At 66.4% G+C, this 57,671-nt stretch carries 47 protein-coding genes (1 of these 47 running past the window's edge); 22 read left to right on the plus strand and 25 right to left on the minus strand.

What is annotated here, in order from left to right; genetic code table 11:
• The 4 genes from ACP7AU_RS08340 to ACP7AU_RS08355 form a co-directional block, all read left to right on the plus strand.
• On the plus strand, positions 1-781 hold a 781-nt coding region (locus ACP7AU_RS08340), incomplete at its 5' end, for an IS110 family transposase (RefSeq protein ID WP_426051103.1).
• 1,124 nt (positions 782-1,905) lie between these two features.
• Positions 1,906-4,593: a TonB-dependent receptor domain-containing protein gene (locus ACP7AU_RS08345; RefSeq protein WP_426051104.1), complete on the plus strand. Its 2,688-nt coding sequence runs from the start codon at positions 1,906-1,908 to the stop codon at positions 4,591-4,593.
• Between the two features lie 73 nt (positions 4,594-4,666).
• Entirely contained in the window at positions 4,667-5,368 is a 702-nt protein-coding gene (locus tag ACP7AU_RS08350; RefSeq protein ID WP_426051105.1) for a hypothetical protein, read from the plus strand.
• A gap of 10 nt (positions 5,369-5,378) precedes the next feature.
• On the plus strand, positions 5,379-6,113 hold the full coding sequence (locus ACP7AU_RS08355) for a PepSY domain-containing protein (RefSeq protein ID WP_426051106.1): 735 nt from the start codon (positions 5,379-5,381) through the stop codon (positions 6,111-6,113).
• Between the two features lie 58 nt (positions 6,114-6,171).
• Here ACP7AU_RS08355 and ACP7AU_RS08360 read toward each other — a convergent pair whose 3' ends face one another.
• Entirely contained in the window at positions 6,172-6,864 is a 693-nt protein-coding gene (locus ACP7AU_RS08360; protein WP_426051107.1) for an IS6 family transposase, read from the minus strand.
• 76 nt (positions 6,865-6,940) lie between these two features.
• Here ACP7AU_RS08360 and ACP7AU_RS08365 point away from each other — a divergent pair, with 76 nt between their 5' ends.
• Entirely contained in the window at positions 6,941-7,387 is a 447-nt protein-coding gene (locus tag ACP7AU_RS08365; protein WP_426051108.1) for a Csu type fimbrial protein, read from the plus strand.
• A gap of 299 nt (positions 7,388-7,686) precedes the next feature.
• Here ACP7AU_RS08365 and proB read toward each other — a convergent pair whose 3' ends face one another.
• A complete protein-coding gene (gene proB, locus ACP7AU_RS08370; protein WP_426039344.1) occupies positions 7,687-8,838 on the minus strand; it encodes a glutamate 5-kinase in 1,152 nt (383 codons plus the stop codon).
• Positions 8,839-9,093: 255 nt separating this feature from the next.
• On the opposite strand from proB, the gene proC reads away from it, so the two are divergent.
• The 3 genes from proC to putP all read left to right on the plus strand — a co-directional run bounded on the left by proC (position 9,094) and on the right by putP (position 12,819).
• Entirely contained in the window at positions 9,094-9,909 is an 816-nt protein-coding gene (gene proC, locus ACP7AU_RS08375) for a pyrroline-5-carboxylate reductase (RefSeq protein ID WP_426051109.1), read from the plus strand.
• A gap of 35 nt (positions 9,910-9,944) precedes the next feature.
• Positions 9,945-11,225 (plus strand): glutamate-5-semialdehyde dehydrogenase, encoded by a 1,281-nt coding sequence (locus ACP7AU_RS08380; RefSeq protein ID WP_426051110.1) that lies wholly within the window; start codon positions 9,945-9,947, stop codon positions 11,223-11,225.
• A gap of 61 nt (positions 11,226-11,286) precedes the next feature.
• On the plus strand, positions 11,287-12,819 hold the full coding sequence (putP, locus tag ACP7AU_RS08385; protein WP_426039341.1) for a sodium/proline symporter PutP: 1,533 nt from the start codon (positions 11,287-11,289) through the stop codon (positions 12,817-12,819).
• A 57-nt stretch (positions 12,820-12,876) separates the two neighbouring features.
• Here the strand turns inward: putP and ACP7AU_RS08390 are convergent, their stop codons facing one another.
• The 7 genes from ACP7AU_RS08390 to ACP7AU_RS08420 all read right to left on the minus strand — a co-directional run bounded on the left by ACP7AU_RS08390 (position 12,877) and on the right by ACP7AU_RS08420 (position 21,518).
• Positions 12,877-13,101, minus strand: coding sequence for a DDE-type integrase/transposase/recombinase (locus ACP7AU_RS08390; RefSeq protein WP_426051174.1), 225 nt, complete (start codon positions 13,099-13,101; stop codon positions 12,877-12,879).
• A gap of 135 nt (positions 13,102-13,236) precedes the next feature.
• The gene (locus tag ACP7AU_RS08395) at positions 13,237-14,391 is read right to left on the minus strand and encodes an alkaline phosphatase (protein WP_426051111.1); all 1,155 of its coding nucleotides are present in this window, start codon (positions 14,389-14,391) and stop codon (positions 13,237-13,239) included.
• Positions 14,392-14,531: 140 nt separating this feature from the next.
• Positions 14,532-15,485, minus strand: coding sequence for an aspartyl/asparaginyl beta-hydroxylase domain-containing protein (locus tag ACP7AU_RS08400; RefSeq protein WP_426051112.1), 954 nt, complete (start codon positions 15,483-15,485; stop codon positions 14,532-14,534).
• Between the two features lie 3 nt (positions 15,486-15,488).
• On the minus strand, positions 15,489-17,444 hold the full coding sequence (locus tag ACP7AU_RS08405) for a sulfotransferase (protein WP_426051113.1): 1,956 nt from the start codon (positions 17,442-17,444) through the stop codon (positions 15,489-15,491).
• The gene (locus tag ACP7AU_RS08410; RefSeq protein WP_426051114.1) at positions 17,405-18,028 is read right to left on the minus strand and encodes an aspartyl/asparaginyl beta-hydroxylase domain-containing protein; all 624 of its coding nucleotides are present in this window, start codon (positions 18,026-18,028) and stop codon (positions 17,405-17,407) included. The genes ACP7AU_RS08405 and ACP7AU_RS08410 overlap by 40 nt, the downstream gene beginning before the upstream one ends.
• Positions 18,025-18,663: a sulfotransferase family 2 domain-containing protein gene (locus ACP7AU_RS08415; protein ID WP_426039336.1), complete on the minus strand. Its 639-nt coding sequence runs from the start codon at positions 18,661-18,663 to the stop codon at positions 18,025-18,027. The genes ACP7AU_RS08410 and ACP7AU_RS08415 overlap by 4 nt, the downstream gene beginning before the upstream one ends.
• 71 nt (positions 18,664-18,734) lie before the next feature.
• Positions 18,735-21,518: a TonB-dependent receptor gene (locus tag ACP7AU_RS08420; protein ID WP_426051115.1), complete on the minus strand. Its 2,784-nt coding sequence runs from the start codon at positions 21,516-21,518 to the stop codon at positions 18,735-18,737.
• A gap of 201 nt (positions 21,519-21,719) precedes the next feature.
• Here ACP7AU_RS08420 and ACP7AU_RS08425 point away from each other — a divergent pair, with 201 nt between their 5' ends.
• Positions 21,720-23,816 carry a phosphocholine-specific phospholipase C gene (locus ACP7AU_RS08425; protein ID WP_426051116.1) on the plus strand — a complete coding sequence of 699 codons (2,097 nt, stop codon included), beginning with the start codon at positions 21,720-21,722 and terminating at the stop codon, positions 23,814-23,816.
• Here the strand turns inward: ACP7AU_RS08425 and ACP7AU_RS08430 are convergent.
• Entirely contained in the window at positions 23,813-24,547 is a 735-nt protein-coding gene (locus ACP7AU_RS08430) for a UTRA domain-containing protein (RefSeq protein ID WP_426051117.1), read from the minus strand. The two genes, ACP7AU_RS08425 and ACP7AU_RS08430, sit on opposite strands and share 4 nt — an antisense overlap.
• 184 nt (positions 24,548-24,731) lie before the next feature.
• Here ACP7AU_RS08430 and ACP7AU_RS08435 point away from each other — a divergent pair, with 184 nt between their 5' ends.
• A complete protein-coding gene (locus ACP7AU_RS08435; RefSeq protein WP_426051118.1) occupies positions 24,732-26,396 on the plus strand; it encodes an alkaline phosphatase family protein in 1,665 nt (554 codons plus the stop codon).
• A 99-nt stretch (positions 26,397-26,495) separates the two neighbouring features.
• Entirely contained in the window at positions 26,496-27,095 is a 600-nt protein-coding gene (locus tag ACP7AU_RS08440; protein WP_426051119.1) for a phosphonate degradation HD-domain oxygenase, read from the plus strand.
• A 131-nt stretch (positions 27,096-27,226) separates the two neighbouring features.
• On the opposite strand, the gene phnX is transcribed toward ACP7AU_RS08440, so the two are convergent.
• The 3 genes from phnX to ACP7AU_RS08455 are packed head-to-tail and all read right to left on the minus strand — an operon-like array spanning position 27,227 to position 30,363.
• Positions 27,227-28,048 (minus strand): phosphonoacetaldehyde hydrolase, encoded by an 822-nt coding sequence (phnX, locus tag ACP7AU_RS08445; protein ID WP_426051120.1) that lies wholly within the window; start codon positions 28,046-28,048, stop codon positions 27,227-27,229.
• Positions 28,045-29,178 carry a TIGR03364 family FAD-dependent oxidoreductase gene (locus ACP7AU_RS08450; RefSeq protein ID WP_426051121.1) on the minus strand — a complete coding sequence of 378 codons (1,134 nt, stop codon included), beginning with the start codon at positions 29,176-29,178 and terminating at the stop codon, positions 28,045-28,047. The genes phnX and ACP7AU_RS08450 overlap by 4 nt, the downstream gene beginning before the upstream one ends.
• A 3-nt stretch (positions 29,179-29,181) precedes the next feature.
• Entirely contained in the window at positions 29,182-30,363 is a 1,182-nt protein-coding gene (locus ACP7AU_RS08455; protein WP_426051122.1) for a phosphatidylinositol-specific phospholipase C1-like protein, read from the minus strand.
• 73 nt (positions 30,364-30,436) lie between these two features.
• Between ACP7AU_RS08455 and ACP7AU_RS08460 the strand changes: the two genes are divergently transcribed.
• Positions 30,437-31,738 (plus strand): DUF5690 family protein, encoded by a 1,302-nt coding sequence (locus tag ACP7AU_RS08460; RefSeq protein ID WP_426051123.1) that lies wholly within the window; start codon positions 30,437-30,439, stop codon positions 31,736-31,738.
• A 289-nt stretch (positions 31,739-32,027) separates the two neighbouring features.
• Here the strand turns inward: ACP7AU_RS08460 and ACP7AU_RS08465 are convergent, their stop codons facing one another.
• From ACP7AU_RS08465 to ACP7AU_RS08480, 4 genes are read right to left on the minus strand one after another with little or no spacing between them, the layout of a single operon-like run.
• Positions 32,028-32,951 carry a LysR substrate-binding domain-containing protein gene (locus tag ACP7AU_RS08465; protein ID WP_426039328.1) on the minus strand — a complete coding sequence of 308 codons (924 nt, stop codon included), beginning with the start codon at positions 32,949-32,951 and terminating at the stop codon, positions 32,028-32,030.
• Between the two features lie 9 nt (positions 32,952-32,960).
• The gene (locus tag ACP7AU_RS08470; RefSeq protein WP_426051124.1) at positions 32,961-34,820 is read right to left on the minus strand and encodes a CocE/NonD family hydrolase; all 1,860 of its coding nucleotides are present in this window, start codon (positions 34,818-34,820) and stop codon (positions 32,961-32,963) included.
• A complete protein-coding gene (locus tag ACP7AU_RS08475; RefSeq protein ID WP_426039326.1) occupies positions 34,817-36,400 on the minus strand; it encodes an AbgT family transporter in 1,584 nt (527 codons plus the stop codon). The genes ACP7AU_RS08470 and ACP7AU_RS08475 overlap by 4 nt, the downstream gene beginning before the upstream one ends.
• Positions 36,401-36,415: 15 nt before the next feature.
• Positions 36,416-39,292, minus strand: coding sequence for a TonB-dependent receptor (locus ACP7AU_RS08480; RefSeq protein ID WP_426051125.1), 2,877 nt, complete (start codon positions 39,290-39,292; stop codon positions 36,416-36,418).
• 180 nt (positions 39,293-39,472) lie between these two features.
• Between ACP7AU_RS08480 and ACP7AU_RS08485 the strand changes: the two genes are divergently transcribed.
• The 5 genes from ACP7AU_RS08485 to ACP7AU_RS08505 all read left to right on the plus strand — a co-directional run bounded on the left by ACP7AU_RS08485 (position 39,473) and on the right by ACP7AU_RS08505 (position 45,583).
• Complete coding sequence (locus ACP7AU_RS08485; RefSeq protein ID WP_426051126.1) at positions 39,473-40,591, plus strand: CapA family protein; 1,119 nt, start codon at positions 39,473-39,475, stop codon at positions 40,589-40,591.
• Between the two features lie 82 nt (positions 40,592-40,673).
• Positions 40,674-42,248 carry an exopolysaccharide biosynthesis polyprenyl glycosylphosphotransferase gene (locus tag ACP7AU_RS08490; protein ID WP_426051127.1) on the plus strand — a complete coding sequence of 525 codons (1,575 nt, stop codon included), beginning with the start codon at positions 40,674-40,676 and terminating at the stop codon, positions 42,246-42,248.
• Between the two features lie 13 nt (positions 42,249-42,261).
• Positions 42,262-43,710, plus strand: a complete 1,449-nt coding sequence (locus tag ACP7AU_RS08495) for a lipopolysaccharide biosynthesis protein (protein ID WP_426051128.1) — start codon at positions 42,262-42,264, stop codon at positions 43,708-43,710.
• A complete protein-coding gene (locus ACP7AU_RS08500; RefSeq protein WP_426051129.1) occupies positions 43,707-44,642 on the plus strand; it encodes a glycosyltransferase family 2 protein in 936 nt (311 codons plus the stop codon). Before ACP7AU_RS08495 ends, ACP7AU_RS08500 begins: the two co-directional genes overlap by 4 nt.
• Positions 44,642-45,583 carry a glycosyltransferase family 2 protein gene (locus ACP7AU_RS08505; RefSeq protein WP_426051130.1) on the plus strand — a complete coding sequence of 314 codons (942 nt, stop codon included), beginning with the start codon at positions 44,642-44,644 and terminating at the stop codon, positions 45,581-45,583. The genes ACP7AU_RS08500 and ACP7AU_RS08505 overlap by 1 nt, the downstream gene beginning before the upstream one ends.
• Here ACP7AU_RS08505 and ACP7AU_RS08510 read toward each other — a convergent pair.
• Together ACP7AU_RS08510 and ACP7AU_RS08515 are read right to left on the minus strand one after the other, a co-directional pair.
• Positions 45,564-46,265 carry a hfsB gene (locus ACP7AU_RS08510; protein ID WP_426051131.1) on the minus strand — a complete coding sequence of 234 codons (702 nt, stop codon included), beginning with the start codon at positions 46,263-46,265 and terminating at the stop codon, positions 45,564-45,566. The genes ACP7AU_RS08505 and ACP7AU_RS08510 overlap by 20 nt on opposite strands.
• A 49-nt stretch (positions 46,266-46,314) precedes the next feature.
• Entirely contained in the window at positions 46,315-47,778 is a 1,464-nt protein-coding gene (locus ACP7AU_RS08515) for a GumC family protein (protein WP_426051132.1), read from the minus strand.
• Between the two features lie 94 nt (positions 47,779-47,872).
• On the opposite strand from ACP7AU_RS08515, the gene ACP7AU_RS08520 reads away from it, so the two are divergent.
• Positions 47,873-48,598: a polysaccharide biosynthesis/export family protein gene (locus ACP7AU_RS08520; protein WP_426039317.1), complete on the plus strand. Its 726-nt coding sequence runs from the start codon at positions 47,873-47,875 to the stop codon at positions 48,596-48,598.
• A gap of 393 nt (positions 48,599-48,991) precedes the next feature.
• Here the strand turns inward: ACP7AU_RS08520 and ACP7AU_RS08525 are convergent, their stop codons facing one another.
• Positions 48,992-49,303: a sel1 repeat family protein gene (locus ACP7AU_RS08525; RefSeq protein WP_298163465.1), complete on the minus strand. Its 312-nt coding sequence runs from the start codon at positions 49,301-49,303 to the stop codon at positions 48,992-48,994.
• A 199-nt stretch (positions 49,304-49,502) separates the two neighbouring features.
• Entirely contained in the window at positions 49,503-50,222 is a 720-nt protein-coding gene (locus ACP7AU_RS08530) for a glutathione S-transferase family protein (RefSeq protein WP_426039315.1), read from the minus strand.
• A gap of 174 nt (positions 50,223-50,396) precedes the next feature.
• Here ACP7AU_RS08530 and ACP7AU_RS08535 point away from each other — a divergent pair, with 174 nt between their 5' ends.
• On the plus strand, positions 50,397-51,503 hold the full coding sequence (locus ACP7AU_RS08535; protein WP_426051133.1) for an RcnB family protein: 1,107 nt from the start codon (positions 50,397-50,399) through the stop codon (positions 51,501-51,503).
• A gap of 18 nt (positions 51,504-51,521) precedes the next feature.
• On the opposite strand, the gene ACP7AU_RS08540 is transcribed toward ACP7AU_RS08535, so the two are convergent.
• The 4 genes from ACP7AU_RS08540 to ACP7AU_RS08555 form a co-directional block, all read right to left on the minus strand.
• Complete coding sequence (locus tag ACP7AU_RS08540; protein WP_426051134.1) at positions 51,522-51,773, minus strand: hemolysin; 252 nt, start codon at positions 51,771-51,773, stop codon at positions 51,522-51,524.
• 11 nt (positions 51,774-51,784) lie between these two features.
• Positions 51,785-52,036, minus strand: a complete 252-nt coding sequence (locus ACP7AU_RS08545; RefSeq protein ID WP_426039312.1) for an I78 family peptidase inhibitor — start codon at positions 52,034-52,036, stop codon at positions 51,785-51,787.
• A 68-nt stretch (positions 52,037-52,104) separates the two neighbouring features.
• Positions 52,105-52,563 (minus strand): DNA polymerase III subunit chi, encoded by a 459-nt coding sequence (locus tag ACP7AU_RS08550; protein WP_426051135.1) that lies wholly within the window; start codon positions 52,561-52,563, stop codon positions 52,105-52,107.
• A 4-nt stretch (positions 52,564-52,567) separates the two neighbouring features.
• Positions 52,568-54,040 (minus strand): leucyl aminopeptidase, encoded by a 1,473-nt coding sequence (locus tag ACP7AU_RS08555; protein WP_426051136.1) that lies wholly within the window; start codon positions 54,038-54,040, stop codon positions 52,568-52,570.
• 141 nt (positions 54,041-54,181) lie between these two features.
• Between ACP7AU_RS08555 and ACP7AU_RS08560 the strand changes: the two genes are divergently transcribed.
• The 3 genes in view from ACP7AU_RS08560 to ACP7AU_RS08570 are tightly spaced (at most 38 nt apart) and all read left to right on the plus strand, a layout consistent with a single transcriptional unit that may run on beyond the window.
• Positions 54,182-55,315, plus strand: a complete 1,134-nt coding sequence (locus ACP7AU_RS08560) for an LptF/LptG family permease (protein WP_426051137.1) — start codon at positions 54,182-54,184, stop codon at positions 55,313-55,315.
• On the plus strand, positions 55,312-56,460 hold the full coding sequence (gene lptG / locus ACP7AU_RS08565; RefSeq protein ID WP_426039308.1) for an LPS export ABC transporter permease LptG: 1,149 nt from the start codon (positions 55,312-55,314) through the stop codon (positions 56,458-56,460). Before ACP7AU_RS08560 ends, lptG begins: the two co-directional genes overlap by 4 nt.
• Before the next feature lie 38 nt (positions 56,461-56,498).
• Positions 56,499-57,671, plus strand: partial view of an LPS-assembly protein LptD gene (locus tag ACP7AU_RS08570; RefSeq protein WP_426051138.1) — the start only. Its footprint extends 1,266 nt past the window's final position; only the first 1,173 of its 2,439 coding nucleotides appear in the window; the start codon lies at positions 56,499-56,501; the stop codon falls past the right edge of the window.

Consider the following 57,671-nt stretch of genomic DNA (forward strand, 5'->3'; position numbering starts at 1 on the left):
CGTGAAGGCCTATGTGAAGCGAGGCAAGACTGACGCCGCCGACGCCGAAGCCATCGCCGAGGCTGTTACCCGGCCGACCATGCGGTTTGTGGCTGTGAAGTCGAAGGCCCAGCAGGCGGCTCTTATGCTGCACAAGACCCGTGACCTGCTCGTCCGCCAGAGGACGATGCTGATCAACGCACTGCGAGGCCACCTCGGCGAGTACGGTATCGTCGCGCCTCAAGGGCATGCCGGAGTGCAGGTGGCCCTCAAGGCTTTGCGCGACGATGATCAGGGTCTGCCGGATCTGGCGCGCTCTGCTCTTGGAGGGCTTGCAGATCAGCTCGAGCAGCTTGGCGCGGAGATAGGCCGACTGGAGCGTCAGATTCTAGAGTGGCACAGACAGGACGAGACGAGCCGGCGATTGGCGACCATCCCCGGGATCGGGCCGATCACAGCCAGCGCCCTAGCCGCCAGTGCGCCGGATCCGAAGCTCTTCCGTTCGGGGAGACAGTTCGCAGCTTGGCTGGGTCTCACACCTCGAGCAAACAGCAGCGGCGGCAAGGAGCGCCGCCAAGGTGGCATCAGCAAGATGGGCGACGGCTATCTTCGCCGGCTTCTCGTCGTCGGCGCCACCGCCGTCTTGCGGATGGCCCGCCAGCGAGGACGCGGGGACTGGGTGGGCAATCTGCTCGAACGCAAAAAGCCCAAGGTCGCCGCCGTGGCCTTGGCCAACAAGACCGCTCGCATCGCCTGGACCCTGATGGCGCGACAGGAGGACTACAGGCCGATGACGGCATAGAGGGATCGGCCCGGTCCCTACACAGGATCGGCGCCGTAGACGAAAGAGTGATGAGACGTGATGACGAACCGGCCGCAGCCGGGGACAGGTGAAACCCAGGGGGTCAGAGCGCCTTGAGCGCGTTGACGTGATTAGGGAGCCCGTCCGCGGACTTCATCAAGGCCAGCAGCGCACGCAGCTGCACCAACAGGCCGAACACATGACTGCACTCGACCGAGCGCCAACGTCGTTTTTACTCTTGCGTCTGGGAGGTCGTCCACACATGACGTCCCTGATGACGACTGCTCCAGAAAAGCTGGTTAGGCGGAGGTCGTCCACACCATCACGTCACATCGGCCGGAAACCGATGGCGCTTGAACGAAATCGGCGTCACGAAATGTCATCCCCATCAGCGGCTTAGGCCGCCCCTACCGGAGACAAGTTCGCATTAAGATGACAGCACCCCGCTCAGTCGGAGCACTAGTCTCTGGTCGCCGAACTGCACGATGGAGACGACTTTTCCGGCGACGTCGGCGTGCCTAGTGCGCCTTCATCGATAGCACAAACTGGCTCTAACAGTCGACGCTGAGCCGCCCAACTCAGGGGGATTTCGGACTGAAGTTCGAGCCTCAAGATCGTCTCGAGACTCAGTTACGTTTCGGCACAGCCCGGTCCAACATCGGGGTTAAGGTCATCCGCATTCCGGAGACAATTTGTCGCTGGACGGATGGGGGTGGTGAGATCCCATGGGTCCGCGCTCAATCCGCGTGAAATCGCGCCGTTGAGAAATCGACACCCAGCGCAAAATTTTTGGGAGGGGATAGGCGGGTTTCTGCGTATTGCGAGTTCCAACGCCAACATCGCCGTGATTTGGGATTTTGCGCGCGCCAGTACCTTTGCACACGTTTTTCGACTGAACTCGAAAAAGCCACGTCCAACCCTGACGGTCCTCAACGGTGGTAATTTATTGCTTTAGAGCGGCCACTTCTGACAACTGTTAGCTAATTTTCCGCCATTTTGGCATTTCGGGAAGAACTTGTGACCCTTTAATATGTCTATACATGTCTTGACTCGACAGGGTGGGGGTCGGACTTTGTTCCGCACGGGGACGGCTATCGGGAGCCGAACCGACAGGGGGAACCACGATGAACCGTACGAGAAAGAGGCTCTTGTTCGCAGGTGCGGTCATCACCTCGACCCTGTGTGCTGGGACCGCCTCAGCCCAGGATGTGACGACCAGCGTCGATGAAGTCGTCGTCACCGGAACCCGCATCAAACGCGCGGACATCAGCGGCGTAGGTCCCGCCACGGTGATCACCGAAGAGCAGATCGCCAACACCGGGATCACCAATCTGGAAAACCTGCTGCAGCGCTTGCCCGCCTCGGCCGGGAACGCCGGGGGGCAGACCAACGCCTACTGGACAGGCAATGGCTACGGCACCGCCCAGGTCAATCTCCGCGGTCTAGGCATCAACCGGACACTCACGCTGATCAACGGTCGTCGTGTGGTCAATGGCGGCACCGGCGCCAACAGCGCCCCCGACTTGAACATGATCCCCACGGCGATCATCCAGCGCATTGACGTGCTCAAGGACGGCGCTTCCGCCATCTATGGCGCCGACGCCGTGACCGGCGTGGTCAACATCATCACAGCCAACGACTTCGAAGGCCTCAAGCTCTCCGGCAAATACGGCATTGCCGATGAAGGCGATGGCCAAGACTACACCCTGGACCTCCTCTGGGGGATCCACAGCGACAGGGGTCGCGTGGTCGCCGGCCTGTCTTATCAGCAAACCGAAGCGGTCAATCTGGCCGACCGCGCCGCCTGCGGTCTCGGCGAGGTCGGCGGACAGCTGGTGTGCGTTTCAAGCGCCTCGACAATCGGCGGGCGCGCCGTGCTGCCGAATGGCCAGCAGATCAACTTCAACCAGACGCAGGGAGGGAACGGAAATTTCTACGAGCCCTACAGCGCGGCCCGGCACAACTTCAACTCCAACCCCTATCTGAACGCCGTCTCGCCGATCGAACGCTTCAGTACGGCCTTCCTCGCCGACTACCGTCTGACCGACAACGTCACCCTGTTCGGGGAAGCCTTCTTCACACATCGCAAGTCCAACCAGGTGGCTTCGCCGGGAACGCTGCGCAACTTGGCGATCCTCTCAACCAACCCGACCAATCCGACGGGTCAGAACATCACCCTGATCCAGCGCCGCCTGCTGGAACCGGGACCGCGGCAGTTCTTCCAAGAGACAGACACCTACCGCTTCGTGGGCGGCGCACGGGGCGACTTCATGCGCGACTGGAGCTGGGAAGTCGCCGCCAATTGGGGACGTAGTTCCGGTGTCGACGGCAGCACCAACATCGCCAACCTTGAGCGAGTCCGCAACACCCTCAACACGGCGGTCTGCAGTCCCGCCGCCGGCGCGGCCATTCCCTGCGGCGACTACCTCGGTTTCGGCGACGTCAGTCCCCAGGTCCTCAACTATATCCTGTTCACATCCCGCGACACCGGCGGCAATGAACAGCGGAGCGTGACCGCCGACGTCACGGGAACGGTCCTTCAACTCCCCGCCGGTCCCCTCGCCGCAGCAGCCGGGCTCGTCTACCGCGAGGAGGAAGGCTATCGGAACCCGGACGCCCTGACGGTTCTTGGCATCGCCAACACCAACCAGCAGTCGCCTATCGCGGGCAGCGTCACCGCCAAGGAAGCCTATCTGGAGCTCTCGGCCCCGCTGCTCGCGGACCTGCCCTTCATTCGGCGGCTCGATCTCGACGCGGCGGTCCGCTACTCGGACTACAATTTGTTCGGCGACAACACGACCTACAAGCTCGGCCTCAACTGGACGGTCATCAATGACCTGCGGCTCCGGGCCACCTTCGGCACGGGCTTCCGGATCCCGAGTGTTCCGGAACTCTTCGGTGGTGTCGCCGAGGGCAATCTGACGACCTCCGATCCGTGCAGCCGCTATTACACCAGCACCAACGCCAACCTGGTCGCCAACTGTCGCGCCTCCGGCGTCCCGGCGAACTATGTCCAGTTGGGCAACTCGATCCTGACAACGGTAGGGGGAAATTCCGCTCTCCAGCCGGAAGCCACGGAAACCCTGACGCTCGGCTTGGTCTGGCAGCCGTCGCAGGTGTCCGGCCTGTCGATGACCGTCGATTATTTCGACATCAAGATCACCGATGCGATCCGCTCCATCCCGGGCTCGACGCGCTTGGCGGTCTGCTACGCCTCGGTCGGATTAAGCCACCCCTTCTGTGGTCCTACAAACTTCACCCGCAGCACCCTGACCGGGGAAGTCAACTATCTGTCGGCCCAGCCCTCCAACGCGGGCCAGGAGCGGATGACGGGCGTCGATATCGGTCTGCGTTACGCTTTCGATCTTTGGGACCGGCAGGTCAGCCTGGACTGGAACACGACGTATCTCGAGGAATACACGATTACGCCGTTTCAGGACGGGGCCCCGATCCAGTTCGCTGACCATATCGGCGGCGGCAACGGTGGCTATCCGCACTGGCGTTCCCTCGCCAGCGTAGCGGTGGCTGATGATCGCTGGACCGGCGCGTACTCGGTGCAAATGATCGGCGAGGCGACCGACTTCAACGCCGCCCCGACCGACATCGGCTACTCCGCGCCCAACGTCTTCTATCACAACGCGCAGTTCGCCTATCGCCTGGGAGAAAGCGCAGACATCGCCGTCGGCGTCGACAACCTCTTCGACAACAAGGCTCCGTTCATCAAGAGCTGGACCGACGGCAACACCGACACCATGACTTATGATCTCCTCGGTCGTCGTGGCTACGTCCGCCTGACCTACCGCTTCAACTAAGCCCTGCACCCGCCGGACGGCTTCGAGCCGCCTGGCGGGTGAGCTTCGCGCACCCGCTTATCGAGAGACCGCCATGCGATTGCCGGCCCTGGCCAGAACATCCCACAAGTGGCTCGGCCTTCTGCTGGCCATCCAGGCCGTGTTCTGGACGGCGGGCGGTCTTTATATGACCGCCGTCCACATCGACATCATTCATGGCGATCGGCTCGCGCGGTCGATCCCGGCCACGCCGCTGGACCTGTCGTCGCTGAAGGAGCCCGGCGCGGTCGCGGCTAGCGGGGCCGAGACCGTCAGGCTGGAGACCCAGTTGGGCCGACCGGTCTATGTCGTCGGCGGACCAGGCGGATCGCGCCTGGTCGACGCGCAAAGCGGCGCGCAACTGTCGCCGCTGGGCGAGGCAGCAGTTCGTGCACGCGCCACTGCCCATTTCGCCGAGCAGGGCAGGATCGTCAGCGCTGAACTCCTCAGAGAAGCACCCGGAGAACTGCGCGGTCGACCCGCGCCGCTCTGGCGGGTCCAGTTCGAAGGGGCGTGGAAACCATCCCTCTACATCTCGCCCCAGACGGGGGAACTGATGGCCCAGCGTCACGACCTGTGGCGGACGTTCGACTTCGTCTGGATGCTCCACGTCATGGATTATGAGACGCGGGACAATGTGAACAACATTCTGTTGCGCATCACGACCTGGATGGCCTTCGTCAGCTCCCTGACCGGCGCCTGGCTCCTTTTCTACAGTTTCCGTCGTCGGCGCCGTGCGCGTCCGGCCAAAGCGTGAGGCCGCTCCGATGTTCCTGATCCGCACGCTGCACAAATGGGTCGGCCTCATCCTGGGCCTGCAATTCATCCTCTGGAGCTTCAGCGGGGCGATGATGGCGCTGCTGGACAGCGACAAGGTCTCGGGCGCGACATCGGTGCGCGAACCGGCCGCCGTCGTGTTGCCCCGCCCTGTCCTGTCGCTGGCCCAGGTGGCTGAACGTATCGGCCAGCCCATAACCAGCCTTCGTCTAAAGCCGCTGGGATCCGTCTATGTCTATCAGGCGGCGACGCCTTCCGGCGTGCGGTTGATCGATGCGGTGACGGGCGTGCCCGTCACCATCGACGCCAGCCGCGCCTCGGGCCTGGCGTCGGCCGCCTTCAACGGCGCCGACCCTGTCGCCTCTGTTCGCAGGGTCACCGAAGGCGACGTCGAGACGCGAAAACTGCCCCTCCCACTTTGGCGTGTGGAGTTCGCCGATTCCGAGAGCACGACCCTGCTTCTGTCCGAGGCGACCGGCGAGGTTCTGGAACGACGGACCGACACCTGGCGGCTCTGGGATATCTTCTGGATGATCCACATCATGGATTACACCAAGCGCGAGAACTTCAACCACCCGCTCATCGTTACGGTCGGAACCGGTATCCTCTGGCTCGCGCTCAGCGGACTGATCCTGCTAATTCGTGCCTTCCGCCCATCGGACTTCAGCTATGTACTGGATCCTCTTGCACGGGCTCGCGCTGCGATCGCCGCGCGTCGTCCCTAGCGACGAGGGCATGACAGGTTAACTTTGCCAAGTCGAAAGCCCCCTGCCCCGCCGCCCTTCAGGCAACCGCAGCCGCCCATGCGGCATCAGCGTCGGCGCGGAAGCGGCGAAGTGTGGGTCTGCTGATCAAATGGCGTTGGACGTTGAAGGTGTTGTAGATCGCTGCGTGGGTGGTGAGGAATCTCTGGGCTGAGGCTTGGGATTTGAACCGCTGCTGCTGCCGCTCCCGTCGTCGGATCGGGAGGTGGGAGTTCTCCGCCCGATTGTTCTCCCGAAGCCGGCCCGGTCGATGGAGATGCCTCAAATCCAGTTGATCCAGAGCCGCGCCGTATGAGGCCAGGCCGTCGGTCGTGATCGTCTGGGGCTCGACCGGCTGGTTGTGAAGGAGCCGCCTGAGCAGCTTCAACGCAGCGCCCGTGTCCCGCCGGCGCTGGACCAGGACGTCGAGCACCTCGCCTTCATCATCGACGGCGCGCCACAGATACATTCGCTTGCCGCCGATCCAGCAAACCATCTCGTCCAGATGCCAGCGAGGCGATGGGACTGGCCGACGGCGCTTCAGCCGCCTCGCGATCAGCGGTCCAAACTTGATCGTCCAGCAGCGGATCGTCTCGTAGCTGACGTCGATCCCGCGTTGCGCCAGGAGTTCCTCGACGTCACGAAAGCTGAGGCTGAAGCGAAAGTAGAGCCAGACGGCATGGCGGATGACGTCCGCCGGGAACCGGTGGCGCTTGAACGAAATCGGCTTCACGAAACATCATCTCCAACAGTGGCTTAGACCGTCATAAGTGGAGACGTTTTAGCGTTGGACTGACAGCACCGGCGGCATGGCTCTCGCCAACGGGGCCGAGGCGGCGTGCCCATTCCTGTCGTTCTGCACGTGCACCGCTTCGGCAACGGGGGTCAGCTTCGGCAACTACGATCCACTGTCGCCGATCCCGAAAGACGCAGCCGGCACGGTCACCGTCAATTGCACGTTCGCGGAATTGGGCAGCGGCACGTATGACATCAGTCTCAGCCCGGGCATGACGGGAACCTATGCCACCAGAAAACTTACCAGGGCGCAGTCCAGCATCGACTACAACCTTTACACCACTGCGGCGCGCACCCAGGTCTGGGGCAATGGCACGGGCGGGACGCAGAGAGTGGTGGGGACCCTGTCCGGGCTCCTCTCGAACCAACAGACCTTCAGCATACACGGCCGCGTACCTCCCGGGCAGAACGTTTTGGACGGTGCCTACACCGACGTGATCGTGGTGACGGTCGCCTACTGAATTGGACGCAAAGCGGGCAGATGTCTGCCGACATTTCCGACCGTAGAGGGCGGAGGCATCAGGAGACCAGGTCAGCGGACGACATCAGGGCCAGCAGGCCAAGCCCTGCATCAACAGGCCGAATACCGACCGTAACCCACCAATCCCTACCTCAACGCCCTTGCCAATCGAGCGCCGTCCACAAAGGACAAGTTAGCGTTAGACTGACAGCACCGCCGCCTCTAAGCCCTGGCCTATTCAGACCAAGCGAGCCATCACGCGCCGTGGCGGGCAGATCTTCCCGCCACTGACCAACGCCGTCAGGCTGCTGAAGCCGTTTCAACCCGATGTTCCCACGGGATCTGACGCTCATCCAGAACGATCAGATTCGTGGCTTCGATCAGTACGCCCGGCGAGTGGTGGCCGATCAGGGATTTGACCGAGAGGGCCGCGTTCCGAACCAGAATGGAGGTCTCCTCGGACGAAAAATCAGTCATTCCGCGGGCGCGCTCGACACCCATTTCGTCATAGACATGGACGACGTCGCCCTTGGCATAGGAGCCGGTCATCGAGACGACGTCGTGGCGATCGATTCCGCGCTCGCCCCGCTCGACGGCATCGGCCGCTGTGTTCGAGATCACGATACTCCCCGCCGCCTGGAGGCGATTGGTCAGCCAGGCCGCCCAACTTGTCATGGGCTCGGCATGGGCGACGCAGGTTGTGCAGGGACGCTCGCCCTTCATGACCGAAGAGACCGGATTTTCGACCTCGCCATTGGCGATCAAGGTGTTGCAGCCCGCGTTCTGAGCCATGTTGGCCGCCTGCATCTTGGTCAGCATGCCGCCAGTGCCCAAGGCGCTGACCGAGCGGGTTACATCCAGATATTGCGCGACGTCGGTCACGGTCTCGATCAGCGTGGCGCCCGGTTCGGAGGGGTGGCGATCATAGAGGCCGTCGACGCTGGTCAGGATGACGAGATGCTGGGCCTGGACCATCTGGGCGACCTTGGCCGCCAGCCGATCGTTGTCGCCGACGCGGATCTCCTCGGTGGTGACTGTATCGTTCTCGTTGATGATGGGCAGGACATTGGCCGCAAGCAGACGATCGACCGTATTCTTGGTGTTCAGGAACCGGCGGTGATCCTCGAAATCACCCAAGGTGACCAGAATCTGGGCGACGTTGATCTCATACTGATGGCCGATATGGGTGTAGGCGTTCAGCAGCAATGGCATGCCACAGGCGGCCGCCGCCTGCTTGTCACGCAAGCCTGCCGTCTCGGGGGTGACGTCGATCATCCGCATCCCCAGCGCGACGGCGCCCGACGAACACAGCACAACCTCGTATCCCTCTTCGCGAAGCAAAGAGATATCTTCGATGATTCGCTGCATGAATCCCCAACGGGGCGTGAGGCGCTTTTCATCAGCAAGAAGGCTAGAGCCGACCTTGATAACTATACGTTTCTTTTTACTCATATTGTTCTCCACTATGATATTCGATGTCGGAAGATTTAATCTAAAATTATCACAAATTGCACACGACTTGACGTTTTTTCGTTTGCAGATTATGGTGGCATTATACCCATGTGGGCAGAAATGGCAAGTTTATGCCGTTTCGTATATTTCCATAGCTCATGCAGATTTTTGATCTGGAAGTTATTTGGATATTCTCGCCCCAATTTGCGTCTTGATTAGTTCTGAACACCATTAAATCAATAAAGGAGGCGCGGTTTGAAGATCGCTCTTGTCGGTTACGGAAAAATGGGAGAGGCGTTGCTATCCCAGTGGCAGGCGGCGTCGCCGAGCTCGTTCCCTGACTACCGATTTGTGGTGATCGATCCCGCCGCGCAGCCGACGCCGGAAGGCCAGGAGGGCCCGAAGGGGGCGCCGGTGTTCCTGAACGCCCCACCGCCAGCGTCCGACAGCGCCTTCGACCTGGTGATCCTGGCGGTGAAGCCCCAGGTTCTGGACGTCGTCGCCCCGCTCTACACCGAACGCCTCGCAGCCGGCGGCTTCGTCGCCTCGATCGCAGCCGGCAGTTCGATCGCCCGGCTGAAGTCCCTGACCGGCAATGCGCCGATCGTGCGGATCATGCCGAACCTCCCGGCCGCAATCGGCGCCGGGGCCAGCGGCCTCTGCGCCGACCCAACTACCGATGCTGCCCAGCGAGGTATGGTGGAGGCGCTTATGCGTGCGGTGGGCTCCGTCCTGTGGGTCGACGATGAGGATCAACTGGACCGCCTGACCGCCATCGCCGGGTCAGGGCCGGGCTATGTGTTCGAGATCGCGCGCACCTATACGGAGGCGGCGACCCAACTCGGGTTCAGCCCTGACGCCGCCAAACAGCTGGTGCTGGACACCCTGGCCGGGACGATCGAGATGGCGCGGCAATCGCAACTGTCGCTCGAAGACCTGCGCGAAAGCGTCACCAGCAAGGGCGGGACCACCGCCGCCGGCCTGGACGCGCTCAATGGCGAAGGCGAGCTCGACCGGCTGTTCCGGTCAACACTTTCTGCGGCCTACGCGCGCGCTGTCGCACTGCGCTGAGCCGCATCCCTGCAACCGATTAGAGGTATCCTGCTATGACCCTGACTGAACTGAAGACTGAAACACCCGCCTCCCCCGCAGATCACGTCGCCACCCTGGGCGCCGCCGCTCGCAAGGCCGCGCGCGCCCTGGCCGCAAGCTCGGCCGAAACCCGTGACCGCGCCATCCGCGCCTCGGCCGCCCGCCTGCGCGCTGCCATGGCCACGATCCTGAAGGCCAATGCCGGCGATGTCGCCGACGTCGTCGATCACAAGCCCGCCGCCTTCATCGATCGGCTGCGTCTGGACGAGGCGCGCGTCGCCGCCATGGCCCAGGCTCTGGACGAGATCGCCGACCTGCCCGACCCTCTGGGCCGCGAACTGGCGCACACGCGTCGCCCGAACGGCCTGGATATCCGCCGCGTTGCTGTGCCGATCGGCGTCATCGCGATGATCTTTGAATCTCGCCCCAACGTCGCCGCCGACGCCAGCGCGATCTGCATAAAGTCCGGCAACGCCATCATCCTGCGTGGCGGTTCCGACAGCAGCCGGTCCACGGCCGCTATCGTGGCCTGCATGCAGGCCGGTCTGGCCGATGCGGGCCTGCCCGAGGCCTGTGTCCAGACGGTTGGAACACCCGACCGCGCCGTCGTCGGCGAACTTCTGCGCGCTATCGATCATGTCGATCTGGCTATTCCCCGCGGCGGTCGCAGCCTGGTCGAACTGGTCCAGCGCGAAGCCCGCGTCCCGACCCTGCTTCATCTGGATGGCAACTGTCACAGCTACATCCATGCCGGGGCCGACGTCGCCCAGGCCATCGCCGTGATCGCCAACGCCAAGCTGCGCCGGACCGGCGTCTGTGGTGCGACCGAAAGCATCGTCATCGACCGCGCCATCGCGGCACAGGCCATCCCCGCCCTCGCCGACGCCATGCCGAACTGCGAACTGCGCGGTGATCCCGAGGCCTGCGCGATCCATGCGCGTCTGCTGCCTGCCCAGGCCAATGACTGGGATCTCGAATATCTGGATGCCATCGCTTCGGTTCGGATCGTGGACGATCTGGATGCTGCCATCGCCTTCGTGTCGGAACATTCTTCGGGCCATACAGACGCGATCATGACCCGCGACGCCGACGCCGCGAACCGCTTCCTGCTCGAGATCGACAGCGCGGTCGTGATGCACAACGCCTCGACACAATTCTCGGACGGCGGCGAGTTCGGCATGGGCGCAGAGATCGGCATCGCCACCGGCAAGATCCACGCTCGCGGCCCGGTCGGCGTCGAACAGCTGACCAGCTTCAAATACCTTGTGCGCGGCGACGGCCAGACCCGCGCCTGATCGCGCGCCAACCGCCAAGCCTTGAAGCCGAGCCTGCTCGAACTAGCCCCGAAAGATCTTGATGAACTTCGAAACCCTGGTGTCCCTAGGCGCCTATTTCGCTCTGATGCTCGGCATCGGCGTCTATGCCTGGCGCAAGTCGACCAGCAACGTCTCCGAGTTCATGCTCGGCGGGCGTCAGCTGTCGCCGGCTGTGGCCGCGCTGTCGGCTGGCGCCTCGGATATGAGCGGCTGGATGCTGATGGGTCTGCCCGGAGCCATCTATCTCTCTGGCTTCAGCGCCGCCTGGATCGCCGTCGGTCTGTTGATCGGGGCCTGGGCCAACTACCTGCTCGTGGCGCCCCGGTTGCGGGTCTACACCGAGCTGGCCGGAGACGCCGTCACCATCCCCGACTTCCTGGAAAAGCGTTTTGACGACAAGACCCGGCGCATCCGCGTTCTGGCCTCCCTCGTGATCGTCATCTTCTTCACCCTCTACACCTCCGCCGGACTGGTCGCGGGCGGCAAGCTGTTTGAGGCGTCCCTGGGCCTCGACTACACCCTGGGCCTGTTCGTGACGGCCGGCGTCGTGATCGCCTACACCCTGTTCGGTGGCTTCCTGGCGGTTAGCCTGACCGACTTCGTCCAGGGCTGCATCATGTTCGCTGCGTTGGTGCTGGTCCCCATCGTCACCATTGCGACCCTGGGCGGCTGGTCCTCAACCGAGGCGACCGTGGTCGCGGCTCATCCGGATTATCTGTCGTGGTTCTCCGGCGTCACTATACTTGGGCTGATCTCCAGCCTGGCCTGGGGCCTGGGCTATTTCGGCCAGCCGCACATCATCGTCCGCTTCATGGCCGTGCGCTCGGTCCGCGACATGCCGACGATGCGGCGGATCGGCATGTCGTGGATGGCTGTGACCGTGATCGGTTCAGTGCTGTGCGGCTTCGCCGGCCTCGCCTACGTCACCCGCACGGGCCTGACCCTGAACGACCCGGAGACGATCTTCATCGTCCTGTCTCAGACCCTGTTCCACCCCTATGTCGCGGGCTTCCTGCTGGCCGCTATCCTGGCGGCGATCATGAGCACGATCTCCTCCCAGTTGCTGGTGTCATCCAGCTCCCTGACCGAGGATTTCTACAAGACCTTCTTCCGTCGCGAGGCGAGCCAGAGCGAACTCGTGCTGGTCGGACGGCTAGCCACGCTGGCGGTCGCCGTGGTCGCCATGGGCCTCGCGCTCGATCGGTCCAGCAGCATCCTGTCGCTGGTCGGTAATGCCTGGGCCGGCTTCGGAGCCGCCTTCGGCCCGGTCATCCTGCTTAGCCTGCACTGGAAACGCATGACGGCCAGCGCCGCCCTGGCTGGCATCGTCGCTGGCGCGGCGACGGTGCTGGTGTGGCTCTACGCCCCCTTCACCATCGGCGGCGTCGCTCCGTCCCAAGCGATCTACGAGATCGTCCCGGGTTTCATCGTCAGTGGCCTTGTCGCACTTCTGGTCGCCCGTTTCGGCAAGAGCGCTCCGCCCGAGGTGGCCGCCACCTTCGACGAAATGCTCGCGGCCGACGGACTCGGCCGTTCGGGAAAGGGCGCTGCCAGAGAAACTCCCGTCAGTTGAGAAGCCCCTACCCGGGGACTCGATCAGTCAACGGCGGCCGACCAAGCGGCATCGGCTTCAGCGCGGAATCGCCGGAGCGTGGGTGGTGAGGGATCTCTGGGCTGAGTCTCGAGATTTGAACCGCTCCTGCTGTCGCGCTCGCCGCCGGATAGGCAGGTCGGAGTTCTCGATCCGATTGTTCTCCCGAAGTCGGCCCGGTCGATGCACGTGTCTCAGATCCAACTGATCCAGTGCGGCGCCGTAGGACCCCAGGCTGGCGGTCGTGACCGTCCGCGGCCCGATCGGCTGGTTTTGAAGGAGGTTGCCAGCGTGGGGACGGCGGGCCCCGCCGCTTCTTCAATCGCCTCGCGATCAACGTGCCGAACTTGACCGTCCAGCAGCGGATCGTCTCATAGCTGACGTCGATCCCGAGTTGGTTCACCAGCCCCAGGCGTCCATCATCACCCGGAACAGGTGGGTGTTGGGGAAATATCCCCGGACCCGCTCGGCGCCCACCCCGATCGCCAGCACAGGAACCTCCTCGGCCGTATGCGTCCGGTTCACCAGCACATTCTCCAGTCGAACAAGGTCGGCCCCGTCATCCGAGGTCTTCCAGGCATCGTAGCCTTCCAGCAGAGGTTCACCCCGGCGACCCCCATCAACCTGGAGACCGAAGCTGTGGTCCGCGGTGAACACCAGCAGGGTGTCGCTGAGATCGACCCGCGCCTGGACCTCGGCGATCAGCCGGTCGAAATCAACGACGTTCTGAAGACCCGCGCGCGCATCGTCGGTGTGGGCGTCCCATTCGACCGTCAGGAAATAGCCGCGGGGGGATTGTTGCAGGATGTCCAGGGCCCGGAGCGTGGCGGCGTGGACGTCCATCGCGTCACTGACCACCACCGGCCGCATGTTCCCGGCCGGTACGTCACCGAGCGTCGCATAGATTGGTCGGGCGTGAGTCTGGCTGAGCGCATCGAAGCTCGTGCCCAAAGCGGCCAGCTGCTCGCCGACTTGCTGACGGCCCGCGCCGACCATGACATCGACGCCGTCGCCGAACCTCGGCGTGAAGGCCTGGACGAAAATCGGGCCCCAGTTTCCGCGATCGTTCGAATGGGCGTAGTTGGCCGCCGGCGTGGCGTCGGCAATGGACTGGGTCGTGATGACGCCGGTCCACAGGCCGTTTTCCTCCGCATATTCCAGCAGGGTCTTGGTCGGGGCGCCGTCGCTTTGCCCTCTCACCGCGTCAGGGCCCTGGCTGATGACGCCGTTGCGGGTCTTCACTCCCGTTACGATCGACGACATGCCGTTCGCCGAGTCCGAGACGAAATCATCGACCGGTGAAGTCTCGCTCAGGCCGAGGTGCGGCCATTGCTGAACATTCAGACGGAGAGGCTCGCCATAGCCATGCAGGCTGGCGGCAGAGATCGTCGGCACGCCGGCCGCATCTGCGAGGAACAGGATGATGTTCCTCGCCCTGGCCGGCTGCGTCGCCTCTGTAGCGATCGCGGGGTTGTCCTGCGCCATCACAGACGCGGGGGTCAGTACGAGCGCGGCGGCGACGGCCAGGAAGGTCGGATAGCGGACGCGTTTCATGTTTGCGGTTCCAGGCGTGAAGGGGATCGATCTCCGACCACGGCGTTGGGCCGGGGCGAGGGCGCTTCGTCAACGGACGGACTACCGCCCGGGCGTGACAGTTTGGGCAGTCGCTTGCCGCGGACTGTCCGGTGATCGGCTCATGCCCCGGTTCCGTCGGCGGCGAGCAGGTGCTGCAGCACGCGCTTTTCCAGCACCAGCAGAGCGCCGGCGTTGTTGGTGCGCATGACCAGTCCTGCAGCGAGCGGCCGTGCGGCCTGGTGAACGGCGGAGGCCAGACGCTCGAACTCCGGCCGGGCGCGACCACTGACCCCATGCAGGGCGCAGAGCTGGCGCCAATCTTGCACAAAGCTCTCCAGCAGCAGCCCAAACCGCGTAACGCGGGCCCCGGAGTCGGGGCCTTTGGCGTTCATGGTCAGTTCGGCGCGGAGGTCGTCGATCAGCCACTGCACCTCTGCGGCGGGCATGATCGGCGACTGCTGGACGCTCTCTGTCAGCAGGCGCGGCATGGCGTCCGGATCCCAGGGCATCGTCCGCCATTGCGCCTTGGGCGGCGTCGGGCCGCAGGCGAAACGCCAGAAGGCGGCCGTTCCGGTCGTGTCCGCGACCAGGTGGACGCGATCCGCGCTCGACCCGTTCTCGACATGGTGCCTGCGCCAGTTATCGAAGATCCAGGCCTCCCCGGCGGCCATATGCACGGTCTCTCCGTCGCAATGGAAACGCACCTGCGGCCGGGTCAGGATCGGGACGTGCAGGCGAACGCGTGTGTGCCAGTGGTAGTTGATGTCGGCATGCTCCGGCACGCGGGCGCCCGGCGCGAGGCGCATCAGGCGCGAACGGCTCCACACCACGCCGAACCCCGCAAGCACCTGCTGTACGTAAGGCATGGTCGTCAGCCAGCGCGTCCCGAGCATCTGGCCATGTACGGAATCCGTCTCCGCCCCGCCGGCGCTGATCAGGCGCGCCGCGCTGTTGCCGGCCAGGCTGTCGGGGTGCGAGACCCAGGCCTCGGCCGGAAGGGCCGCGACCTCATACTGCAGACGCTCGACATCGAACAGGACCGGAAGCTGGAAAAAGGGTTTGGCGAGCCGCATTGATCAGTCCCTGTAGCCGGTCACGGCGTCGCCCAGCGCATCTTCCAGAGGCGACAGCCAGGGCGTGTAGTTCCGCCATTGGTCCAGCCCCTCCCGCGCGATGGGACGGCGCACCTGTTCGGAGCTGGGCGTGCGGATGCTGCGCCGGGTCTGGTGGAAAGCCAGACAGGCCGGTTCGAATGGCAGTCCGCAGTGCGCCAGTATGCGCCGAACCCCGCCTTCGAGGTCGTCAACCACGTCCTCATAGTTCACCCGCAGCGCCCGGCCTGGCAGGACGTCGTCCCAGTGGCTCATGAGCTCGAGATAGGTCCGGTAGTAGCGGCCGATGGCCTCGGCTCCATAGGTGAAGGCGTGATGGGTCGTGCCGAACAGCTGCTTGAGATTGCTGAACCCACAGGCCATCGGCGAGCGCCGGACGTCGATGATGATCGCCCGGGGCAGGATTAGCTGGATCAGGCCGATGTGCCAGACATTGTTCGGCATCTTGTCGATGAAGAATGGCCGGCCCAGCCGGCGGCGGACGGCCGTGTCGGTAAGGAACCGCTGGCCCAGGGCGCGGGCCTGATCTGCCGTCAGGCGCGCGATGGCCTCAGGATGCAGCGGCAGGCCGCAATGGGGATCGCGACCGCAAAGTTCTCCGACGTATCGATCGATGACGGTCAGTTCCTGGGTGCCCTCGACTGCAGAATGGGAGGCCAGGATCTGCTCGATCAGCGTCGAGCCAGACCGTGGAAGGCCGACGATGAAGACCGGTGCAGCGTCAGCAACGCCCCAGCCGCTCCGCGCAGCAAAGAACTCGGCCGTGAACACCGCTTTCAAGCGCCGGGCGCAGGCCTCCGCGACCTCGGGACGCCAGCGGCCGGCGGCGCTGCGCAGGGCGTTGCCGCGTTCGTAGAACCGCCACGAGGCGGCATGGTCCTTCTGGTCTTCCAGCGCCTTGCCCAGAGCGAAGCACAGATAGACCCGATCCATCTCCTGCAGATCGTGTCGCGCCTCCGCAGCCTGCATACGGGCGACGTCATCCTTGGTGAAGGCATGGGTCTTCAGGTTGGCCAGGCTGAACCAGGCGACGCCATTGTCGGGGCGCGCCGCTAGGGAGGCGCGATAGTCCGCGATGGCTTCGCCTTGTCGGCCCGTCACCTTGAGGGCGTTGGCCCGCCACAGACGCAGGTCGGCGACCTCGGCGCTCGACCCGCGTCCATCGGCCAGCAGCGTTTCGTACAGGTCGATTACTGGCTCATGGTCGCCCAGGGCGACGCAGGCCGCGCCGTACAGTTTGCGGTAATCGCGGTTGGCAGGGTCTTGGGCGAGCAGGTGTTCCGCCTCTCGCCGCGCCGGCAGAGGCTGCTGCAGCGTGAGCAGCAGCATGGCGTAGTCGAGCCGGGCGGCGTGATAGTCCGGTGCGCGTTCGAGCGCCGCTTCGAGCAGTGTGGCGGCCTCCTCAGGCTCCTCCTGAGTCTGGCGGACGCGCGCCAACAGCCGCAGGGCCCCCACATTGTCGCCCGCCCGGCGCAGATAGTCCCGAAGGATTGTTTCGGCCGGCTCCAGGTCCCCGTCAGCCAACAGGCTGTCGGCCGCGACCACCTCCGGAGGCAGCTGATTCAGGACGGCCAGCCGCTCCGCCGCATAGGCCGCCTCGGCCGTCTCTCCGCGCAGGCGATGAAGCTGTTCCAGCATGTCCCAGCTGGCCGGCAGCGAGGGATTGAGACGCACCGCCTGGCCCAAGGCCTCCACCGCCGCCGCGGCATTCCCCAGCAGCACATGGCAGTGTCCGCGCTCCTGATGCAGGCGGCTGAACCGCGGATGCAGGTGGTGCAGATCCGCGAGTACGGCCAGGGCTTCGGGCATGCGCGCGTCCACGCGCAACTCGCGGGCGCGATGCAGCAAGGTGTCGCGCGTGTCTATGTCGGAGGGGGCGTTCACCGCGCGGCGCCGGTCAGCAGGAAGGGCTTCAGCCATGGCGGGTCGGGCTGGTCGGCGTCGTAATATTCGAAGATCAGATGGACGCGGTCGGTGTCTCCGGCGTTCCGCACCCAGTGCGGGCCGAGGTTGTTGACCTCCACCGCCGCGCCGGTGGGGAAATGATGCTCCTCGCCGCCGAAGAAGCACTCCACGCCGGGATTGGTCGAGAGCGGCACGTGGATCTTGTGCGGCCACTTCGCGGCCGGATTGGCGTCGACGTGCGGATGGATCACGCCGCCCGGCCGCATCCTCGCCAACATCACCCGTGGAAAGACGCCGCGCGCATAGCCGTAGTCGCGCACGGCGGCAGCCATCACCGGTTCGAGCAGCGCACGCCAGTCCGGCCAGGCCGGGCGGTCGTGCGACGCACGCCAGTCGCGGCCGCTGTCGATGAAACGAAAGACGATGTGGCGCGTGGCGTCGAGGGCCTCGAGCTTGTTGGGCTTGTCGACGTTCTCGGCGTCCCAGACGGCTTCGGGAATCGCCCGCACGGCCGCTTGCAGCGCGACGATATCGACCGGCCCCAGCAGGCGAACGCCCGTGGTCTTGCGCGGATTACCGGTCAGGTCGACAGGGCTCACCGCGAACCTTCGAAGGTGTAGCCGAACAGGTCCAGGTCCTGCGCGTAGCGGGCGGCGACGGCGTCGATCAGCTCCGGGTCGTAATAGCGGCGATAGTCCCCGCGTCTGGTGCCGTTGATCCGCTCGAGCGGCCGGGAAGGAATGCCGATCCGCGCACAGATCGCATCGTACGAGCCCTGCATGTCCTCTACGCGGCCCACCACGTCCGTCAGCAAGGTCTCGCCATTCCCGTCAACCAGCAGGGACGCCTGCGGCTGGAACAAAATGTGCTGCTCAGGCGGCTGGTCGAACAGGAATTTGCGCATCACCTCGCGCGGCTGGCGCTCGAAGACGTCGCCTCCGCGCAGCATGAAGGCGCAGTAGGAGACGAAGCGGTCGAACGGATTGCGGACGAAGGCGAACTTCAGATAGCCGCCGAACGCCGCCTCGCCGAGGTGCGGACGCACCTGCTGAAGCGACAGGTGGCCGTGCCGGATGGCGGCCAGGTCGGACCACGGGAAACGCTTGTCGACGAAAAGCCCCACCTGCTCGACATCCTCGTCCCCCATTTGTTCGCGCAGGGCCTGCCGGACCGCATGCGTGCCGGTCTTGGGCACGGCGGCGAAGATGAAGCGGTGGCGATGGGAAACGATCATGGGTCGGATACCGAAAAGGGGCGCCCCCCCTCTCTGTGAGGAGGGACGCCCGTCATAGGCTGGCGATCGTGTCAGAACTTGTAGCTGACCCCGGCCATATAGGTCGTTCCGCTCTGGTTCTGATTGTAGAGATACTGGTTGCGCCCCCAGAACTGGGTGTCCTTCTCGTTGGTCAGGTTGACGGCGTCCACGGTGAGCTGCAGGTCATCCGCGATGTTGAAGAAGGCGGCAGCGTCGACGTAGGTCGAAGCCTCGAAGCCCCGCGTGCCAGCGCTCATCGGATCGGCGCTGTAGCCGCTGAACCAGGTGGCGCGGTGGCTCATGGAGGCGCGAGCGCCCCACTGGGTGGTCTCGAAATACACAGTGGCGTTATAACTCTCGGGCGAGAAGCCGGTCAGGTCCTCGTCCGCGTCCACCTTGGTGTAGTTGGCCGTCACGCCGAAGCCATCGAAAGGCGCCGGCAGGAAGGTCAGCTGCGCCTGCACCGTCAGTTCAACGCCGGTCAGAGTGTTTGTGCCTTCGATGTTGATGGGCATCGAGAACTCGCTGACGATGGTGTTTTCCGTGGCGCCCGGGATGGTGCCGAACGGAACACCTGTCTCGCTGAATGGCACGTTCTCCAGCAACACCGATCCGATGTAGTTGGTGATGTCCTTCTGGAAGAGGCTGACCGCGACGAGGCCGACGTCGCCGAAATAGTATTCCAGACCCAGATCGTAGGCGTTGACCTTGTAGGGCTCCAGATTCGGATTGCCGCGCGAGGCGGTGATCTCGCCCGAGTCCTCGTTCTGGAAGGCGCTGCCTTCGGCCGCCATCGAGCCGAGACCCGGGCGGTTCAGGTTCTGGGTCGCCGAAAAGCGCAGCAGGACGTCGGGGGCGACTTCAAGCACCGTGTTCAGAGCCGGCAGGACGCCCTCATAGCTGCCCTCGACATCGGATGTGCCCAGGTAGGCATAGCTGTCGCCCTGGATCCAGCCGACGCTGCGGGTGTCGGTCGAGTAGCCGCGCAGGCCGATGTTGCCGCGGAAGGGACGCCCCATCACTTCACTGTCCCAATCGGCCTGGACGAAGCCGGAGATCGTCTCTTCCGTGGTCTCGAAGACGTTCTCGATGTCCTGCAGCGCGCCGCCCGTGCCGTCGGTATTGGGACCGAAGCGGTGATATTCGCGGTATTTCGCGAAGGCCCGGTCGTAGTTGCCGACCAGCCAGGAGCCGAACTGGTTGGTGAAGACGTCGGCGATGTCGGCGACCGAAGTGCCGCGCGTCTTGCCCCGCGTGCCGTTGACGTTGTCGTCATAGAAGGTGTCGACGCCTTCCTGGCGGAACTTGTGATAGGCGGCGCCGGCGCTGAAGGTCCAGGTGTCGTTCAGTTCTGAGCGGGCGTTCAGCTCGCCCTCGTGAAGCTCAGATTCATTGTGGAAGCCACGGTAGTAGAACGAGTCCATCGCGTAGTTGGCCGGGTTGGTGGCGTCGAAGCCCGGATATTCGAAGGTCGCCGAGCGACCGTCAGCGCCATAGTTGGCGATCAGGTTGCCCTTGGCGCGCATGTACAGTTTGTCGTCGTAGGGCGTCCCATACGTCGACTTCTCGTAGCCGATGTGACCGTCGATCCTCAGGCGGTCGGACAGGTCCCAAGTGCCGGTCAACACGATCTGGTTGAACTCATTCTCGTTGCGTGACCGGCGATGCTCGCTGCCGAAGGTCGTGCCGGTGACGTCGGTCATGGTGACGTAGTCGTTGGCGTCCCAGGCGATGTCGTTGATGACCGACGCCGTCCGGAACATCGAAGGCCAAGGGGCGCCTGCGGCGGTGTCGAAGGCGATCGAGCCGGACGAGTTCAACGGGCGCGTGGCCAGGTGCAGCTCGTTCCGCTCAGTGGTGAACTGACCATGAAGCACGTCGAGCGTGAGCTCCATGGTCCCGGTCGGACGCCATTGGACCGCTGCCGTCAGGCCCAGGCGCTCCTGCTCGGCGTTCCAGGACGAGGTGCGGTTGCCGTCAGCGAAATACAGGTCGCCGGACAGGAACTTCGCCTGTTCAGCTGCGGACAAGCGGGAGATGTTCAGGCCAGCGTTGACCATCGCCTGCAGACGGCCGGCGCTGGCCTGTTCGTAGTTATAGGTGTTGCGCCCCTGCTCGGTCGTCCGACGACGGCTGTAAGCCGCCGAGAAGGAGACACCGAAAACATTGTCCCAATTCTGGGTGAGAAGGGCGGCGACGCGCGGCTGGGCGTCGTCGGTGTATTCGTTGGTCCCGACCTTGGAGGTCACGGCGCCGCGGAAGCCAGGCTCGGTGTCGAAGGGGCGACCGGTGAACAGGCCGACCGTACCGGCCATGCCGCCTTCTTTCTGCGACGCCTGGAAAGTCTTCTCGACCTCGACGCGCGAGAACAGTTCAGAGGCGAAAATGTTGAAGTCGAAGGCCCGGTCTCGCGACCGCTGGCCGCGGCTATCCTGGGCCGAGTCGACGTTGCCAAGAACTTCCATCCCGTTCAGCTGAACGCGGCTGAAGTCAGCACCCAGTCCGCGCAACGAAATACGGCGGCCCTCGCCGGCTTCACGGGTGATCTGCACGCCCGGAAGACGCTGCAACGACTCCGCCAGGTTAAGGTCGGGGAATTTGGCCATGTCTTCCGCGACAATGGCGTCTACCGCGATGACCGAGTCCTGTTTGATGTCGCGGGCGTCGCTCAGCGAGCGGCGGTAGCCGGTGACGATGACCTCGTCGAGCTCACTGGCCCCGTCCTGCGCATAGGCGACCGTCGAACCGGCGCCGACGACGGCTGCGGAGACCGTAGCGAGCAGTAAATTCCTGAAATTCCGGCGCGTAGTCGGAACAGTGTTTTGCTTGAGCATGTGTTGTATCCCCCAACTGGTCTGCACCAGATTGTTAGAGCAGTTGGGGGTAACAGCCGCGTGACGTTTCGCTGACCACTCTGTGCGGAGTGCGAGAATTCGCGTCGTCCGATCGGTCGCTGTCATACGATCGCAATCGGCAAAACCTAGGAAGACGCGGGCGGCAGCGACTTGTCAGCCCCACCGTCCGGAGGACGAGCCATGACGCCAATGCAGGATCGCCGCAGCTTCATCGCCGCAATGATGGCCTCAGCGGGGGCGGCAGCCGCCTTTACGCCTTCGATCGCCCGGGCTCTGGAGATCCCCGCCGATCGACGCACCGGCACGTTGATGGACGTCGCGCACGTCGTTATCCTGACGCAGGAGAACCGCGCCTTCGACCATTATTTCGGCACGATGCGCGGCGTGCGGGGCTTCGGCGACCGTTTCGCCGTTCCTGCTCCCCCGTTGCAGACCGCGCCGGATCGTACCGTTCTGGTCCAGCCCAATGAGCAAGAGGGAGTCGAGCCCGCGCTGGTCGCGCCGTTCCGTTTGGATACGAATGCTGACTTCCGCCTCTATCGCCCGCTCGGCACGCCCCACGGCTTCGCCGACAGTCAGGCGGCCTGGGACAACGGGCGGATGGGCGAATGGCCACGCCACAAGCAGAACCAGTCGATGGCCCATTTCGCGCGCGAAGACCTGCCGTTCCAGTTCGCCCTCGCCGAGGCCTTCACCCTGTGCGACGCCTATCACAGCGCCCTGCACACCAGCACCAACCCCAACCGTCTCTATATCTGGACCGGCACCCACGACCCGCTCGCCAGGGCCGGCGGCCCCGCCATCAACAATGGCTATGACACCCTGGAGGCCGACCCGCTTCACCACGGCGGCTACCTCTGGACCACCTATCCCGAGCGACTGATGGACGCCGGCGTCGGCTTCCAGATCTACCAGGACATGGCGGACAATTTCACCGACAACCCCCTCGTCGGCTTCCAGAGCTATCGCCGGGCGCACGGCGCCTCGGGCGCCGCCGAGACCCTTCTGTCACGCCGAACCATGACGACCCGCACCCTGGACGGGCTCGAACAGGACGTGCTGGCGGGCAGCCTGCCGGAGGTGTCGTGGATTATCGCGCCTGCGGCCATGTCGGAACATCCCAGCGTCTCCACCCCCCTGCAGGGCGCGGACTATACGGCCAGGGTGCTCGATGCCTTGACGGCCAACCCCCACGTCTGGGCGCGGACAGTCCTGCTGATCAATTTCGACGAGAACGATGGCCTGTTCGACCACGTGCCGCCGCCCGCCCCGCCAGCGCGCGTGTCCGGCCGCTCGGTCGGCGCGACCAGCATACCGGCGGACGATGAATATCATGTCCACCCCCAGGCGGCCGGCGACGAGCCTTATCTGGACCGCCCCTACGGCCTTGGCATGCGCGTGCCACTGTATGTGATCTCGCCGTGGAGCAAGGGAGGGCATGTCGCGTCCGAGGTCTTCGATCACACCAGCATTCTGCGCTTCCTCGAGGCGCGCTTCGGCGTGCATGAACCCAATATCAGCGCCTGGCGACGCGGCGTATGTGGCGACCTGACGTCATGCTTTGATTTCGCGGCGCCCGACACGGTCGACTTCATGGCGGCGCTTCCGGAGACCGAGGCGCTGTCGATCCGGGCGGCTCGCCTGGAGGAAATTCCTCCGCCCGTGCCGGATCAGGCAGCCGCGCCAGTGCAGGAGACCGGCCTGCGTCCGCGCCGCGCCACCCCCTATCATCTCGGCGCCCGGCTCCGGGTTTCGGACACAGGGCGCGCCCTGCTGCTGACGAACCAGTCGGTGGAGCGTGCAGCCGTCTTTCACGTCTATGACGTTGCGCGGCTGGACCGGTTTCCGGCCCGCTACACGGTGGGTGCGGGAGAGGAATTGGCCCACGCGCTGCCGCTGCCGGACGAAGACGTGAATCTGTTCGTCATCGGTCCCAACGGCTTCCACCGACGCCTGACGGGCCGAAGTGATCGGTTCGCGGTCAGCGTCGAGGGTGGCAGGGTCGCACCGACCGCACTGCGTCTTGAAAACCTCGCGTCGACGCCACTGTCGATCGCCATGACGGACCGCGCCTACGGCGCCGCCAGTGAGGTGGTCAGGCTGGCCGTCGGCGAGACCCGCACCCTCTCGATGGCGCTCACGGACAGCCACGGCTGGTATGATCGACAATTAGAGGCGGGCGGCCAGGCCTGGCGCATCGCGGGCCATGTCGAGACGGGAAGCGCGTCCTGGTCGGACCCCGCGAACGGCGGACCGGGTCCCCTCCGCCTGGTTTAGCGCACGCGGATGTCGACGCTGATCCGCACAGCGTCGTGACGCCAGTGCTCGTGGTCGTACTCCACAACGCGGCCTTGCGCGTCGTAACTGATGCGCTGGACGGCCAGACCGGGCAGGCCTGGCTTTAGCCGCAAAGCCTCGGCTTCATAGCCCGTCAGGGCACAGGGCTGCATGCTGACCTGGTTGCGGGCGACGGACAGGCCGTACTCGCTCTTCAGAATGCTGGTCAGCGACTTGTCGAAGGAGAAGCGCAACAGGTCCGGCGCAAGCGCGGCGTCGACGACGATCCGCTCAACCAGCACGGCCCGACTGTCCACATAGCGGCGGCGGCGAATCATGTAGAGCGGCGAGCCGGCCGGGCGGGAGAAGACCTCGGCCAGAAGGGGGTCCGCGACGACCAGGTCGGCCGAAATGGTCTCCGTTGTCGGATTGCGCCCCTGCGCCTCGACATAGGACATGAAGCCTTCCCAGCGGGTCGGGTCATACACCACAGGCGGCGGCGATACGTACCAGCCGCTGCGGTCGCGGCGATAGATCACCCCCTCTGCCTCGAGTTGGAACAGGCCCGCGCGGATGGTGCCTCGCGCGACGCCGACCTCGTCCTGCAGTCGCCGCTCGGACGGCAGCTTGTCGCCTGGCTTCAGATCGCCCGCGGCGATGCGCCTCGCGATGTCGTCGCGCATGCCCAGGTAGTGCAGACCTTCGGACTTCAAGGCTGAGGCGGTGTTCACCATTTGAATCCCGGGATTGAACCACGCCTTCGATCCGACCCCGTCGGTTCCACGTCAAGGCGCCACGCAAACGCCAAGAGCTTTTCACGAAAGCTTCGCCGAGCACGGCTCGATTCTTGGTACATACCAGTTTTGCAGGCCGTGTCTCGCGGCTTCTCAAGCCATTTCTCTCCGGGAGTCTGTCATGGACAAGCCGATCAAGGTCGCCGCGCTGGTCGTGGCCTTCACCGCCGCCGCAATGGCGGGCATGGGGCCCGCTTCCTCTGTCGCTGCTCAAACGGTCCGCCACGTCATTGTCATCGGCGTCGATGGCTTGAGCCCCGACGGCGTGATGAAGGCGGACACGCCGACCCTGGACAACATGATGGCCAATGGCAGCTGGAGCCTGCACGCCCGGGGCGTGATGCCGACGACAAGTGGCGCCAATTGGGCCTCCATACTCAACGGCGCCGGTCCGGAACAGCATGGCGTGACGAGCAATGACTGGCAGGTGGGCGAGTTTAATTTCCCGACCTCGGTCACGGGCTCAGGCGGATTCTTTCCGTCCATCTTCCAGATTCTGACGGATCAGCATCCGGAGTGGGAGGTAGGTTCAATCTATAACTGGGAGGGGTTCGGCAACCTCTATGACCACCGGTTCGTGGACTACGACGTCAACGGCGAGAACGAGGACCAGACCACCGCACTGGCGACCGCCTACATAAGGGCCAGCCGCCCCAACTTCCTGTTCGTGCACCTCGATCACGTGGATCACGCCGGCCATCAATACGGTCATGGCACGCCGCAGTACTATGAGGCGGTGGCCAGGGCCGACGCGCTGATCGCTGAGATCCGGCAGGCCACCATCGAGGCCGGCATCGCCGACGACACGGTCATCCTGGTGACCTCCGACCACGGCGGCGTGGGCAAGGGGCATGGCGGAGAGACGCTGGCCGAGCTGGAAATTCCGTGGATCGCCTACGGCGGCGGCGTCAACCGGGGCGTGGAGCTCGACCTGCCCATCAACACCTTCGACACCCCCGCAACTGCGGCCTGGCTACTGGGCGCGGACATCCCCTATGCCTGGCTGGGGCGCCCGGTCCGGCCTGCCATGGCCGGCGAGCCGGCGCCGGTGCAGGCCTACCGGATCAGCAGCTTCCATGCCTCGCCGCTCATCGAACCCGTGGGGCAGGGCAATGCGCCTTCGGGCGGCCTGTTCGTCGACCGGACGGCGCAGATGACCATCCGCAATCCGAACCCAGTCGGCGAGATCCGCTATACATTGGACAATTCCATCCCAACCAGCGCGTCGCCCCTCTACGCCGGCCCAGTCCAGATCACCCGCAGCACCATCGTGCGCGCCGGCCTGTTCGTTGACGGCCTGGCCGCCAGCGTTCCGGCCACGGCCTATTTCCGTATCCTGGACGAGAGCGCCGGGCCGCGCGGCCTCACCTACAGCGCCTATCTGATGCCGGAAGGGCCGGTGCGGCTTCCGGACTTTTCGCGCCTTCAACCGGCGGCCACGGGTCATACGCATGAGCTGAGCATCGATGGGCTGACCCTGCCGCGCGAAGACGCCGTCGCCGTGGTGTTCGAGGGTGACATCACTATCGCCACCGCCGGGTCGTACGGCTTTTCGCTGGCCTCGGACGACGGCAGCAAGCTTTACATCGACGGCAAGACGGTCGTGGACAACGACGGCGACCACGGGGTGATCACCGCCGCCGGCAGGATCGATCTTCAGCCCGGCAAGCACGCCATCCGCGTCGAATACTTCAGTGGGGGCGGCGGCTCTTGGCTGGGCGCCTATTTCGAAGGTCCCGGCATCCCGCGCCAGTTCGTCGATCCGAACCTGCTGACGCCGCGTTGAACGCCCCTTCCGCGGCTCGGTCCCATCGATCGGCCGGTCAACCGACTTAACGGCGCCAGGTTGTTCTGGTATAGTCCAAGATTGCCGCCTGGATTCCTTATGATGCGACCGCAATCCGCCGAAGCCTTCGTCGGCGCAACCATCGCCCTCTTCGATCAGCTCGGCGGCGCCCGCTATGGCGAGGCCGTGACGCAGCTCGAGCATGCGCTGCAATGCGCCCATCACGCGCGCGCCGCTGGCGATCCTGACGCGCTGGTGGCCGCCGCGCTGCTGCACGACATCGGCCACCTGCTGCAAAAGCAGGGCGAGGACGCCGCCGATCGTGGCCTCGACGCCTTTCACGAACGCATTGGCGCGGCTTGGCTGGCCCAGGGCTTCGGCCCGCTGGTCACCGAACCGATCCGCCTGCACGTGGAAGCCAAGCGCTATCTCGCGACGCGTGAAACCGGGTATCTCGAATCGCTGAGCCCGGCCTCCAGCCAGAGCCTGGATCTGCAGGGGGGAGCCATGACCGAGCCGGAGGCCGACGCGTTCAGCGCGTCGCCCGGGTTCGAGGCGGCTATAAGGCTGCGTCGCTACGACGAACTGGGGAAGGTCGAGGGCGTGGTGATCGCGCCGCTGGCCGACTATCGTGATCTGCTCATCTCGCTCGCCGAACAGACTGAAGCGGCGGCCCCGGTCGCTCAAACTTCCACCTAGAGCAGGATCGGCTGAGGAGGAATCGCTTCGCGATTCCGCTGATGCCGTAAATCCTGCTCCAGATATGAGCGAGAGCCTGATTCACGCTTTCGACAGAAGCGCGAAGCGCTTCCGTCTCAAACGATCTGGCTCTAGCGGGCGTCGATGCCCTGGCCGGCACGCCGGGCGGCTTCGGCTTGCAGCGCCGGGACGAGATCGGCGACCGTGTCGATGACCAGGTCGGCGCCGGCTGCCCGCAACCGAACGGCGGCCGCGCTCAACAGAGCGGCGCGTGCGTCGCTGTCCAGCTCGGCCAGCGCCTGTGCCGTAAGGCCCGCCATATTGCCCGACGCGGCCACGCCCACGGTGAAACAGCCCGCATTCCGCCCCTCCGCCATCCCGATTTCTGCGTCGTCGACCTTGACCACACGTGCAAGCGGCCAGACGCCCAACTCGGCGCTGGCCTTGTAGATCATCAGCGGCGAAGGCCGTCCCTGGGGCGTTTCGTGCGCACACACGACCAGGTCGGGCGCATAACCCTGGCTCGCGGCGCGCGGCAGGATCGCCAGCATCATCTCGCGCGTGTAGCCGGTGCACGAGGCGATCTTCACACTCTGCTCGCGCAAGCTGGAAATGGCGGCGGCGACGCCGGGGACGAGGTCTGCAGTCTCTCCGGCCAGCCGGATCATCGGGGCCTGAAGCTCAGCCATTACCTGTTCAAGCACCGCCTGCCCCGGCAGGGCGCGGTGCGCATCCTGCCAGGCCCGTGCGATCCGGGGCTGTTCGAACATGGCGCGGACATGGTCGGCCTTGGCGCGGCCCATGTCCCGGCGCACCTCCTCTTCAGAGACCGTCACGCCGAGGGCGGCGAAGGCCTCGATCAACGCCAGCATCGGCGCGCGGCTGCCGAAATCGACGGTGGTGCCGGCCCAGTCGAAAACGACCATGTCAAAGGAGTCGCGGATGGAGGTCATGGTTCGGAAGTCTCCTCGAACAGGCTGGCGATCACCTCCTCGCCGAAGGCGAAGCCGGTGGAGGCGCCGTTGCCGGCGGTGACGAGCGCGAGGCGCACACGCGGATGCGGGGCCTCGATCAGGCTGGCGTGGGGGCCGCGGGCATAGGTTCCCGTCCAGCGCTGCAGAACCGGCGGGGCCGGATGCCCGGTGGCGGCGCGCCACTCGTCCAGGATCAGCCGATCCACGGCCTCGCCCGCAAAGGGGTCCGGCGTGGCGGCATCGTGGTGGCTGTCGCCGACCACCAAGTCGCCGTCGGCCTCCTGCACGGCGATCAGATGGACGCCATTGGCGAGGGCGTCGCCCTGCTCCGCCTGCAGCCGCGCGCGCAGGGGGGCCGTTTCAGGCAGGTCTGCGTAACCGCCGTAACGGACGAGACCCAGATCCGACATGACCGGCGCCGGCAGGGTGAAGCCGGGCGAGGCCAATCGCATCATCTGCAGCTTGCAGCGCACCAGTCCGGCGTTGGACAAACGGTCCGGGAACAGGCTGGCGAAGTCGTCGCCGGGGCAGACCACCGCCGTACCGGCCTCGATCACGCCCCTGGCGGTGACGATGCGCGGCGGCTCGACCGCATGGACGGCGGTCTGGCGCAGGAAGACGACGCCGTAACGATCGGCCAGCCAGGCCGCCAGACGCGGGATCGCCGTACGCGAATCCACACGCAGATCATGGGGGCTCCAGAGGGTCGCGGCGGTCTCGGGGCCGGTCGCATCCGGCGCGCGCACCCGCGCCTCGTCCGCCGTCAACAGGCGACACCCCTCGCCCATTTCAGTCGCCATGAAGGCGTCCAGCACCGTGACGGCCTCGGGGCGCCGGACCGGTAGCCAAAGACCGCGTTGCAGTACCGGGATGCCCGCCTCTGCGGCGACCTCATCCCAGACGGCGCGGCTGCGGTGCGCCCGTCGCCAGACAAGGCCGCGGGGTTGGCCAGTGACGGTGACGAAGCCGAAGTTACGGATCGAGGCGCCGTTCGCCTGGGCGTCCCGGTCGATCACGACGACCGACAGACCCCGGCGGGCGGCGGCCAAGGCGCAGGCCAGGCCGACGATGCCCGCGCCCACCACCGCGATGTCGTAGCGCTTGTCCATCTGTCAGTTCACCGGTCGGGCCGAGGCGATCGGATCAATCCCGGCGTCGCCGCACCGGCCCGCCGCGCGCAGCGGGTTGCACAGCGCGGCCGCATTCCCCGGCAGCCGCACCTGGTATCCGCCGGCGAACCGTGCGTCCGGCAGCATATAGTCGGTCGAGACGTATTGAGCGCCCGAAGCCAAGGCTGCGTCACGACGCCGGGCGTCGTTGACCCGCGCCTCGGCCGTATCCGCATCGGCGCGGGTGCGGACGATAAAACCGGCCTCAACCGCCGCCCGGATGCGCGGGCCCTCGGCGACAGGGTCGTTAAGCGTCAGATAGGCGGCGGCCGGCGAGGTCTCGTCGGTATTGATGAAGAAAACCCGGCCTTCGAGCGAGCGACGCGAACCGCGATAGGCAGCCGTCTTCTCCGGTCCCTCGTCCAGCGCGAACATCACCTTGCCGCGGGCCTCGCCCAGCGTCGGCCAGGCTCCGGCGAGGACGGCCTCACGCAGCGTGGGAAAGGCTCCCTGCACAGTGTCCGGCGTGATCAGGGCCTCGGCCGGGAAGACGGTGCGCACCTCGCTGTCCAGCGCGTCCCAGGCTGCGGTGTCGAACGGGAGGGCGTCTGTTCCACCCGGAAGGGGCGAAGCGTCGGTTTTGGCGTTGAACATCAGAAGCAACGGGGCGTGGTCGGGGTGGTCGACCGACCAGCGCCGGATGACGCCCAGACACTCGACCAGTTGCACGCAGACGCTCAACACATCGACGTCCTGGACATGCATCACCTTGAAGCCCGGAACCTGGAGCGCCGCGCCGTGCACCGGATCGAGCGTCAGAGCCGCAACGGCCATGCCCGCAGGCTCGGCAAACCTGCCGCCTTCGGGGTCGTAAAAGATGTCGATCTCGAGTTGGCGGGCGCCGTCGTCCAGTTGCTCGACCAACGGCCGATGGCCGTAGTCGAGTCCATCCGCCTGACCCGGGTCGAGCTGCCTCAGCAGGGTCATCAGCGGTCCGGGCATCGTTGCCTTGTAGCTATTGTGCGTGCCGACCATCAGCAGGTCGTTCAGCCGCAGATTGGCGTCCATCCAGGCGTGCTCACAGGCCGCGCCCGCACGATCGGCCGAGGCCGCGGCAAGGTCGCAGGGTGCCGCCTGCGCCATGCCCAAACCCGCCAGTTCCAGCATCGCCGCCACCCAGCGCATAGGCGCCTCTCCGTCATCCAGCCGTTGCAGGTTTGGTCTAGACCACATCGATGCAACGAAAGCATGTCAAGTGATGAACCGACTGCGGCTCTGGCTGGCGCGGGCCAACGCCGTGATCTTCGTTCTGTTCGCCGGTCTTGCGGGATTCTGCGCGTATTTCTCGATGTACGCCTTCCGAAAGCCGTTCACCGCCGCGACCTTCGACCTGGTCCCGGGCTGGGAATTCGCGCTGGACTACAAGATCGCGCTCGTGATCGCCCAGGTCGCCGGCTACGCCCTGTCCAAGCTGATCGGCATCAAGGTCATCGCCGAGATGCGGCCAGAGTATCGGGCGGGCGCGATCATCATTTTGATCGGCGCCTCCTGGATCGCCCTCGTGCTGTTCGCCGTCGTCCCTGCGCCTTGGAACGTGGCGGCCCTGTTCCTCAACGGCCTGCCTCTGGGTCTGATCTGGGGTCTGGTGTTCGGCTTCATGGAGGGTCGACGCACCAGCGAGGTCCTGGGCGCGATCCTGTGCGCCAGTTTCATCCTGTCGTCGGGCGTGGTGAAGTCGGTCGGCAAGACCCTGATGGACGGCTTCGACGTCAGCGCCTACTGGATGCCGGCGGCGGTCGGGGTGGTCTTCATGCCGCTACTGGCGGTATCGGTCCTCGCGCTCGCCGCACTGCCCCCACCCAGCCCTGCGGACGAGGCCGAGCGCGTGGCGCGCCGGCCGATGATGGCCAGGGAACGGGCCGCCTTCCTGGCAGCCCATTGGCCGGTCCTCGTCCTGCTGGTCGCCGCCTATGTGATGTTGACGGCATTCCGCGACCTGCGCGACAATTTCGCCGCCGAGATCTGGCAGGCGCTGGGCTATGGCGACGCCGCCTCGGTCTTCACCGCCAGCGAAGGCCCGGTGGCGGTGCTGTCCCTGATCGCGATGGGCGTGATGATCGCGGTCAAGAACAATGGCCGGGCCTTGTTGCTGATGCACGCGGTGATCCTGGTTGGATTCGTCACTCTGGGCGGCTCGACCCTGGCCTTCCAGCACGGCCTGCTCTCACCAATCGCCTGGATGATCGTCAGCGGGGCAGGCCTGTATCTGGCCTACACGCCCTTCAACGCCATGCTGTTCGATCGGCTGATCGCCTATTCCGGAACCGTCGCGACCGCCGGCTTCCTGATCTATGTGGCCGACGCGTCCGGATATGTGGGCAGTGTCATACTGCTGCTGGTGCGCAACTTCGCCGCGGTCGATCTGCCTTGGCTGCGCTTCTTCGTCGGCGCAGCCTATGCCACCAGCGTGGCAGGCCTCGTGCTGGTGACTGGCGCGGCGGTCCTGTTCTTGCGTGGCCGCGAGAGTGGCCCGATGCGTGACCCAACAGACGGAACGTAATAGCGCGCAGAGGTCACCGTGCTGGGGGACTGACCTTCCTCCGCAAAATTGGACGGCGTCAGGGTCTGGCCCCCAACCGGGCGAAGTCGAAAGGCGCCCTCCCCGTCTGGATTCAGCCAACTAATTCGGCCAACGCGTTCGCCGCCTCGGCCCGGAAAAGCCGGAGGCTCGGTCTGCTGAGCAGATGGCGTTGAATGCTGGAGGTTTTACAGATGACTGATTCTCCTGACAGCGTCGTCCGCACAGAGCTTGGGACGACCGCCTTGCGACGGCTCAAGACCATGCGATTCTAGCGCTCGGGCTCACTACGCAGATTGGCCCGGACGACGCCGAGGAACGCCTCTGCAAGGCGATCCGGGCCGGAGTTGGCCGAGGTCGCGAAGCCGTATTCGTGGCGGATGCCGGGCGTGAACCGCCGCAGGACCGTGCCCTCCCGGACATAGGCCTTCGCCAGCCTCTCGTTGACGATGGCGACGCCCACGCCACGAGACGCGAGCGCACAGGCCGAGGCGATCGTATGGGTCTCGACCTTGACCCTTGGCACCACGCCGGCATCGGCGAAGGCGGCCTCGACCTGGGCGCGGAACCGCTGGCCCTGGCCCAGCAGGATCAGCGGGACGCCGCGCATATCCGCCGCCGCGACCGTCTCCTGCGCCGCCAGAGGGTGGCCGACCGGCAGGACGCAGGCGCTCTCGCTGACCAGCACCGTTTCGGTCCGCAGGTCGGCGCGATTGTGCGGCAGTTTGACGAAGCCGGCGTTCACCGTCCGCGACGCGATCATCGCCTTGGCGACCTCGACGCCGTGGGAATCGATCGACACATGCACCTGGGGGTACTGCTCCAGAAAGCGCTCGATCATGTCGGGTAGGATCGCTTCGAGGAAACTGGGCGGGGCGACGAGGCGCAGGTGGCCGACGCGAAAGTCCGAGATGTCGCGGGCCAGCGACTGCACACGATCAACGTTGTCGAGCGCGCGTTCCACCTCCTGATGCAACAACAGTCCGTCGGCGGTCAGCATCAGCCGTCCACGATCGCGATGGAACAGTTCGAACCCCACGTCGCGTTCGAGCTGGGCCAGCAACCGGCTCGCGGCGGGTTGGCTCAGCCCCTGGGCGCGTGCCGCGCCGGTCACCGAGCCCAGCCGGACGATCGCATTGAAGATCCGGAGCGCTCTCAGCCGGATCGTCTGACGGCCGTCGGCGTCCGGGGTCATGGCATGACCCTAGGCGATCGGCCGGATCGGAAGCACGATATGCGACAGAGCGTCAGGCCCGAAATGAACGGCGCAGATCGCAGCGACAGGTTCGCTGGCCTCCCCGGCCGGCACACCCGTGCCCGGGTTGACGTCGAAATGAGGGAAGTTGCTGGCCGATAGGTCCAGCCGGATCCGATGACCGGCCGCGAACAGGTTGGACGTCGGAAAGGCCTTGATGTCGACGCCATACACTTCCCCCGGCCGCATTGGATGCGCGGTCTCGAACCCGTCGCGGAAGCGTAGGCGCAGGACGCCATGGGTCAAGTTCAGGGCGTATCCCTCGGGATAGTCGGTATTGGGCGGATAGACATCGACCAGTTTGATCATGACGTCGCAGTCCAGGGCACTCGCGGAAATCCACAGCCGGGCCGACACCGGCCCGGTGACCTCCACCGCCTGGGTCAGAACTTCGGTCTGGAAGGTGACGACATCGTCGCGGTCGGCCAGGTCCCTGCCCGGCATGGAGGCCCCGTACAGGTCGAAGGTCTCCCGCTGGTTGAAGCCGCCCGCCTCCATCAGGGGCGCGCCCGAGGCGATAGCGCCGCCGATGGTGGGAACGGGATTGCCCGGATCGTGCCGCCAGGAGCGCTCGCCCGCCTCGGGGATCGCGCGCGACAGTCCTCCGTCGCCCGAGAGGTGGAAGGCCGTGGCCTCGACAGCGGGCGGCGGCCAGTCCGCCTCGTCGCGCCAGCGCCCGCCATGATCGAGTCGATCCTGCGCCGTGCGACGACCGGTCCCGCCGCCCATGACGAACAGCCGGACCGGCGACGACAGCGGGTCCGCGACCGCAGGGTCCCGGCGCAGGTGGCGGTCGAACCAGTCCAGGCGCAGACGCAGGTAGTCATCCGCCAGATGACCGTCCAGCGTCGCCTCCGGCCCGAAGTCGGCGTCTCCCGCGAAGGTCACCGACCGCTGCCCATGGGTCCACGGCCCCATCACCAGCCGCACCGGGCCCGCCTTCATGCGGCTGAGGGCGGCGAAATTCTCGGTCGCCGCGAGCGCATAGGGATCGTACCAGCTGCTCATGAACACCATCGGCGCGTCGGTGAACCGCTGGTAGTGGGCGGAGGCGCAAAGGTCGGGTTGCGTCCAGAACGGACCGAAGGTCCCGCGCGCCCACATCTGTACGATGAAGTCTTCGTATTCCGGGGCGGCGGTCAGGGGAGAATGGCCGGGAAGCCAGGGATTCACCCGCACCCACGCGCCGATGTCCTCAGCCTCCAGCGCGGCCCTGCGCGCCGGATCGGCGGCGGTCGCCGGTGCCTGCAGCGCGTGTTTGTAGGCCCAGGTCAGTTGCTTGAGCTCGAAGGCCCCGCCCTGGCGGATGCCGCTGTGATAGCCGCTGGAGAACCCGCCTGAATCCATGAACATCGCGGCCAGTGCCGGATGCCCCAGCGCCGCCACGGCCGCCTGGACGTGAGCGGAATAGGACAGGCCGGTCATGCCGATCCGCCCGTCGCACCAGGGCTGGTCCGCGATCCAGCTCAGGGTGTCATAGCCGTCGTCGGCCTCGTTCAGGTATTTAGAGAAGACGCCCTCGGAGGCCGAACGCCCCCGGCAGTCCTGCAGGACGTAGGCGTACCCGGCGCGCGCGAAGTCGGCCGCGACCTCGGGCTTGGAACGCGGCGTCGGATCGGCGGCCGTCCGGTCGGCGTGGTTCGTTCCCCGCTTGTCGTACGGGGTCCGCTCCAGAATGACGCTGAACGGACCCGTGGCGGCTGGCAGATAGATGTCTGCGGCCAGACGCACGCCGTCACGCATCGGCGCCATGACGTCGCGCAGGACAACGATGTCCTCACCGAGTCTGGGGTGGAGAACGGCGCTCACGGGATCGCCGGCGTAGCGATGGCGGGCGGCGGCAGCCTATAGGTCGCGGGCGCGCCCGGACCGACCGGCAGGGACAGGGATACCCACAGGGTCACCAGCGCGATCCCGGCCAGGCCGAAGGCGATACTGTAGGGTAGCATCAGGGCGATCATCGAACCGATGCCGAAATCGGGCTTCCACCTCTGGCTGATGATCAGCACCAGCGGGAAATTGCTGGCCAGCGGCGTGACGATGTTGAAGATCGAGTCGCCCATCCGGTAGGCGGCCGTGGTCATCTCCGGCGAGACGCCCAGCAGCATCATCATGGGCACGACGACGGGCGCCATCGCACTCCACTTGGCCGAGGCTGAACCGATCACCAGATCCAGACCGGACGACATCCCCAGCAAGGACACCAGCAGCAGCGGCTTGGGCATGGACAGCGCGGTCAGCGCCTCGGCCCCCCGGACCGCCAGCACCGGCCCCAGGTTCGACCAGGAGAACATGGCGACGAAGTGGGCGGCGAAGAAGGCCAGCACGATATAGGGAGCGATGTCGCGCATCCCCTCCCCCATCATCCGGACCAGGGTGCGGTGGCTGGCAATGGTCCCCGCCGCCGCGCCATAGGCCCAGCCGCAGCCGAGGAACAGCATCATGAAGGCCGCCACCAGAGCCCCGTAGAAGGGCGCCAGTCGCCGGGGTCCGACCGCCTCGGCATCGATCAGCGGCGCGCCGGGCCACAGCGTCAGGGCAGCGAACAGACCCACGACCGACAAGGCAACCAGACCGGCCAGCATCAGGCCCTTCCGCTGGCGCGCATCGAGCACGCCCATGTCATCGGCCTCGGCGACGCCTTCCGGCAGCTGACCCGACCACTTGCCGAGGCGCGGCTCGATGATCCGGTCCGTCACAAACCAGGCGATGGGGGTGAACAGGACGCCGATGGCCAGGGTAAACCACCAGTTCCCGAGCGGATTGACGCCATAGCTCGGGTCGATCAGCTGCGCGGCCGGCGCCGTGATGCCAAGCATCAGCAGGTCGAACTGCCCGGGGATGACGTTGCCAGCGAAGGCACCTGAAATTCCGGCATAGGCGATCGCCACACCCGCCAGCGGATGCCGTCCCGCCCGCGCGAACATCAGCGCCGTCAGAGGGATCAGAACGACATAGGCCGCGTCGGCCGCATGGTGCGAAAACAGGCCGATGATGAAGACCGCCGGGCTCAGGAAGCGCGTCGGCAGATGGCGCACGCCTCCGCCCAGCAGCGCCGCGAACAGGCCCGACCGCTCGGCCACTGCCGCACCGAGCATGACCACCAGCACCAGACCCAGGGGCGGGAACCGCGTCAGCGTCTCGGGCATGTCGACGAAGAGTCTGGCGACGTTCTCCGACGACAGCAGGCTCTGGGTGGCCAGCCGGTCGCCGGTCACCGGATTGACCGCGCTCCAGCCCGACCCGGCCGCAAAGACGGACACGATGACCAGCACCACGATACATCCCGCCAGGATGAAGACCGGGTCGGGCAAGGCGTTGCCCAGCCGCTCGACCCGGTCCAGCCATCCCCGACGCGCCGTCGGGGATGGGCCATTCACATCCGTCATGCCGGAACCTGGATCCTAGAACTGCAACCCGACGCGAATGTAGGCGCTGCGACCACGGGCGTCATAGGTGTAGATGTCGTAGTTGATCGGCGCGTTTGCATAGGAAGCCGGGGGCTGCTCGTCGAACAGGTTGTTCACCCCGACCGAGACGGTCGCATCGTACATGTTGAAGGCGTAGCTACCCTCCAGGTCGTTGTAGAAGATGGCGTCGGTCGTCGCATCCTTGACCGTGTTCACGACATCGGTGCTCTCACCGATGTAGCGGCCACGCCAGAGGGCGCTCCACGCGCCGTCGCTCCAGCGCAGCGAACTCTGCCCCTTCCAGTGCGGATAGGTCGAGCGCGCCCTGTCGCCTTTCCCGGCCCGTTCATCGAGGATGTCGGGACCACCGGTCGGGTCGGGGCTGACGGTGGTGAATTCATCCAGGTACGAGGTGTCGAGGACCGCTGCGAAACGGCCGATGCCGGTGTCGAACTCGTAGCGGATCGTCGCATCGATGCCCGAGGTGCGAATCTCGGAGAGGTTTTGCGACCCCTGGGTCAGTCGGGTCACCGCACCGGTCACCGGGTCACGGGCCACCAGATCGCAGAAGGCGCCCCCGCGCGCCGCGCACAGGCCCAGGATCTGGGCCGCGGCCTGGGACGCGATCGCGTCCTGGATCTTGATGTCATACCAGTCGGCGGTCAGCGTCAGGCCGGGGATGGCGTCAGGCTGGAAGGCGAAGCCGGCGCTGAAGGTGTCGGCCGTTTCCGGCTCCAGCTGGCGGTTGCCGGACGTCGTCCCCGGGATCAGGCCGTTCAGGTTGAAGTTTGCCTGGTTGTAATTGGCCGGAATGCCGGCGCAGCCCGGCAGGGTCGGCCGGGCCGCAGCGCCGCCGTTGCACGGGTCGATCGCCTGGATGCTGACTTCGCGCCCGCCCTGGAACAGCTCGAGGATCGACGGGGCCCGGAAGCCCTGGGAATAGGTGCCGCGGATCAACAACGGCTCCACCGGCCTCCAGCCCACGCCCGCCTTGATCGTCGTGGCGTCACCCACGGTGTCGTAGTTCGAATAACGGGCCGCCAGGCTCAGATCGAGGCTGTGCGCCATCGGCATGTCGGCCAGCAGCGGAATGGCGACCTCCAGATAGCCTTCGTGCAGACTGTATTCGCCGATGGTCGGCACGCGCGTCTGGGCCGTCGTGGTCGTATAGATGTTCGACAGGAAGACGGACGTCGAGTTGGCATAGGCGTCCGGCGTGTCGGTCGCCTTGTTCTGGCGATATTCGTAGCCGGCCGCCACCGACAGCGGCCCGGCCGGCAACTGGAACAGTTCGCCCGTGATATTGTAGGTCACGTCGAACAGCTCGGTCGAGTTGGACTCCCGCGTGGTGAAGCGGATGGAGTTGGCCATATCGGCCGTCATGGGGCCGAACAGGTTGATCGGCACGCACCCGGCCGAGGCCAGACAGTTTGCCGGATTGCCCAGCCCGCGGAACAGGTTCTCGTAGTTGACGCCGTTCAGGGCCGACGACTGGATCTCGTTCTTCGACCAGCTGCCGGTCAGGTCCCAGGACCATTCGCGACCGAAGCCGTTGAACGTGCCCTCGGCGCCGGCGCCGATGCGCCAGGTCTCGACGTCCTGGATGTTGTCGCGATTGCCGAGGTCGGTCATCACCTTGCGCACCCGCCAGGCCGAGGTCGCAGCGAAGGCCAGCGCATTGGCCGTCGGCACGCCGTTGGCCGTGCCGAACGGGTTGAACGGATGGTTGTTGGTCAGGGAATAGCCCCGGATGGTCCCGGCCGTGCCGCCGATATCCAGCAGCACCGGCGAGAACATCTGGTTCGACTGACGCCGGTTGTAGAGACCCTCGATGTGGGCCGAGACATTGTCCGAAAGGTCGGCGCGGAAGCGACCATAAAGGCCGTAGCGCTCGCTGGGTCCCGCCGAATAGATGCCCTGGGCCTGGGTGTTGAAGAAGTCCTCCGGCAGGGTCGCGGTCCGGAAACTGTTGTCCGCCAGGCTGCCCGCGCCGTAGTTGCCGAGGGCGATCTGGGTCGCGGGCGTTCCCGACGTGGCGAACCCCGTCGCGGTTCCGAAATAGGCGTTGTTCGACAGGCCCGGCAGGATGAACAGGCCGCGCGGGCTGGTGCCTGGCGCGGTCAGGGGCACGAGGCTGAGAGCGGTCCGCTCACGGTCCGACGTCAGGATCTCGTCCTCGCGCGCATAGCTGGCCGAGAGCACCACCGAGCTGTTTTCGAACCGCCGGCCCCAGTTTGCGACGGCCGAATACTGCTCGCCATCACCCTCTGACGTGATGCCCGCGCGGGTGTTCAGGCGCAGACCGTCGAAGTCGCGGATGGTGCGGATATTGACCACACCGGCGATCGCATCGGCGCCGTAGATGGCCGAGGCGCCGTCCTTCAGCACCTCGATGCCGTCGATCATTCCCAGCGGAATGGTGTTCAGATCGACGAAGTCACGGAAGCCGCGCTGGCCGACGCCATCGACCCACCGATGACCGTCCACCAGCACCAGCACCCGGTTGCCGCTGCCCTCGGCCCCGCCGAGGTAGCGCAGGTTGATGGAGGAGGCTCCGTAGGATGTGCCCTGGGTTCCGTTACTGTTCAGGCTGACGCCCGCCGACGGTAGACGCTGCAGCAGGTCGCCGACCGACACGGCGCCGGAGTTCTTGATGTCCTCGGCGGTCAGCGTCAGCAGCGGCCCGACCGAGTCGGCGTCGCGTCGCTGGATGCGCGACCCCGTCACGATGATCTCATCGACCGAGGATGTGTCGTCCTGAGGTGCGACCGGCGTCTGCGCCGTGGCCGGCGATGCGAGCAGGCCGAGTGTCAGCGCCGCCAGCGCCGAGCCGGTCAGGCACAGTGTCCGGATGGAAGTCGTCGTCGCCATGCTCATGGTCCCCGTTGTCCTTGCCGTTCCTCGATCGTGGATCGGCCCCCTTGGGGGGAACAGTCGCAGCGGGTCCGCCACGTCCGCAACAATATGGCGATTTCGTATCACGTCATGCACTGAACGCATGCCCTATCGGTCTGCCGTCCTTGAAACGTATGGTCGGGTGCGGAGGCGTACATGGCGATGGATCGGCGGCAACTCGTCTGGGGCATAGGAGCGATGGCGACGCTGTCGGGGTGTGCAGCGGCCACGCCCGGTGCCGGCGGCCTGCGTATCGACCTTCTGGGTCAGGCCCTGATCGAACATGCGCCGACGCCTGCCGAATGGCCCGGCCGGGCCGGCGTGGTCCGAACGCTCGGGGGAGCGGACGCCGTCTTCACCAATCTGGAGACGGTCATCCGTGGCCCGCGCGCCGCGGCGCCGACGCGGGACCGGCTGACGCTGCATACCTCGGGACCAGAGATCCTGGAGACCCTGAAAGGCGCCGGGGTCGGTCTGCTGACGACAGCCAACAACCATGCCTTCGACCTCGGCGGCGGCGGCATTCTGGACACGTTGGACGCCATAGAGGCGGCGGGCCTGCGCACGACGGGGAGCGGCGCCGACCTCGTGCGAGCCGCCGCCCCAGCCACCCTCGAAATCTCGGCCGGCAAGGTCTCGGCGATCGGCTTCGCCACCGGCAAGGTCCGCCCCGGCGGCGCGGCCGCCCTTGACCATCCGGGCGTCAACGAGTTGCGGCGCGATGCGACGGGGGCCCCGCTCGCCGAGGACGAGGCGCGGATTTTGGCTGCCATCCGGCAAGCTGCCGCGGCCGCCGACGCCGTGATCGCCTGCCACCACAATCACGACTGGGAGCCGGACAACAGCCAGGTCCCGGCCTGGCAACAGGCCTTCGCCAGACGCTGCATCGATGCTGGCGCAAGCGTCTTCGTCGGCCACGGCTCACCCGTGCTCCAGGGCATGGCCGCCTGGCGGGGCCGCCCTCTCCTGTTCGGCCTCGGCAACTTCATCTTCCAGACCGAGAAGCCGCAGGGCTCCTACCCGCCGCCGGCGTGGCAGGGGGTGATTGCCTCGATCACGATCGACGGCGACCGGCCCGTCCGCGTAGAGTTGACGCCCCTGGTCCTCAACGAAGTCGGCCTGGGCGGCCCCGAGGATCAGGCCACCCGGGGTTTCCCCACCCTGGCTGGCGATCTGGAAGCGGCCGACATCCTGGCGCGACTGGCGGTGCAGTCGGCGGCGATCGGCGGACATCTGGAGCTTCGCGGAACGCGCGGGACGCTCAGGACGGCCTGACGGACATCTCTCTCTCACGAACGATAGGTCGCGCGCCGCCTCGTTAACGCGACATCCACGGCCCCTGTGCAGGATGGCGGCCATGACCAGCGCCATCGATATTGGCCGTGCGACGGCGCTTGCCGACGCCCGCAAGCCCGACGCGCGGTTCGACGCATCGGGATTGCAGGCGCTCGCGGCGCAGTCCGTGGCCGGCCCCAAGGCAGACGGCGCCGCGCGCCGCGGCCCCTTCCGTCCCGAGGTCTGGCTGAACGCGCGCCAGCGGCACGCCTCGCGCCTCGCCGTCCACTGGTTCCGCAGCGCCGACGTCGCCGCCGTCTCGGTCATCACTGTCGCCATCCTCTGGGCCATGACCCCGGCAGGCTTTCTTGCCTCGCCGCTGTCCGCCGCCGTGCCGCTGGCAGTCGGCGCAACCATCGTCCTCGGCCTGATGCGGTCGCTGGGGCTCTACCGCTTCGCGCGCGGGCAGAAGACACCCCTGCATCTGGCCGCCGTCGCCGGCCTCGCGCTGCTCGGCGGCCTCGCCGCCATTCTGCTGGACGCCGTCCTCGGTGGCGGGGCGACCCGGGCCGTCTACATCATCTGGACCGCCCTGATCACCGTCAGTCTCTATGTCCTGCACATGGGCTGGAGCGACCTTGTCGCCGGCTGGCGGGCCAAGGGCGCCCTGACCCCGAACATCGTCCTGGTCGGCGCCACCCGCCACGCCGAGACCCTGATCAAGGAGGCGCTCAAGCGCCGCGACATTAATGTGCTGGGCGTGTTCGACGACCGTCTGGCCCGCTCGCCGGACACCGTGGTCGGCGTGCCGGTCCTGGGCAACGCCGAGGCGCTGATGACCCACCGGATGACGCCCTACGTCGACAAGATTGTGCTGGCCATCGACCCCAGGGCCGAGAAGCGCGTCCGCGAACTGACCGCCCGTCTGTCGACCCTGCCCAACGAGGTCACATTGCTGGTCGACCCGGCCGACGCCAGCGAACGCAGCGCCGCCCTCGACCGTCTGGCCAGCGCGCCGCTCGCCTCGCTCGACGGCCGGGTGGACGATGACCGTCGCGCGTTCAACAAGCGGATTCAGGACATCGTCATCGGCACAGTCGCCCTCATCCTGCTGGCCCCCGTCATGGCCTTGACCGCCCTCGCCGTCCGCCTTGACAGCCCAGGCCCGATCTTCTTCCGCCAGCGCCGCCACGGCTTTATCCACGAGGAAATCGTGGTGTGGAAATTCCGCTCGATGCGCCAGGAAGCCGCCGACGCCACCGCCAGCCGTCAGGTCACGACCGACGACGATCGCGTCACCCGAGTCGGCAAGATCATCCGCTCCACCAGCCTCGACGAACTGCCCCAGATCTTCAACGTCCTGAAGGGCGAGATGTCTTTGGTCGGCCCCCGTCCCCACGCCATCGGCATGAAGACCGGCGCGGTCGAGAGCGCCCGCCTCGTCGCCGAATACGCCCATCGCCACCGCATGAAGCCCGGCATGACCGGCTGGGCCGCCATCAAGGGCTCGCGCGGGCCCTTGCACTCCGCCCAGGACGTCCGCCGCCGGGTCCAGCTCGACATCGAGTACATCGAGCGCCAGTCCCTGTGGCTCGACCTCTGGATCATGGTCGTCACCATCCCCGTCCTGCTGGGCGATCGGGCCGCAGTTCGATGATGGGGGGCCGCTAATGTTCTGGCGCGGCGTCTGGGGCTATCTGCCCGCCAACATCATCCAGGGCCTGGTCGGGTTCGGGGCCATCGTGGTCTTCACCCGCCTGATGTCGGCCGAGGACTTCGGCCGCTACGCCATCGCCTTCTCGGTCATGACCCTGATCCACGTCGGGACCTTCAGCTGGCTGGAGGCCGCCATGGCGCGGTTCTGGGCGGCCGAGGAAGGCCAGTCCCTGGCCGACCATTTCCTGACGCTGTACCGCACCGCCGCCGTCGTCACCCTCGCCGCCCTGCCGGTCGCGGGGCTGATCCTGTGGGCCGTCCCCATCGGTCCGGGGCTGAAACTGGCCATCGGCGCAGGTCTCGTCGGCATCCCCATCCGATGTTTCGCCAAGCTCGCGCAGGAGCGGTTCCGCGCCTCGGGCGAGGTCACCAAATCGGCCGGGATGGACATCGCCGTCACCCTCGGAGGCTTCGCCATCGGGGCCTTCTGCGCCTTCCACGGCGTCGGCGCCGCCTCACCCCTGATCGGCCTTGCGATCGGCCCTCTGCTGGTCCTGCCCTTCGTCCTGCCGGGCGAGCTGAAACGGGCGCGGGGCGGAGTCCTCTACCGCGACCGGCTCGGCTCCTACGCCCGCTACGGCTATCCGATCGCGGCCGGCCTGGGCCTGTCGCTGATCATGGCCTCGACCGACCGCTTCCTGCTCGAAATATACCTCGGCCCGGCGGCGGTCGGCGCCTATCACGCGGGCTACAGTCTCGCCAACCGCACCCTGGACGTCCTGTTCATCTGGCTCGGCGCGGCCGGCACGCCCGCCCTGATCATGGCCTGGGAGCGCGGTAGCCGCGACGCCTTCATGAAGGCCGCCCGCGAACAGGCCTCGACCTTCATCCTGATCGGCCTTCCCGCCGCCGTCGGCGTGGCCCTGGTCGCCCGCCCGCTCGCCGACTTCATGATCGGCGAGGATCTGCGCTCCGTCGCCGCCTCCGTCACACCGTGGATCGCCCTGTCGGCCCTCCTGTCCGGCTCGACCGCCTACTACCTCAGCCAGTCCTTCGTGCTGGGGCGCCGCACCGATCGGCTGTTGCTGACCCTGTGCATCCCGGCGGGAGCGAACGTGATCCTCAACCTGATCCTGGTGCCGATGATGGGCGTCATGGGCGCTGCCATCGCCACGACGACCAGCTTCGCCATCGGCCTCCTCGCCTCCATCGGCATGGGTCGAAAGATCGTCGCCATGCCGATTCCGTGGGACACCTTGACCCGCTGCGGCGTCGCCTGCGTGGCCATGGCCGCCGCCGTCCTGCCCCTGCCCGCACTGGGCGGCGTGGCCGAATTGATCCTCAAGGCCGGAGTCGGGGCTGTGGTCTACGCCGCCGTCGTCATGGTCCTGAACGCCGCCGGGGTCCGCGACCTCGCTGCGCGCCTGATCGGCGCCCGCCTGTCCCGAAGAGCGACCGCATGAGCCGTCCCGTCCTCACCGACAATGCGAAGAGACGCGGCGCGAAGCCCGCCGTCTCGGTCCTGATCCCCTTCCTGCGCGACGACCCGTCCGAACTGCTCCAGCTCCTCGACGAGGAGGCCGGCGCCGTCGACCGCGCCGTCGAGGTCATCGTCATGGACGACGGTACCAACGACCCCGACCTCACCGCCCGCCTGCAAGCCCGGATCAAGGCGATGGCCCTCCCCGCCCGCCTGATCACCCTCAAGGCCAATGAAGGCCGCTCCAAGGGCCGCAACCGCCTCGCCGACGCCGCGCGCGCCGGCTCGCTGCTGTTCCTCGACAGCGACATGCGCCCCGACCATCGCCGCTTCCTGTGGACCTGGGCCGAGCTGGTGGCGCGCGAGGACCCGGCCGTGGCCTTCGGCGGCTTCTCCCTGCTGCAGGCCCCGACCGACGCCCGCTTCCAGGTCCATCGCTCGATGGCGGCGAAAAGCGACTGCGTCGCCTGGCACGAGCGCGCCCGCACGCCGGAGAAATACGTCTTCACCTCCAACCTCCTCGTCCGCCGCGACGTCTTCGAGGCCGAGATTTTCGATCCCGACTTCTCGGGCTGGGGCTGGGAAGACGTCGAGTGGGCCATGCGCGTCTCCCGCCGTTTCACCGTCGTCCACGTCGACAACCCGGCCACCCATATGGGTCTGGACACGGTCGAGGCCCTGGCCGGGAAATACGAACAGTCCGCCGGCAACTTTGCCCGCGTCGTCGCCCGCCACCCCGACATCGTCGGGACCTACCCCAGCTACAAGGCCGCCCGCCTGCTGAAGAAGATTCCCGCGATCGGCGCCATCCGCCCGTGGATCAAGCGCATCGCCACGACCACCTGGATGCCGACCAGGGCCCGCGCCTTCTCGCTTCGCCTCTACCGCGCCGCCCTCTATGCCGGAGCCGTGTGATGCAGCCTGTGTCGGTCATCGTGCCGACCATGCGCCGCCCGGAGAGCCTCGAGCGGGCGCTGCGCTCCCTGTTCGCCCAGACGGCGCCGATGACCTCCATCGTCGTCGTCGACAACGACCCATCCGGGACGGCGGCGGCGGCTGTCACCCGCCTGGCCGCCGACAGCCCCTGCCCCCTGATCTACCGCCACGAGCCCCGCCCCGGCGTGGCCACGGCCCGCAACGCCGGCCTGTCGACGACCGACGTCCCCCTGATCGCCTTCCTCGACGACGACGAGGCCGCCTCCCCGACCTGGCTGGCCGCCCTCCTCGCCGCCCTTGACCAGACGAAGGCCGACGTCGTCTTCGGCCCCATCGCCGGTCGCGTGCCCGCAGACACCGGCTGGGCCACGCCCTATCTCGAGGCCTTCTTCGGTCGCGAAGGCCCCTCCCGGACCCAACGGATCGACAAGCCCTGGGGCTGCGGCAACTCCCTGATGATCCGGGCCACCGCCCTGCCCGGCCCCGCCCCCTTCGACGTCGCGGCCGACCAGTCCGGCGGTGAGGACGACGCCCTGTTCGCGGCATTACAGGCGCGCGGCGGCACGTTCGGCTGGGCCGCCGACGCCTGGGTCGACGAGTTCGCCCCGCCCCACCGCGCCACCCTGCGCTACACTCTGTCGCGCGCCTTCGCCTACGGCCAGGGCCCCAGCCAGACCGCCGCCAAGGCCCGTAATTGGCCCGGCGTCGCCCGCTGGATGGTCGTCGGCGCCCTGCAGGCCCTCATCTGGGGCCTCGCGGCCATCGCCCTGAGCGTCATCGCCCATCCCTCGCGCGCCCGGATGATGGACAGGGCCGCACGCGGTCTGGGAAAGATATTCTGGATGAAAGGCTTCGAGCCTCGCTTCTACGGCGCGCGCGAACTGGCCCGCCTGAACGCGGTCAGCCCGTCAGCCGCCTGAGGAAGGCCGGAGGGCTGTAGGTCGAGCGATTGACCACCACGCCGGCGATCCGCCCGCCGACGGACTCGATCTCGTCGCGCAGAATGACCGGCTCGTTCGCCGCCGTGCTCTCCGCCGCCACGATCAGCACCGTCGCATCGACATAGGGCGCCAGGGTGATGCACAGGTCGCTGCGATCCGCCGCCGGGGCGTCGATCACCACCGTGTCGGCATGCTTCCGCATCGCATCCCAGTAGCGCGGATCCGGCAGGGGTTCCGCCCTCTGCCCGGACCTCAGCACCTCGGCCCGGAAACGCGTGATCCACAGCCGACCGCCAAGGCAGGGCCGCGCCGTCATCAGCCGCGCCGGCGCGATCGGCTTGCTGTCCCGCCCCCTCACCGGCGGGGTCACCGCGAAGAAGCTCGATCCGTTCGGCGACGACGACGCGGCGGCCCCCAGCCGTCCGAACCGCTCGGGCTCAGCGGCCACCGCCTCCTGTTGGCCAGGCTGGGCCAGGTCGGCGTCGATCAGCCAGACGGGCTTGCGCGCCCGCACCGCCGCGAGCCGCGCGAACTCGCGTGCAACGGTCGAGGCGCCTTCCCCGGAGTTGGCGCAGGCGAACTGGATGACACGTCCGCGGTGAGCGGGGGCCGATCCCAGCGCGGCCCAGAGGCCCGCCATTTCTGATGTGAGATCGACCATGCGAATCGGTTACGCGATGACTCTGGGCCCGAAGGCTAACACGATGATCTCAATGGGCCTTCATCGGGGCGACAGCGAGAACGGGCATCTCCAGCGTCCGTCCGGCGATGGCCGGAGTCGCATAGCCGCGCCGCGTGAACACCCGCAGCAGGCCGACGCACAGGGCCGTAAAGCCGGCGAACAGGATAACCAGGGCCAGCAGAGGCAGCTTCAAACTGGTCCCCCGCGTCGGCGCGGCCGCACGCTCGATGACCCGCACATTGTCGGCCCCGGCGGCGACCAGTCCGTTGTCGGCCCGGCTCTGGGTCTCGCGCTGCTGGAACTCGCGGATCGACGCCGTCAGCACGTCGCGATTGGAGGTCAGGGTGGAGTTCTGCGATTCCTCGCGCGTCAGCTGGGCCTGCCGGTCGAGAATTTCCGCCAGTTGCCGGGTCACCGACGACAGCCTCGCGGACAGGGAATCCCGCTCCGCCCGGGTCGTGATCCGGGTCGTCTCCAGCTCGGTCCAGACCGGGTTCGGCCCCAGACGAACCTCCTTGGCCCCCACCGTCGTACCGCCGGCGACGTAGGCCTGCAGGCCGGCGATCCGGGCCTCGATGTCCAGGATTGGCTGGCTCTCGGGCTGATAGCGGGCCAGCAGCTGTTCGCGCTCGGTCCGCAACTGCAGGATCTGGTCTTGGGCCGAGACGTTCAGATCCTGCTGCAGGGTCACTTCGGCGGGGGTGTTCGCCTGCTGCGCCTCCAGGCTCTGCAGACGCCTCGCCGCCTGGTTCAGCTGGTTTTCGACCGAGAATTTCTCGGTCAGAGTCGTCTGATACAGGGCCGCCTGCGCCGCCTTGGACGCGGCGAAATCGCCGATGTTGTTGGTGGCGAGGAAGGTCTCGTAGGCGCGATCGACCTCGGCCAGCTCATCCTCGAAGACCCGGCGCTGCGTCTGGATGGCAGGGGTGGACCGATCCTGGAACACCTCGCGGCGATAGATCAGATATTGGTCGATGACGGCGTTCAGGACCCGCGCAGACTTCTCGGCGCTGTCGCTCTCGAAGCCGAGGCCTATCGTTGCCCCCTGGGGCGTGGTCGAAATGGTCAGGCCGTCATTGATGAATTTGATCGCATCGCCTTCCTGCTTGGCGACGGGGCCTGTCGAGACCTTGCCCGGCTTCTGGAAGAACGGCAGCCCCAGCGCGCGCACGGCTCTCAGCTTCACTTCCCGCGTGCCGATGATGCCGGCCTCGGCCTGGGCGACCTCGCCGACGGCTGGCGGCTGGGACTGTCGATCAGCCAGCCCGCCGACACGAGGCTGGTAGACATATTCCTGACCGGCGTTCACCAGCAGGCTGGCCCCGGCCGTGTAGGTCTTCTTCAACGTCATGACCGCCGCGGCGCCGATGGCCAGCACCAGCACGAACACCAGAATCATCACCAGCAGTTCGCGGAACAGAAGTCCGATCACGTCGAACAGCCCATAGCGCGGTCGCGCCGAGACATAGGCTGTCGTGGTGGCCGAACGCATGGGAACTGGCGAATCCGTGGCAGAGTGAACCGTCTCTGATCCTTCGCCTGTCGGCGTTAACCATGCGTTACCCATAACTGACGAGGGTCTTCCTATGTTCGATCGGCGTCAGATTCTTTGGACGATGGCTGCGGCCGTGGCCGCTTCGTCCGTGGCCGGCTGCGCCTCGGGCTCGTCGACGTCGCGCGGCGTGCGTGTCCAGCAAGGCGATTTCAACGACATCGCTTTCGCCGACTGGTCCGACGACGAACCCGAATACCTGCTCTACCCCGGCGACGAGATCGAGGTGGCGACGCCGACGGCGACCGAGTTGACGCGGACGTTGCGGGTCGGTCCGGACGGTCGCATCGCCCTGCCCCTGATCGGCCAGGCCATGGCGGCGGACCGGACGCTGTCGGAACTCGAATACGAACTCAGCTCGGCCTATGCGTCGCAACTGGTGCGGCCGGTGGTCGAGGTGACGCTGAAGACCGCGGGGCCGATAAAGGTCTGGGTCGACGGCGAGGTGCGCACTCCCGGCGTCTACGACATGAACGGCGACATCGACGCCTATCAGGCCATCATCCAGGCCGGCGGTTTCCTGCCCAGCGCCCGGCCTCAGCAGGTTGCCCTGATCCGCCGTGGACCGGGAAGCGTGCGGATGATGCGGGTGGTGGATCTGCGCCAGCGTCGCGGCGAGGTCATTGCGCTGCGTCGCGGCGACGTCCTGTATGTGCCGCGCTCGACGCTCGGCGAACTGGCCAACTTCTTCACCCAGGTGAAGGCGGCCCTGCCCGTCGGCTTCAACTACACGATCAACGGCCAGTATCAGCAGTTCTAGGCGGCCGCCGCTGATCTGCGTCATCCTCGGGCTCGACCTGAGGAACCGGCCTCACCGCTCTCAATGTCTGCACCATCCCGTCACAACGACCGTGAGGCTGGGTTCTCGGGTTCGCTTCGCGCCCCGAGAATGACGGATGGCGGAGGCGGAGAGCAGAATTTATTCTTATCTGCCTCTTGAGGCCGCCAGCGCGGGCTTCCCATCTATCGCTGAGGTCTTTGACAAGTCGATCAAGGGCGCCGAAATCCTCGGACAAACGAGCCGATAATTGCACCACGGCGCAATCCTTCCTCAGATTCAATCTGCCGTCTTTTCAACGGCATCGCGCCGAAAGCTCCACGATTTGGACTCTTGCACCCTGTTTTTTTCCAGGGTGCAAACGTCTCGAAAACCTCAGGCCGCCAGCTTGACCACGCCGGCGTCGATGTAGCGACGGGCTGCCCGCTGGGCCTCGGCGATCTCGTCGCGTTCCATCTCTTCGGACATCTCGCGGCGATAGACCCGGGCTTCGATCGAGCCCTTCATGGCCGCCAGGTTGAAGATCATGTGGGCCGAGACCCGATCCATCGGGCAACCGCCCGAACCCGACGAGTACATCATCCCCAGCCGGAACAGGGCGTCGCCGTCCATGTCGGCGGTGGGCAGGGGCAACGGGGCCGCCTCGACCTCGTTGTGCAGTTCCGGCGCGGTTTCTTGCGCGTTCATCACGGTCGTCCTTTGCGATGGCGGACGTCCGTTCTGGACCCGCCCTTCGACCGTGATCAAATACCCCCGGTTTGAAGTTAAAGTTAACGGCGCCCGGAGCTACAAACTCTTTTCAGTAAAGGAGAAATGAATACTACACACTCGATTCACACCTCCGAAATATACCGTCAACACGGCGTTTACCTTAGAGCTGCGGACCTTAACGCGCCCGCTGACCGAACAGCACCTTCCGCGCCTCTTCCGCCGCCTTGCCGGAGGCCGCAAGGTTGCGCCGCATCTCGTCGCCCAGCGCCCGTCCGGCCTTCACCGCCGGCCTCTCTCCGACCCGCTCCATCCAGGCCGCCAGATGCGGGAAATGCGCCAGGTCCTGGCCCTGATGCTCCGGCAGGATCCAAGGCCAGGCCGCCATGTCGGCGATGGAATAGTCGCCCGCCAGATAGTCGCGATCCGCCAGCCGCCGGTCCATGACGCCGTAAAGCCGGTGCGTCTCGTCGGTGTAGCGGCGGACGCCATAGGCGATCTGCCTCTGGTCCTTGATAATCGCCGGAGCGTACTGGCGGAAATGGTGGGTCTGCCCCGCCATCGGGCCCAGGCCGCCGACCTGCCAGAACAGCCACTGGTCGATCTCGACCCGCTGGCGGACATCGGCCGGATAGAACTTCCCGGACTTGTTGCCGAGGTACTGCAGGATCGCTCCGCTCTCGAAGATCGACAGCGGCGTCCCGCCCGGCCCGTCGGGATCGACGATGGCCGGCATCCGGCCGTTGGGGCTGATCGCCTGGAACTCCGGCGTGAACTGCTCGCCCACGCCGATGTTCACCGGCTTCAGCTCGTAAGCCAGGCCCATCTCCTCCAGGGCGATGGAAACCTTCCAGCCATTGGGCGTCGGCCAGTACCAGAGCTCGATCGGGACGGTCATGGCGGCAAGCTCTTCGCGGTGGATCAGGGATCTGATCTGGGCCGCCTGCACCTCGGCCGCAAGGCCGTCATGGATCGTCAGAGGCGGTCGGCTGGTCGTTCAGCCGTCGTTCATGGACAAGGGCAGAGCGTGATGTCGAGCCGCCGGAGAACCGGCGTGCGGGGAAGACAAGACATGAGATCGATGCTGACGGCCTTTGTAGCCCTGGCCGCCCTGGCCATCCCGGCGGGCCTGCCCACAATGGCTCTGGCCCAGGACGACATTACCGTCGTCTCTGACGCGCCACCCCCTCCCAACGATGCCGGCGCCCGCTATCAACCGGACGAGTCCTCTCCCACCCCCGCGCAACCGCGCCCGCAGGTCCAGGAGGTCCAGGACCGTCGCGGCGTAGGCGGTGGAGACCGCGGCGGCCGCGGCGGTGATCGTGGTGGTGAAAATGGCGGCGGTGGTCGCGGCGGTGACCGGGGCGGCGGCGGTGATCGCGGCGGTGATCGTGGGGGTCGGGACGGCGGCAATGGCGGCGGCAATGGCGGCGGCTGGGACCGTGGCGGCGAGACCGAAACCGGCAACGGTCCCGGCCGCTGGAACCGCAACAATCCACCAGTAGTCACACCTCCTGCCCCCCCTCCGGGTCAGGATCGCGGCGGACGCGGGCGCGGCAGCGACGGCCAGGACTGGAACCGCGGCAACGACGGACGCGGTCGCGACAACAATGGCGGTTGGAACGGCGGCAACCAGGGTCGTGACGGACGCGGTCAGGACTGGAACCGCGGCAACGATGGCCGGGGCCGTGACAACGACGGTCGCGGAAACGGCGGCTGGAACGGCAACAATGGCCAGAACAACGGCGGCTGGGACCGCGACCGCAACAACGGCGGCCGCAACTGGCAGGGGGACCGCAACGGTCGCCGCGATTACGGCGGCTGGAGCAATCGCTGGAACCAGAACGACTGGCGTCGCGACTGGAACCGGGGCCGCAGCAATGACTGGTGGCGCAACGATCGCGGTTTCCGGGGCTACACCGGCTTCCGCTCAGGTTTCTATTTCGCGCCGAACTACGGCTACTACTCGGTGCCGAGGCAATACTTTGGCCAGCGCTACTATCAGGGCGACTACCTGCCCTCAATCTTCTGGCGCTACAGCCTGAGCGACTACCGCACCTACGGGCTGGGCTACCCGCCTCCGGGAACCCAGTGGGTCGCCGTCGACACCACGATCTATCTGATCGACAGCTACGACGGCTATATCATCGAGGTGATCAACGACGCCTGGCGCTGGTAGCGCCAGGCGGGGTCGGGATCAGCCGCAGTCGACGCTGCGGATGATCCCGGTGGCCTCGTCGAAGCGGATGTTGAGACGGTTGGGGCGATAGTCCTCGGTCGCCGAACAGGTCGTGCAGACGAACCGCACATCGGCCCCGGCCGCGAAATCGACCGCGCCGCGATGGCTCCCGATCAGGGACCGGGCAGCAGCCGCATCGCAACGCTGCGGCCCGGTCGGTTCGGGCGTCGGCGTCGGGGCGCACGCCGTCAGCAGCGCGCCGCCCAGCATCAGTGCGGCGACTACCCGCAGCGGACCTGCTCCACGATCTCGGTTTGGGTGTTGTAGAAGATGTTCAGCCGATGGGGCGAGAAGTCCATCGTCACCGGGCAGGTCGTACAGACCACGCGGCGGTTGACGACCTCCACCGGCACCGGGATCTCGTTCCTGTGCTTGCCGACCAGATACTGGAAGTCGGCGGCCTTGCAGAGGTCGGCGTCGTCGTCCGGCATGTGCGATCCGACCGGCTGGTTCGCCTCGGCCTGCTCGATCACCGAAGGCCCGGAGGCTTCGCTGATCGCGGACGGAGTCGATGAGCAAGCGGCCAGGAAGAGGGCCGCGATCAGGCCGCTTTTTCCCAGCGCCCCTCGTCCGACTGCTTCCAGTAGGCGAGGTTCGCCCCCTGCTCCTTCAGCGCCTTCCAGCGTTCCCGTGCCCGGTGCAGCGCCGTCTCGTCGCGACCGTCGAAGATGATGAAGCATCGCTCGAACTCCTCTGTGAGGTCCATGTCTGAACCATCGACAATGAACAGCGCCTGAGACCCGTTCGGGTTCTCGTCTCCCGCCGTCAGCAGGATGGGCTGGCGCGCCGGATGGGGTTGATCCGACAGGCCGTGGGCCAGGAAGGACTCGTCCCGCCAGGTCCACAGCCGCTCGTCAATGGCCTGGCGTGCATCCGCATCCGCGACCCGGACCCGCGCCCGCCAGCCGCGTTGAAGGGTGCGGTCCAGCAGTTCAGGCAGGACCTGATCCAGCGTGGACCGCTCCAGATGATAGAACCAGATTTCCCCGGTCCCGCTCACCCGATCAGCCCTCGTAGGTGTCGGCCACCATACGATCCAGCAGTCGCACGCCCCAGCCCACGGGGCCGTCGGGAACGGTCGTCCGCGTGGACTTGGTGACCCAGGCCACCGGCGCGATGTCGATATGGGCCCACGGCACGCCGTTGGTGAAGCGCTGCAGGAACAGGCCGGCCGTGATCGACCCGCCGTCGCGCCCGGCCGAGTTCTTCACGTCGGCATTCACGCTGTCCATGATCTTGTCGTACTGCGGCGGCAGCGGCATCCGCCAGACGTTCTCGTTGACCTTGGGACCGGCCGCCAGGATGGCGTCGGCCAGTGCGTCGGAGTTCGAGAACACGCCCGCGTAGTCGAGGCCCAGGGCGACGATCATGGCGCCAGTGAGCGTGGCCAGATCGACCATGAACTTCGGCTTGAAGCGGTCCTGTGTGTACCAGAGGGCGTCGGCGAGAACGAGGCGGCCCTCGGCGTCGGTGTTGATGACCTCGACCGTCTGGCCCGACATCGACTTGACGATGTCGCCCGGACGCTGGGCGTTGCCGTCGGGCATGTTCTCGACCAGGCCCAGCACGCCGACGGCATTGACCCTGGCATTGCGGCCCGCCAGCGCGTGCATCAGTCCGGCCACGGCGGCCGCGCCGCCCATGTCCCAGATCATGTCCTCCATGCCGGCGGCCGGCTTGATCGAGATGCCGCCGGTGTCGAAGCAGACGCCCTTGCCGACGAAGGCGATCGGCGCGTCGCCGGCCTTGCCGCCGTTCCACTGGATGACGGCCAGCTGGCTCTCGCGAACCGAGCCCTGCCCCACGCCCAGCAGGACATGCATGCCGAGGGCTTCCATTTCCTTCTCGCCGAGGATCTCGACCTTCAGGCCCAGACGCTCCAGTTCCTTGACCCGGCGGGCGAACTCGGCCGGGTAGAGGATGTTGGCGGGCTCGGCGACCAAATCGCGCGAGAAGTAGATCGCGTCGGCGACAGCGTTCAGCGGCTCCAGCGCGGCCTTGGCGGCGGCGATGTCCCCGGTGATGATGTTGACGGTCTGGATCGACGGAATCTTGTCCGGCTTTTCCTTGGTCCGGTACTTGTCGAACCGATAGGCGGCCAGACGAACCGCGAAGGCGGCGCGCGCGGCCTCGGCTGCGGACAGGTGCCCAAGATCAATCGTCAGGGTCTCTGCGCCCGACAGCTTCACGGCGTGGTAGGCGGCGCCGGCGGCGGTCTCGAGCGCCAGGTCGTCGAACTTGCCTGCCTCGCCCGCACCGACCAGCACGATGCTGTCGGCCTTCACGCCGGATGGCGCGGCGATGATCAGGCTGGAATTGGCGCCGCCGGTGAAGCGGCTTGCGGACATCGCGCGGGTCAGAGACCTGTCTGCAGCGGCGTCGTGATCGCCGCCCGCCCCGGCCAGGCTGCGACCGTCATGGACGAGGATGGCGAGAACGCCGGCTGCGCCGGCTTCGGCGACGAAATCGATCTTCATGGAAACGCATACTCCGGCCGGGGTAGACTCCCGGTCATTGAACTGTGGGTGGTCACGCCCGCCATTGTCGGCGGCGCGCCCGGACGTGTATTAGATGCGCCCCAACGTCCGCGCCCGCAACCGGGTGATTTCATCGCCCGCATGACCCTGATTCAACGCTACCTTTTCCGCCAGATCAGTTTGCCCGTCCTAGCGGCCTGCGGCTCGCTGGTCGGAATCGGCCTCCTGAGCCAGAGCCTCGACCAGCTCGAGGTCATCGTCGAGCGCGGGCAGAGCGTCTGGGTCATGTTGAAACTGACGCTGCTGGCGGTGCCCCAGCTGGTCGGCGTCATCCTGCCCATCGGCCTGTTCGTCGGCGCCCTGATCGCCCTGACCCGGCTGCAGAGGGAACAGGAACTGACGGCCGCCTACGCCAGCGGCATGTCGCGCTGGCAGATGATCGCGCCCTCGGCACGGCTGGCCTTGGCCGTGGCTCTCGTGGCCCTGACGACCAATGTCGTGATCCAGCCCTGGGCCCAGCGCACCTCGCGCGAACAGGCGTTCGAGATCCGTACCGACCTCGCCGCCCTGCTGGTCGAGGAGGGCCGGTTCGTTCAGGGCCCCAACGGCCTGACCGTCTACGTCCAGCAGATCGAACAGAACGGCCTGCTCAAGAACCTCTTCATCTACGTCGAGGACGGGGACAAATCGACGACCTGGGACGCGACCGAGGCGCGCTTCGGTCGGGTCGACGGCCAGCCCGTCCTGACCATGAAACAGGGCTCGTGGCAGCAGTACGATTCCAAGGGCGTGCTGAACCAGCTGTCGTTCGACGGTTACGTCTTCCCGCTGGGTCAGTACGTCAGTAACGACGAGCACATCCGCTACAAGCCCGCCGACCTCTGGATCACCCAGCTCTTCACCCCGACGCCCGAGCTGATCCGCGACACGGGTGCCCGCGGCGAGCTGCTGGCCGAGGCGCACAGCCGCCTATCCTCGCCGCTCTACGCCCTGACCGCCATGGCGATGGCCCTGGCCGCCATCATGGGAGGCTCCTTCAGCCGCACGGGTTACGGCATGAGGATCGCCAAGGCCTCTGCCGCCTTCCTGCTGGTTCGCATCTTCGGCTACGCGGTCGTCGCCGCCAGCGCCTGGAACAGCTGGCTGAACGTCTTCCAGTATCTGTTACCCATCGCGGCAACCGCCATCGCCCTTCGACTCCTGTTCCGGGCGCTGAAACCCCGCCGGTCCAAAGGCCGGTCGCCTCTGGCCCATTTGAAGGCGCGGTTCGCATGAGCGGCTTCGGATCCCTCGCCGATGCGCCACGGCACATCCTGAGCGCGCTCCGCATCGGGCGGATCGAACGCTATGTGCTGATCCAGCTCGCCCGCGCGCTGGGCATTGCCCTTGCGGTCATCGCCGCCCTGGTGATGCTGATCGACTTCGTGGAGATCTCGCGCGGCCTGGGGTCGGACACCGACCTGTCGGGCCTGCGCATCCTCGGACTGATGCTGTTGAAGTCCCCTGCCGTGATCGTGCAGCTTCTGCCCTTCGTCTTCCTGTTCGGCACCTTGGGCGCCTTCGTCGGTCTGAACCGGCGTTCGGAGCTGGTCGCCATGCGCGCGGCGGGCATGTCCGCCTGGCGATTCGTCCTGCCTGCGGCCGGGGCCGCGCTCGTGCTCGGCGTGCTCACAGTGACCGTGATCGGCCCCGTGGCCGCCTCGGCCGACGGTCTGTTCCAGCGCGAGCGCGCCCGCATCTCGGGGTCCGTGCTGGGTGCGGAGGAACAACAGGCGATCTGGCTGCGCGAGGGCGACGGCCCGCGTCAGATGGTGATCCGCGCCGGTCGTCAGGACCGCGCCAACGCCCGGCTGCTGGACGTGACCTTCTTCATCTACGCCACCGATCCGCAGGGACAACGCCAGTTCACCGAGAGGATCGACGCCCCGTCAGCCAGCCTCAGCGCGGGCCGATGGCGGCTGTTCGACGCGGTCGGGGCCCAGACCGGCCAGCGTGCGGTCCGCTACGCCACTCTCGACCTGCCGTCGGCGCTCGCGGACGAAGAGGCGTTCGAGCGTTTCGCCCGACCGCAGTCGACGCCCTTCTGGTCCTTGCCCGGCCAGATCCAGCGCATCGAGGACGCCGGCTTCTCCTCCACCGCTTACCGGCTCCGGCTCCAGTCGCTGCTGTCCACGCCCCTGGCCTTCGCCGCCATGACAATCCTGGCCGCAGCCTTCTCACTGCGACTGATGCGTCTGGGCGACCTGGCGCGCATGGCGGTCGCGGCTGTGGTGCTGGGTTTCGCCTTCTTCTTCCTCAGCCAGTTCTCAGCCGCCATGGGTTCGGCCGAAGTGGTGCCGCCGTTCGTGGCCGCCTGGCTGCCCGCGATCCTGACAGCGCTCGCCGCCTTCACCTTGCTGTTCTATACCGAAGACGGGTAAGCGGGCCTCCGGCGGGGGCCTGAAGGAACGGTTGATCAATGCGGGCTGAAGGCGCCGTCTCTCGCAAGAATGCACTGCGTGACCGCCTCCTGGCGGGTGCGGCGTTGCTGGCCTGTGCGCCCCTGCCCGCGATGGCCCAGACCACGCCCGCCCAGACCTCGCCGCCGGCCGTGATTCAGGACGGCCTGACGCCGGATGCGATCTATATCGAAGCCGACCAGGCCGGGCGTCAGGGCGACGTCATCAGCGCCACGGGCGAACGGGATCGGGTCTATGCCCGTTTCCAGGGGCACACCCTGCGCGGCCGCGCGGTCACCTATGACATCGCCCAGGGCATCGGCACGGCGGACGGCGACGTGGAATTGGTCGATCCCGACCGCAACACCGTCTTCGCCAGCCACCTCGAGCTCGATTCCGACCTGCGAGCCGGCGTCGCCGTCGATTTCGCCACCCGCACGACCAACGGCGCCAGCCTGATGGCCGCCACGGCAGTGCGGCGTTCCGAGAATGTGAACGAGCTGAATTACGCGCTCTTCACCCCCTGCCCGATCTGCGACGCCGAGGGCAATCCGAAGACGCCCAGTATCTCGATCCAGGCCGAGAAGGTGGTCCAGGACGAGGAGCTGCGCGCGGTTCTCTATCGCAACGCCGTGTTCAAGGTCGGCGGGGTTCCGGTTCTCTGGACGCCCTTCTTTGCCCATCCCGACCCGACGGTGGATCGGGCCTCGGGCTTCCTGATCCCGATCTTCAACTATGACGACGGGCGCGGCGTGTCGGTGGAGACGCCCTACCTGAAAGTCATGTCGCCGTCCGAGGACTGGCTGATCAGCCCGCAGTTCAACACCCGGGTCCTGCCGTTCCTTAACCTGCGATGGCGCCGCCGCTTCGCCGAGGGGACCATCGTGGCCCGCGGCGGCTATACCTATGCCCAGAGTTTCGGCGACTTCGACCTGAACGGCGATGGTCGTGCCGAGAGCAACGTCGATTTCGGCGACCGCACCAGCCGCAGCTATTTCCTCGGTTACGGCAAGTTCGACCCGGCGGGCCCCTGGCGCTGGGGCTTTACCGCCGAGCGGACCTCCGACAAGACCCTGTTCGACCGCTACGACGTCATCGACCCGTATCAGGACAACGGCCTCTACTACGGCGACCAGCGCCGGCTGATCAGCCAGCTCTACGCCGAACGCCAGACCGCGCGCTCCTATCTGTCG

The organism is Brevundimonas sp. SL161, assembly GCF_049896985.1.
Lineage (GTDB): Bacteria > Pseudomonadota > Alphaproteobacteria > Caulobacterales > Caulobacteraceae > Brevundimonas.

Bases quoted from the DNA above. Each gene is read 5' to 3' on its own strand.
- ACP7AU_RS08460 (WP_426051123.1), top strand. From the start codon at position 30,437: ATGAACCGACTGCGGCTCTGGCTGGCGCGGGCCAACGCCGTGATCTTC.
- ACP7AU_RS08480 (WP_426051125.1), bottom strand. From the start codon at position 39,292: ATGGCGACGACGACTTCCATCCGGACACTGTGCCTGACCGGCTCGGCG.
- ACP7AU_RS08505 (WP_426051130.1), top strand. From the start codon at position 44,642: ATGCAGCCTGTGTCGGTCATCGTGCCGACCATGCGCCGCCCGGAGAGC.
- lptG (WP_426039308.1), top strand. From the start codon at position 55,312: ATGAGCGGCTTCGGATCCCTCGCCGATGCGCCACGGCACATCCTGAGC.
- ACP7AU_RS08405 (WP_426051113.1), bottom strand. From the start codon at position 17,444: ATGGCTGAAGCCCTTCCTGCTGACCGGCGCCGCGCGGTGAACGCCCCC.
- ACP7AU_RS08420 (WP_426051115.1), bottom strand. From the start codon at position 21,518: ATGCTCAAGCAAAACACTGTTCCGACTACGCGCCGGAATTTCAGGAAT.
- ACP7AU_RS08510 (WP_426051131.1), bottom strand. From the start codon at position 46,265: ATGGTCGATCTCACATCAGAAATGGCGGGCCTCTGGGCCGCGCTGGGA.
- ACP7AU_RS08530 (WP_426039315.1), bottom strand. From the start codon at position 50,222: ATGACCGTCCCGATCGAGCTCTGGTACTGGCCGACGCCCAATGGCTGG.
- ACP7AU_RS08555 (WP_426051136.1), bottom strand. From the start codon at position 54,040: ATGAAGATCGATTTCGTCGCCGAAGCCGGCGCAGCCGGCGTTCTCGCC.
- ACP7AU_RS08425 (WP_426051116.1), top strand. From the start codon at position 21,720: ATGACGCCAATGCAGGATCGCCGCAGCTTCATCGCCGCAATGATGGCC.
- ACP7AU_RS08440 (WP_426051119.1), top strand. From the start codon at position 26,496: ATGATGCGACCGCAATCCGCCGAAGCCTTCGTCGGCGCAACCATCGCC.
- ACP7AU_RS08380 (WP_426051110.1), top strand. From the start codon at position 9,945: ATGACCCTGACTGAACTGAAGACTGAAACACCCGCCTCCCCCGCAGAT.
- ACP7AU_RS08400 (WP_426051112.1), bottom strand. From the start codon at position 15,485: ATGCGGCTCGCCAAACCCTTTTTCCAGCTTCCGGTCCTGTTCGATGTC.
- ACP7AU_RS08540 (WP_426051134.1), bottom strand. From the start codon at position 51,773: ATGCTGGGCGGCGCGCTGCTGACGGCGTGCGCCCCGACGCCGACGCCC.
- ACP7AU_RS08450 (WP_426051121.1), bottom strand. From the start codon at position 29,178: ATGGACAAGCGCTACGACATCGCGGTGGTGGGCGCGGGCATCGTCGGC.
- ACP7AU_RS08475 (WP_426039326.1), bottom strand. From the start codon at position 36,400: ATGACGGATGTGAATGGCCCATCCCCGACGGCGCGTCGGGGATGGCTG.
- ACP7AU_RS08415 (WP_426039336.1), bottom strand. From the start codon at position 18,663: ATGATCGTTTCCCATCGCCACCGCTTCATCTTCGCCGCCGTGCCCAAG.
- ACP7AU_RS08495 (WP_426051128.1), top strand. From the start codon at position 42,262: ATGTTCTGGCGCGGCGTCTGGGGCTATCTGCCCGCCAACATCATCCAG.
- putP (WP_426039341.1), top strand. From the start codon at position 11,287: ATGAACTTCGAAACCCTGGTGTCCCTAGGCGCCTATTTCGCTCTGATG.
- ACP7AU_RS08520 (WP_426039317.1), top strand. From the start codon at position 47,873: ATGTTCGATCGGCGTCAGATTCTTTGGACGATGGCTGCGGCCGTGGCC.
- ACP7AU_RS08435 (WP_426051118.1), top strand. From the start codon at position 24,732: ATGGACAAGCCGATCAAGGTCGCCGCGCTGGTCGTGGCCTTCACCGCC.
- proB (WP_426039344.1), bottom strand. From the start codon at position 8,838: ATGAGTAAAAAGAAACGTATAGTTATCAAGGTCGGCTCTAGCCTTCTT.
- ACP7AU_RS08350 (WP_426051105.1), top strand. From the start codon at position 4,667: ATGCGATTGCCGGCCCTGGCCAGAACATCCCACAAGTGGCTCGGCCTT.
- ACP7AU_RS08395 (WP_426051111.1), bottom strand. From the start codon at position 14,391: ATGAAACGCGTCCGCTATCCGACCTTCCTGGCCGTCGCCGCCGCGCTC.
- ACP7AU_RS08560 (WP_426051137.1), top strand. From the start codon at position 54,182: ATGACCCTGATTCAACGCTACCTTTTCCGCCAGATCAGTTTGCCCGTC.
- ACP7AU_RS08365 (WP_426051108.1), top strand. From the start codon at position 6,941: ATGGCTCTCGCCAACGGGGCCGAGGCGGCGTGCCCATTCCTGTCGTTC.
- phnX (WP_426051120.1), bottom strand. From the start codon at position 28,048: ATGACCTCCATCCGCGACTCCTTTGACATGGTCGTTTTCGACTGGGCC.
- ACP7AU_RS08355 (WP_426051106.1), top strand. From the start codon at position 5,379: ATGTTCCTGATCCGCACGCTGCACAAATGGGTCGGCCTCATCCTGGGC.
- ACP7AU_RS08515 (WP_426051132.1), bottom strand. From the start codon at position 47,778: ATGCGTTCGGCCACCACGACAGCCTATGTCTCGGCGCGACCGCGCTAT.
- ACP7AU_RS08345 (WP_426051104.1), top strand. From the start codon at position 1,906: ATGAACCGTACGAGAAAGAGGCTCTTGTTCGCAGGTGCGGTCATCACC.
- ACP7AU_RS08500 (WP_426051129.1), top strand. From the start codon at position 43,707: ATGAGCCGTCCCGTCCTCACCGACAATGCGAAGAGACGCGGCGCGAAG.
- ACP7AU_RS08525 (WP_298163465.1), bottom strand. From the start codon at position 49,303: ATGAACGCGCAAGAAACCGCGCCGGAACTGCACAACGAGGTCGAGGCG.
- ACP7AU_RS08465 (WP_426039328.1), bottom strand. From the start codon at position 32,951: ATGACCCCGGACGCCGACGGCCGTCAGACGATCCGGCTGAGAGCGCTC.
- ACP7AU_RS08485 (WP_426051126.1), top strand. From the start codon at position 39,473: ATGGCGATGGATCGGCGGCAACTCGTCTGGGGCATAGGAGCGATGGCG.
- ACP7AU_RS08535 (WP_426051133.1), top strand. From the start codon at position 50,397: ATGAGATCGATGCTGACGGCCTTTGTAGCCCTGGCCGCCCTGGCCATC.
- ACP7AU_RS08455 (WP_426051122.1), bottom strand. From the start codon at position 30,363: ATGCGCTGGGTGGCGGCGATGCTGGAACTGGCGGGTTTGGGCATGGCG.
- ACP7AU_RS08490 (WP_426051127.1), top strand. From the start codon at position 40,674: ATGACCAGCGCCATCGATATTGGCCGTGCGACGGCGCTTGCCGACGCC.